Source organism: Clostridium sp. SM-530-WT-3G (assembly GCF_012843905.1).
Lineage (GTDB): Bacteria > Bacillota > Clostridia > Clostridiales > Clostridiaceae > Clostridium.
In genome coordinates, this window is record NZ_JABAGC010000026.1 from 1 (window position 1) to 45,830 (window position 45,830).

General features: G+C 27.8%; 48 protein-coding genes. 37 read left to right on the forward strand and 11 right to left on the reverse strand.

Features of this window, described 5'->3' with window-relative positions; translation table 11 throughout:
- Positions 1-89: 89 nt before the first annotated feature.
- Positions 90-377, reverse strand: a complete 288-nt coding sequence (locus HF850_RS10010; protein ID WP_169105299.1) for a hypothetical protein — start codon at positions 375-377, stop codon at positions 90-92.
- Positions 338-532: a hypothetical protein gene (locus tag HF850_RS10015; RefSeq protein WP_169105300.1), complete on the reverse strand. Its 195-nt coding sequence runs from the start codon at positions 530-532 to the stop codon at positions 338-340. The genes HF850_RS10010 and HF850_RS10015 overlap by 40 nt, the downstream gene beginning before the upstream one ends.
- 49 nt (positions 533-581) lie before the next feature.
- On the opposite strand from HF850_RS10015, the gene HF850_RS10020 reads away from it, so the two are divergent.
- The 6 genes from HF850_RS10020 (at position 582) to HF850_RS10040 (ending at position 5,356) form a co-directional block, all read left to right on the forward strand.
- Positions 582-722 carry a hypothetical protein gene (locus tag HF850_RS10020; protein ID WP_169105301.1) on the forward strand — a complete coding sequence of 47 codons (141 nt, stop codon included), beginning with the start codon at positions 582-584 and terminating at the stop codon, positions 720-722.
- 641 nt (positions 723-1,363) lie between these two features.
- Positions 1,364-1,636, forward strand: a complete 273-nt coding sequence (locus HF850_RS10025) for a lasso peptide biosynthesis PqqD family chaperone (RefSeq protein WP_169105302.1) — start codon at positions 1,364-1,366, stop codon at positions 1,634-1,636.
- Positions 1,637-1,667: 31 nt separating this feature from the next.
- Positions 1,668-2,087: a lasso peptide biosynthesis B2 protein gene (locus tag HF850_RS10030; RefSeq protein ID WP_347564428.1), complete on the forward strand. Its 420-nt coding sequence runs from the start codon at positions 1,668-1,670 to the stop codon at positions 2,085-2,087.
- 95 nt (positions 2,088-2,182) lie between these two features.
- Complete coding sequence (locus HF850_RS16050; RefSeq protein ID WP_279285841.1) at positions 2,183-2,317, forward strand: hypothetical protein; 135 nt, start codon at positions 2,183-2,185, stop codon at positions 2,315-2,317.
- Positions 2,318-2,399: 82 nt separating this feature from the next.
- Positions 2,400-4,370 (forward strand): asparagine synthase-related protein, encoded by a 1,971-nt coding sequence (locus tag HF850_RS10035; protein ID WP_169105304.1) that lies wholly within the window; start codon positions 2,400-2,402, stop codon positions 4,368-4,370.
- A gap of 44 nt (positions 4,371-4,414) precedes the next feature.
- The gene (locus HF850_RS10040; RefSeq protein WP_169105305.1) at positions 4,415-5,356 is read left to right on the forward strand and encodes a hypothetical protein; all 942 of its coding nucleotides are present in this window, start codon (positions 4,415-4,417) and stop codon (positions 5,354-5,356) included.
- Positions 5,357-5,847: 491 nt separating this feature from the next.
- On the opposite strand, the gene HF850_RS10045 is transcribed toward HF850_RS10040, so the two are convergent.
- Positions 5,848-6,959 (reverse strand): IS3 family transposase gene (locus HF850_RS10045; protein WP_169105306.1). Its coding sequence is split into 2 segments (ribosomal slippage): positions 5,848-6,713 and positions 6,713-6,959, totalling 1,113 coding nucleotides; the frame shifts between segments, so codons are not numbered across the junction.
- A 109-nt stretch (positions 6,960-7,068) separates the two neighbouring features.
- On the opposite strand from HF850_RS10045, the gene HF850_RS10050 reads away from it, so the two are divergent.
- Positions 7,069-7,224: a hypothetical protein gene (locus HF850_RS10050; RefSeq protein WP_169105307.1), complete on the forward strand. Its 156-nt coding sequence runs from the start codon at positions 7,069-7,071 to the stop codon at positions 7,222-7,224.
- A gap of 109 nt (positions 7,225-7,333) precedes the next feature.
- On the forward strand, positions 7,334-7,471 hold the full coding sequence (locus HF850_RS10055) for a hypothetical protein (protein ID WP_169105308.1): 138 nt from the start codon (positions 7,334-7,336) through the stop codon (positions 7,469-7,471).
- An 81-nt stretch (positions 7,472-7,552) separates the two neighbouring features.
- Here the strand turns inward: HF850_RS10055 and HF850_RS10060 are convergent, their stop codons facing one another.
- Positions 7,553-9,286, reverse strand: a complete 1,734-nt coding sequence (locus HF850_RS10060; RefSeq protein ID WP_169105309.1) for an ABC transporter ATP-binding protein — start codon at positions 9,284-9,286, stop codon at positions 7,553-7,555.
- Positions 9,287-9,436: 150 nt separating this feature from the next.
- On the opposite strand from HF850_RS10060, the gene galU reads away from it, so the two are divergent.
- The gene (galU, locus tag HF850_RS10065; RefSeq protein ID WP_169105310.1) at positions 9,437-10,324 is read left to right on the forward strand and encodes a UTP--glucose-1-phosphate uridylyltransferase GalU; all 888 of its coding nucleotides are present in this window, start codon (positions 9,437-9,439) and stop codon (positions 10,322-10,324) included.
- 23 nt (positions 10,325-10,347) lie between these two features.
- Entirely contained in the window at positions 10,348-10,785 is a 438-nt protein-coding gene (locus HF850_RS10070) for a VanZ family protein (protein ID WP_169105311.1), read from the forward strand.
- 103 nt (positions 10,786-10,888) lie between these two features.
- Here the strand turns inward: HF850_RS10070 and HF850_RS10075 are convergent, their stop codons facing one another.
- Positions 10,889-11,911, reverse strand: a complete 1,023-nt coding sequence (locus tag HF850_RS10075) for an LCP family protein (protein WP_169105312.1) — start codon at positions 11,909-11,911, stop codon at positions 10,889-10,891.
- Between the two features lie 510 nt (positions 11,912-12,421).
- Here HF850_RS10075 and HF850_RS10080 point away from each other — a divergent pair.
- From HF850_RS10080 to HF850_RS10130, 11 genes are all read left to right on the forward strand, one after another.
- A complete protein-coding gene (locus tag HF850_RS10080) occupies positions 12,422-13,036 on the forward strand; it encodes a DUF975 family protein (protein WP_169105313.1) in 615 nt (204 codons plus the stop codon).
- A gap of 230 nt (positions 13,037-13,266) precedes the next feature.
- Positions 13,267-13,947, forward strand: a complete 681-nt coding sequence (locus HF850_RS10085; RefSeq protein WP_169105314.1) for a DUF975 family protein — start codon at positions 13,267-13,269, stop codon at positions 13,945-13,947.
- A 320-nt stretch (positions 13,948-14,267) separates the two neighbouring features.
- Positions 14,268-14,957 carry a DUF975 family protein gene (locus HF850_RS10090; RefSeq protein WP_169105315.1) on the forward strand — a complete coding sequence of 230 codons (690 nt, stop codon included), beginning with the start codon at positions 14,268-14,270 and terminating at the stop codon, positions 14,955-14,957.
- A gap of 179 nt (positions 14,958-15,136) precedes the next feature.
- Positions 15,137-16,438: a homoserine dehydrogenase gene (locus HF850_RS10095; protein WP_169105316.1), complete on the forward strand. Its 1,302-nt coding sequence runs from the start codon at positions 15,137-15,139 to the stop codon at positions 16,436-16,438.
- A gap of 80 nt (positions 16,439-16,518) precedes the next feature.
- Positions 16,519-17,313 (forward strand): glycerophosphodiester phosphodiesterase, encoded by a 795-nt coding sequence (locus tag HF850_RS10100; protein ID WP_169105317.1) that lies wholly within the window; start codon positions 16,519-16,521, stop codon positions 17,311-17,313.
- Between the two features lie 447 nt (positions 17,314-17,760).
- A complete protein-coding gene (glpK, locus tag HF850_RS10105; RefSeq protein WP_169105318.1) occupies positions 17,761-19,266 on the forward strand; it encodes a glycerol kinase GlpK in 1,506 nt (501 codons plus the stop codon).
- Positions 19,267-19,405: 139 nt separating this feature from the next.
- Entirely contained in the window at positions 19,406-20,833 is a 1,428-nt protein-coding gene (locus HF850_RS10110; protein WP_169105319.1) for an NAD(P)/FAD-dependent oxidoreductase, read from the forward strand.
- 124 nt (positions 20,834-20,957) lie between these two features.
- Positions 20,958-22,229: an NAD(P)/FAD-dependent oxidoreductase gene (locus HF850_RS10115; protein ID WP_169105320.1), complete on the forward strand. Its 1,272-nt coding sequence runs from the start codon at positions 20,958-20,960 to the stop codon at positions 22,227-22,229.
- A 42-nt stretch (positions 22,230-22,271) separates the two neighbouring features.
- Entirely contained in the window at positions 22,272-22,628 is a 357-nt protein-coding gene (locus HF850_RS10120) for a DUF1667 domain-containing protein (RefSeq protein ID WP_169105321.1), read from the forward strand.
- A gap of 197 nt (positions 22,629-22,825) precedes the next feature.
- Positions 22,826-24,514: a cell shape-determining protein gene (locus HF850_RS10125; RefSeq protein WP_169105322.1), complete on the forward strand. Its 1,689-nt coding sequence runs from the start codon at positions 22,826-22,828 to the stop codon at positions 24,512-24,514.
- Positions 24,515-24,675: 161 nt separating this feature from the next.
- The gene (locus HF850_RS10130) at positions 24,676-24,834 is read left to right on the forward strand and encodes a zinc-ribbon domain-containing protein (protein ID WP_169105323.1); all 159 of its coding nucleotides are present in this window, start codon (positions 24,676-24,678) and stop codon (positions 24,832-24,834) included.
- A gap of 230 nt (positions 24,835-25,064) precedes the next feature.
- Here HF850_RS10130 and HF850_RS10135 read toward each other — a convergent pair whose 3' ends face one another.
- A complete protein-coding gene (locus tag HF850_RS10135; protein ID WP_169105324.1) occupies positions 25,065-25,217 on the reverse strand; it encodes a hypothetical protein in 153 nt (50 codons plus the stop codon).
- A 280-nt stretch (positions 25,218-25,497) separates the two neighbouring features.
- On the opposite strand from HF850_RS10135, the gene HF850_RS10140 reads away from it, so the two are divergent.
- The 6 genes from HF850_RS10140 (at position 25,498) to HF850_RS10165 (ending at position 30,601) form a co-directional block, all read left to right on the forward strand.
- Positions 25,498-26,295, forward strand: a complete 798-nt coding sequence (locus HF850_RS10140; protein WP_169105325.1) for a hypothetical protein — start codon at positions 25,498-25,500, stop codon at positions 26,293-26,295.
- A gap of 238 nt (positions 26,296-26,533) precedes the next feature.
- Positions 26,534-27,154, forward strand: a complete 621-nt coding sequence (gene udk / locus HF850_RS10145; protein ID WP_169105326.1) for a uridine kinase — start codon at positions 26,534-26,536, stop codon at positions 27,152-27,154.
- A 296-nt stretch (positions 27,155-27,450) separates the two neighbouring features.
- Entirely contained in the window at positions 27,451-28,620 is a 1,170-nt protein-coding gene (locus HF850_RS10150) for an AI-2E family transporter (RefSeq protein ID WP_169105327.1), read from the forward strand.
- A 290-nt stretch (positions 28,621-28,910) separates the two neighbouring features.
- Positions 28,911-29,567, forward strand: a complete 657-nt coding sequence (locus HF850_RS10155) for an HAD family phosphatase (protein ID WP_169105328.1) — start codon at positions 28,911-28,913, stop codon at positions 29,565-29,567.
- 84 nt (positions 29,568-29,651) lie between these two features.
- Entirely contained in the window at positions 29,652-29,837 is a 186-nt protein-coding gene (locus HF850_RS10160; protein ID WP_169105329.1) for a hypothetical protein, read from the forward strand.
- Positions 29,838-29,875: 38 nt separating this feature from the next.
- Positions 29,876-30,601, forward strand: a complete 726-nt coding sequence (locus HF850_RS10165; RefSeq protein ID WP_169105330.1) for a transglutaminase domain-containing protein — start codon at positions 29,876-29,878, stop codon at positions 30,599-30,601.
- Between the two features lie 67 nt (positions 30,602-30,668).
- On the opposite strand, the gene HF850_RS10170 is transcribed toward HF850_RS10165, so the two are convergent.
- Complete coding sequence (locus HF850_RS10170; RefSeq protein WP_169105331.1) at positions 30,669-30,878, reverse strand: hypothetical protein; 210 nt, start codon at positions 30,876-30,878, stop codon at positions 30,669-30,671.
- A gap of 168 nt (positions 30,879-31,046) precedes the next feature.
- Between HF850_RS10170 and HF850_RS10175 the strand changes: the two genes are divergently transcribed.
- Positions 31,047-31,190: a hypothetical protein gene (locus HF850_RS10175; protein WP_243159461.1), complete on the forward strand. Its 144-nt coding sequence runs from the start codon at positions 31,047-31,049 to the stop codon at positions 31,188-31,190.
- Positions 31,191-31,252: 62 nt separating this feature from the next.
- On the opposite strand, the gene HF850_RS10180 is transcribed toward HF850_RS10175, so the two are convergent.
- Positions 31,253-31,885: an ECF transporter S component gene (locus HF850_RS10180; RefSeq protein ID WP_169105333.1), complete on the reverse strand. Its 633-nt coding sequence runs from the start codon at positions 31,883-31,885 to the stop codon at positions 31,253-31,255.
- Between the two features lie 343 nt (positions 31,886-32,228).
- Between HF850_RS10180 and HF850_RS10185 the strand changes: the two genes are divergently transcribed.
- A complete protein-coding gene (locus HF850_RS10185; protein WP_169105334.1) occupies positions 32,229-33,023 on the forward strand; it encodes a pseudouridine synthase in 795 nt (264 codons plus the stop codon).
- A gap of 122 nt (positions 33,024-33,145) precedes the next feature.
- Here the strand turns inward: HF850_RS10185 and HF850_RS10190 are convergent, their stop codons facing one another.
- The 3 genes from HF850_RS10190 to HF850_RS10200 form a co-directional block, all read right to left on the reverse strand.
- Positions 33,146-33,556 carry a peptide deformylase gene (locus HF850_RS10190; RefSeq protein WP_169105335.1) on the reverse strand — a complete coding sequence of 137 codons (411 nt, stop codon included), beginning with the start codon at positions 33,554-33,556 and terminating at the stop codon, positions 33,146-33,148.
- A gap of 265 nt (positions 33,557-33,821) precedes the next feature.
- The gene (locus HF850_RS10195) at positions 33,822-34,655 is read right to left on the reverse strand and encodes a methyl-accepting chemotaxis protein (protein WP_169105336.1); all 834 of its coding nucleotides are present in this window, start codon (positions 34,653-34,655) and stop codon (positions 33,822-33,824) included.
- A gap of 240 nt (positions 34,656-34,895) precedes the next feature.
- Positions 34,896-36,452, reverse strand: a complete 1,557-nt coding sequence (locus tag HF850_RS10200) for an ABC-F family ATP-binding cassette domain-containing protein (protein ID WP_169105337.1) — start codon at positions 36,450-36,452, stop codon at positions 34,896-34,898.
- Between the two features lie 354 nt (positions 36,453-36,806).
- On the opposite strand from HF850_RS10200, the gene HF850_RS10205 reads away from it, so the two are divergent.
- From HF850_RS10205 to HF850_RS10240, 8 genes are all read left to right on the forward strand, one after another.
- Positions 36,807-37,766, forward strand: coding sequence for a calcium/sodium antiporter (locus tag HF850_RS10205; protein WP_169105338.1), 960 nt, complete (start codon positions 36,807-36,809; stop codon positions 37,764-37,766).
- 87 nt (positions 37,767-37,853) lie between these two features.
- A complete protein-coding gene (locus HF850_RS10210; RefSeq protein ID WP_169105339.1) occupies positions 37,854-38,111 on the forward strand; it encodes a hypothetical protein in 258 nt (85 codons plus the stop codon).
- A gap of 272 nt (positions 38,112-38,383) precedes the next feature.
- Complete coding sequence (locus HF850_RS10215) at positions 38,384-39,949, forward strand: alpha-amylase (protein ID WP_169105340.1); 1,566 nt, start codon at positions 38,384-38,386, stop codon at positions 39,947-39,949.
- A gap of 284 nt (positions 39,950-40,233) precedes the next feature.
- Positions 40,234-41,037, forward strand: coding sequence for a pseudouridine synthase (locus HF850_RS10220; protein WP_169105341.1), 804 nt, complete (start codon positions 40,234-40,236; stop codon positions 41,035-41,037).
- A gap of 104 nt (positions 41,038-41,141) precedes the next feature.
- Positions 41,142-41,615, forward strand: a complete 474-nt coding sequence (locus HF850_RS10225; RefSeq protein WP_169105342.1) for a GNAT family N-acetyltransferase — start codon at positions 41,142-41,144, stop codon at positions 41,613-41,615.
- Between the two features lie 151 nt (positions 41,616-41,766).
- Complete coding sequence (locus tag HF850_RS10230; RefSeq protein WP_169105343.1) at positions 41,767-43,038, forward strand: 2-hydroxyacyl-CoA dehydratase family protein; 1,272 nt, start codon at positions 41,767-41,769, stop codon at positions 43,036-43,038.
- 1 nt (position 43,039) lies between these two features.
- On the forward strand, positions 43,040-44,866 hold the full coding sequence (locus HF850_RS10235; RefSeq protein WP_169105344.1) for an acyl-CoA dehydratase activase: 1,827 nt from the start codon (positions 43,040-43,042) through the stop codon (positions 44,864-44,866).
- A 104-nt stretch (positions 44,867-44,970) separates the two neighbouring features.
- Positions 44,971-45,576 (forward strand): hypothetical protein, encoded by a 606-nt coding sequence (locus HF850_RS10240; protein ID WP_169105345.1) that lies wholly within the window; start codon positions 44,971-44,973, stop codon positions 45,574-45,576.
- The last annotated feature ends 254 nt before the right edge of the window (positions 45,577-45,830 follow it).

The following is a 45,830-nucleotide window of genomic DNA, read 5'->3' on the forward strand; positions in this document are numbered from 1 at the left end:
CCCTTATTAAAATTACTATACTAAAATTCTAGCAAGGGGAGCCTGCTTCCGCTAGGCGTAAAATCTTTTACGCTTACGTTTTATTAATATTATATTAACTCACCCTTCATTATTCCATATCCAAAGTATTTGAATTCTCCCATATTGGTGCAGATAGATGGTAGAACAGATCTTAATGTTGTAACATTTAGATTAGGATTCTGCTGTTTTAATAGAGTGCATATTCCGCCAACTATTCCGAATTGAGCTTTAAATTCTAGTTTAGTACTTAGAGAAAAATAACTGTCTTTATCGTATACAGGGAAGCCTTCTTCGTAGCAGGTAACGTCTATATAACCTACATCAGTAGATTTTTTTTGTTTAGAAAGTCTGCACATAATGCATTTGGGATAGAACCAGAAGAGAATTTTAGATAATCACCTGAAAGCTGATTTACAATAGTTATTATATTAGCATCATTCATATGCTTGAATAAGTTATCTTTATTTGTATATGATCCAAGCTGTAGATTTCTTGCTATAACTATATCCATCTTATTATTTATACACCATTGAAGGGCTTGAAGCTGTAGTGATTCATTAGTGTATGAGTATGCTGCATTGCTTTGTTTTTTTACTGAATATAGAGTACAGTTTGGTGCTATAGATTTTACTATGCTTGCAGTAACAATACCTTGTCTATATACGTCCGAAGTGCTTGATGTTGGCTGGAAAGCTATATAGTTTGGCCCATAATTTACTGAATCAATGTTGCCTACTTTATTTATTCTTGAATCAAGTATTGCAACCGTTATATTATTTCATGTAAAACCGTTTTTATGAAGAGTGGTTACATTAACATTTCAAAGTTGATAGTATATTTAGTGATATATTCTTCTTTATATTTCTTTTTAGTATCCATACATATGCTTAGAGTAGTCTTTCCGTTTTTTATGTTTTAATAGAATTAGAAAAAATAATTGATAGATAGGATAGATTCATTAGAGGCTGTTACAAGTATATCTTGATTATTATACATCATTTTATAGATTTCTTTATTCATGAAGGTATCTTATTTGACTTGGAAACGCCTACATTAATTATTGCTTTATATAAATTACAAGCAGGAGCTACTCCAGAATTAGTTCTGGTGATTAAGGAAGCTAATTTTAAATATTCATTTATATTATCTTTATTCATTTTTATACCTCATATATTTAAATGATATATTGCAGTATATTAAATTCAATTTTATTCGAATCTTATTAACATAAAATTCCATTAAAAACTTTTTAAAGATTTTTTATTTTTTCTTATTGAAAAAATTGGAAATATAAGTTACAATATATATAAGAAATGACAAATAATCGAAATGGAGGAATAAAATGAAAAAGAGTTTAAGGGTTTGTCATTCTAAGGATATTGATGCAACAGACTTAGATGGTGAAAAAGTAATGATGAATTTAGAATTAGGTAGATATTTTGCTTTAAATCCTGTGGGAAGTAGAATATGGGAACTAATGAATAATGAAATTAGTGTTGAAGACATAATTAAAATATTATTAAGTGAATACAATGTTGAAGAACAGACTTGTGAAAAAAGTGTTCTTGAATATTTAGAAAAATTGAAAAATGCTGATCTTATCAAAATTGTATAGAAAGCTGAAAAAATTTAATTCATTTACTTTTGTGAACAAGATATTTCATATTAAAGTCTATATTATCACTGGTGTATTTAGAGCTTGTATTCTTTATTTTCCTTTTAATAAGCTTAAGAATTATATGGGAAACAAAAATGAAGAATCAAAAAGAAATATAACTAAAAATGAATATAATGAAGCTGTTAGAATAGCTATGACAATTAAGCGAGTTGTAAAATATACTCCATGGGAAAGTAAATGCCTTGTTCAGTCTCTTACTGCTCAATATTTTCTTAATAAAAAGCATATTTCGAGTACTTTATATTTAGGATTATCAAGAGAAGAAATACTTAATCCAGATCGAAAATCAACAGAGTTAATTGCGCATTCGTGGATAAGATGTGGTGATTATTTCGTTACAGGAGGGAATGGACAAGGTTTTGCAGTAGTTGCGAAATTTTGTAAGTGAAAAAAATTATGCAATCTTGGCTATAAAGGCCTTGATATATAAGGGTAATAAATATAATTAACCCTACTATTTATAATGAAAGGTGGAATTATACAATGAAAGAATGGGAAAATCCAGAAATTAATGAATTAGGAGTTGAATCAACTGAGTTTGGTCCAGAACCAGGAACACATGTTGATGCTCACTTTGTTGATGAAAATGGAAATAGCTTATGGAGTTATGTAAGCTAGTATAAAAGAAAACCCAAAAATGATTTTTGTATATCATTTTTGGGACTTCTTAATTTTAGACGGTATAAATGGAGGAGAGTGTATGAGTGGCTTAATTAGTGGAGCTATAAATTTTGATAAGGATACATTTGATTTTATAAAAAAAGTTAATTTAAATACATTTAATACATATAAAATAGATAACTTAAGAATGTTTGATGATGAGAAAATATTTATGCTTTGTGGGCAACAGTATATAACTAAGGAAGATACATATGAAAAAATGCCTTTTTATGATGAGAATTCTAAGTTGCTTATTAATGGCGATATTATTTTAGATAATAGAAAAGATCTTTGTGAAATTTTTGGGATTTCTAAAGAAGATAGTTTTTTTGTACCAGATAGTATTCTTATATTAGAAGCATATAAAAAATGGAATTATAACTGTCCTAACCACCTTTTGGGAAATTTTGCATTTGTTATTGTAGATAAAAATAATAATGAAATTTTTTGCGCAAGAGATCATATGGGGTGTAGACCTCTATATTATTATTATGATAAAGAAAAATTTGCATTTTCTACAATTAGTAACGTACTTCTTCCGTTTACACATAGAGGATTAAATGAGCGATGGATAACTGATTTTATGGCAATATTAGGACCACTAAATAATTCAGAACCATTGGAAACTATATATAATGATATATTTCAGCTTCCACCAGCTCACATTATGATTATTAAGAATAATAAAATGGTAAAAAAGAAATATTGGGATCCAATCAAGGAAGTTAAACCACTAAAATTGAAATCTCATGAAGAATATGTTGAAAAATTCTTAGATATATTTAAAGAAGCAATTAATTGTAGATTGAGAACATCTTATGATGTTGGAATAATGATTAGTGGAGGATTAGATTCCAGTTCAGTGGCTGCTTTAGCAAGTAGAAAATTAGAAGAAGAAGGAAAAAGACTAAAGGGATATAGTTTTGTACCAATGAAAGGGTATGCTGAAAAATCTAAATCTAGGAGAATGGTTGATGAAAGTGAATATGTTAAATTAATAGAAAATTTTTGTGGAAATATCGATGTGGAATTTTGTATGAATGAAGGATTAAATTCTATATCAAATATAGATGAACTTATAAATATGTATGAGCAGCCAATAAAAACACTTGAGAATAGTTATTGGATTACTGAAATTGTTAAAAAGTGTTCTGAAAATAATATTAAAATTCTTTTATCAGGACAATTTGGAAATGGAACAATTTCATTTGGAGACTTTTTTATTCACATGGATAGCTTATTAAAAGATCATAAAATTTCAGAAATAATAAAGGAAGTTAACTGTGCAGCAGAAAAATACAGTGTATCTAAAAAGGATATTTATAAGTTGATTTTAAAAAATGAAATACCATATAATATTAAGAAGTTAATTTATAAGAAATATAATACGGTAGAGGCTAGATTCGGATATACTCCAGTTAATCCTAAGTTAATAGATAAGTGGAATGTTGTAGAGAGGTTTGACGAATCTGAATATAATTTAATTATTCCAATATTTAGTGGAATAGATAAGTATAGAAAGAAGTTATTAAGTGAAACTTCATTATCTCATATTGCAATAATGGAAGTGAAGGATTCATTGAAATATGGAGTGATAAAAAGGGATCCAACTAGGGATAAGAGGATTGTTGAGTTTTGTTTAAGTTTACCGAGTGAGGTTTTTGTTCATAATGGTGAAGAAAGATATTTGATTAGGAGTTCTATGAAAGGCATACTACCTGAAAAAATTAGAACAAATTGGAAAAATAGAGGGATTCAGAGTGCAGATTGGGTTGAAAGATTAATACCAGAGTGGAATAACATATATGCCCAAATTAAAGAAGCTTTACAAGATGATGAGATTGTAAAGTATATAGATGTTCCAAAGGTTAATAAGTATCTGGATAAATATAAGGGAATTACTGATACTTGTGATAAGCAAGAAATAAAGTGTTTACTAATAGTATTAGTGTTATATAAATTTTTTATACAGTATAGAGAAAAAATAGAATTGTCTTTAGGACAAAATTAAAAATAAATAATAATTTATTAGTATAAATAGTAAAGGGGAAGTATATGCAGAAAAAGTGGTATTATTATAGAGTTTATGGGTTGAATATTAAATCTGATATTGAGATAAAAGAATTTGTAGAAATAAATAATCATGATTCTATTCAAGTTACTATATGTTATAGTGAAATACCAGATAGAATTATTAATAAATTTAGAGAAGGAAATGTGTGTGACATAAATGATAATGATATATGGTTTAATATTGAAAATATAGCAGTATATCATGTTAAAGACGGTAATTTGATTAATTATAACCCTTATGAAAATGTAGATTTTTATTATTTAAAAACTTTTATAGAATGTACTTGTTTAGGATTTATAATGTTACAGAGAAATAAAATAGCTATTCATGGAGGGACATCAGTAATAAATTACCAAGCTATTATTATTACAGGAGAAAAAGGTGCAGGAAAGTCTTCTTTGACAACAGCATTAAGAGAAAAAGGATATAAATTTATTTCAGATGATATTGCTCCGATTGAGTTTGGGGATAGTATAGAAGTTAATCCTGGGTTTCCATATCAAAAATTATGCTATGATACAGCAAAAAAAATGGAATATAATCCAGATGAATTTTTCTCATTTATGAGTGATTCAGAAATTAAGTATTTAATACCTGTATTTAATGACTTTCAATCTAAAGATACTGAGTTAGCTTCTATATTTGAGATAGTTAAAGGTAATGTTGATACTGTAATTATTGAAGAAGTTAAGTCGTCTGATAAATTAGCCAATATAATTAAAAATATATATAGAGGCGAATTCATAGGAATATTAGGTGGAATGAAGCCAGAATATTTTAAAAAGTGTTTGAATATTGCTCAAAAAGTTAAAATGTATAAAATAATTAGACCATATAAAGGATTTACTGTAGATGATCAGATAAGATTAATTGAAGAAAAAGTATTTACTAGAGGAAAAAATGAAATTATTTATAAATGCTAATATTTTGATATATGAAAGGTATTAGTTGGTAAGTTTACTAATAAGAATGGGGCTGTTGCACTAAAGTGCACAGCTCCGTTTTTAGTGTGCCCAGCATGGGCACGTGCTAATCGGTGAAAGTCCGTTGCGGGGGCTGATAGTGCCAACCGCTTAGCTAATGGCAAGGGTGTCCATCGCGAGGTGGAATCTGAAGGAAGCCTAAGGCAAAACCTTGGTCTGAGGTACACGAATCACATTTGAGGCTTAATGCTATGGGTAAGCTTGCTAAACAAAGTAAAACCCTATAACTATCCGAAATAGCAAGAGTAAATGTGGCAGATATATGAGGTGAAAGTACGTGTTCTTACCTGGGGAGATCTGATAGATATGTACCAAATGAATAAAAATTCTAGGTTACAACCCACATAGTGATATGTGACTGAACTATCAGAAGTCAGCAGATGTCATAGTAACTCCGCTAATTGGATTGTCAACACTTTTTAATACATTTTTTATTCGGTCATATTTGCAAGTCTATACTCAACTGGAGTCATATAGTTTAAAGAACTATGAATGCGTTTATTATTATACCATAATACATAACTTCTTAATTCTAACTTAAGTTCTTCTAAACTATTAAAAATTCTATTGAATGCAAATTCTGTTTTTATTATTTTATATCCAGCTTCCGCTACGGCGTTGTCATAAGGACAGCCTTTCTTACTTAAAGATCTTTGTATTTCAAATGTTTCTAGAATTTCATCAATAATTTTATTTTTAAATTCATTTCCTCTATCTGTGTGAAATATCTTCACTTTCTTCAAATTAATCGTAGAATTCATAAATGCTTCATATACTAGCTTGGCATCTTTATTAGGACCAGCAGAATAGCCAACAATTTCTCTATTAAACAGGTTAATCAATAAGCAGATATAATGCCATTTCCCTGAAACATTAACATATGTTAAATCGCTTACTACTATTTCTAAGTCTTCTCTATCATTAAATTCTCTATGTACAATATTATCAATTTTTTCTTCATTACATTTAGATTTATGGACTTTATACTGTTTTACAGTATAATTTGAAACCAACCTATATTTATTCATTATTTCACGTATTTTTCTTCTTGAAGCTATCATACCTTGCTTTGCTAGTTCTATTTTTATTTTTCTTGTTCCATAGTTATTTTTACTTTCTCTAAATATTGAAATAATTGCATTTTCAAGTTTAGTATTGCATACTCTAATTTTTCTTTTATAATATACTAAACTTCTAGGAATATTTAAAACTCTGCACATTGCGCTGATACTGTACTTTTCTTTATTAGACAATATTATTTCTATTTTCGTGTCATTATCAGCGCTGCCTGCTTTAAAATATCATTTTCCATTAGTAATTGTTTATTTTCCTTGCGGAGACGTAGTAATTCATTTTCTTCATCAGTGCGATTATCTTTGGCCTTGAATGACCCAGAATTGCTATAATCTTTCACCCACTTATTTATTGTAGATTTTGCTATATCATATTCTTTTGAGATGTCTGCTGTAGATTTGCCATTTTGCTTTAACGCAACTATTTGCTTTTTAAAATCATCAGTGTAATTCGTTGATTTTCTAGCCATAATATTCTTCTCCTTTTTCACAATTTTTTATATTATATCATGACCGAATAATTACTGTCTAATTAATTATAACCAATCCAATTATTGTAATATAGCTGTAGCTGAAGTAATGGGAGTATTAGCATTAATAAAACAACAGGATTCTTCTATTAATAATGCCAAAAAAGTAAGAGCATTGCTTCCTAAATTATGTGAAGTACTTTATGGTGGGAAAAATGATAAAACTGGATATGGATTATTAAAAGCAGGATTTATAAATAAGTAAATTTTTTTGAATTTAAAGAAGCATAAATTTAAAAATAATAGTTTTGATAAAATAATCCATATATTAAAATAAATGTATAAAACTGTGATGTAAGGGGAGGAGAGTTGTTATGAAAGAATGGGTAGAGCCTCAAATAATTAACTTGGTTTTGAAGGAGACTAAAGGAAAAGGGAATGATAATTGGATGAATGGAAATGGTCATGGTCCAAATTGTCCTTGCATACATTGCCGTATTCCTAAATCTTAATAGATAATAGTTTTGAAGGGAGTGCATCAGATGATTAAAAATCATTCTGCATACAGATCCCTTTTTTGTATTTAACTAGTATCAAACTTGTTTTGATATAACCCCTTTGTTTGTGTTAGTTATATGTTTATTTTCTAACCTATAGACTTTATCGCATATTTCAAGAGCAGAAGGCCTATGAGTAATTATTATACAAGTTGGCTTTGGAGTTAGATTTTTTATTTGATTTAATACCTGTAATTCTGTTTCAGGATCTAGTGAAGAGGTTGCTTCATCTAAGATTAAAATAGGTCTTTTTCTAAGTAGTGCTCTTGCTATAGTAAGTCTTTGAGCCTGTCCTTCGGAAATTCCTACTCCTTTTTCTCCAATAACTGTATTTATATTGTTTTCTAGTGTATTTACAAAATCATAAGAACGTGACATTTTTAATGCATTATCTATCTGTTCATCAGTTGCATCAGGGTTTCCAAATTTTAGATTTTCTAGAATTGTTCCAGAAAATAAGGTATTACCTTGTGGTACATATGATATTAGATTTCTATCTTTGACTGTAAGAGGAATACCATTAATTTTTATTGAACCATTTTCAGGTGATATTAGCGACAATAAGAGACGGATAATAGTTGTCTTACCTTCTCCTGATGGCCCTATTAACCCTATGGTTTCGCCATTATCTATATTTAATGAAATATCCTGAAGTATAGGAGTTCCTTTAATATAGCTATATGATACATTATCAAATGAAATATTATTTAAAACTGTAGCTGCTATTTCATCATAGTTATTATAAGAAACTGGATATGAATTTTTATTTTTTATAGCTCTAGGCTTTAAAAATTGAACATCTTCAACTTTCATATTTTCAACTTCCATTAATCTTTCAGCAGCTGCACATGCTGATATAAATTGAGGAAAAGCAGAAGCTAAACTATATATAGGAGCTTGTATATTTCCAAAGAGCTGGAACATGGCTGTAAGGTTACCAAAGCTAGACGCAATATTATTGGCTGAAATTGTAAGAGAACCCCATACAAATACAACGAAATATCCAAGCATTGAACTTAATGATAATAATCCATTTGAAATACAACTTAAATAGCTTTTCTTTATGGATAAATTTAATTTTTCATTTTGAAGAGTATTTAATGTATTTATTCGTGAGTTTTCAAGACAAAAGCTTTTTACAATTAAAATATTATTAAAGCTTTCTTGAATAAATCTATTATATTCTGTCTGCTTTTTTTGAATATTTATATAAAACTGCTTAAGTTTTCGTCCATAAATCTTACTTGCCAATATAAGAAATGGAAAGACTGCTAAAGCCACAAAGGCCATTAGTGGCGAGATGTATAAAAGTGCTGTAAATGAAGATACAAACATTACGAGTAAGGAAATAATATTTGGTATTACTGATACTAATAAATTAGTAATTGTATCTGTATCATTAGTCATACGAGTTAGAAGTTCTATGCTATGATATTTTTTATGATTTAACCATGTACTATAAAGTATATGATTATATAATTGTTCCTGTAATCTGTTTTTTGTTTTTTCAGAACTGTATGTTGAAACAATACTTTGTATTGAATTGATTGCTATTCTTAATAATAATAGCAGTGCAAACAGAGTAATCCATTTTATTACCTCATCCATATTATTTGAACTGGCAGAGTCAATAAGCTTTTTTGTAATGAGGGCAGTTCCAACACTTAAGAGAGAACCTAAAGAACCTAGAATAATTAAGAGTACTATTAAAGGAAAGGTTTTTTTGCATCTTTTGTATATCCATATCAAATTGTGTATTATATTTTTCATGATACCTCCTAGTTTTTAATATGTTATTTGAAATAAATGTTTTTTTATAACAAATAAACAAATTTGTTAAAATATTCAAAGTGTGATATAATACATTATACTACAATATTTTTATAATTAAAAGATTTTATATTAGAAGGTGATATAGTAATGGGAAAGAGAATAAGAAAGGCAGTAATTCCAGCAGCAGGTTTAGGGACAAGATTCTTACCAGCTACTAAGGCTCAGCCAAAGGAAATGCTTCCAATTGTAGATAAGCCAACAATTCAATATATTATTGAAGAAGCAGTTGCATCTGGGATAGAAGAAATATTAATTATTACAGGAAGAAATAAAAAATGCATAGAAGATCATTTCGATAAATCTGTTGAGCTTGAAATGGAACTTGAAAGTGCTCAAAAATATGAAATGCTTGAAACCGTAAAAGATATTTCAAACATGGTTGATATGTATTATATAAGACAAAAGGAACCATTAGGACTTGGTCATGCAATAGGATGTGCTCAGGCATTTGTAGGAGATGAGCCTTTTGCTATACTTCTTGGTGATGATATAGTTTATAGTCCAGAAAAGCCATGTCTAAAACAACTTATTGAATGTTATGATGAATATCAAACAAGTATTTTAGGAGTACAGACAGTTGCTGATGACAAGGTAAGTAAGTATGGAATAGTTGATGGTATACAGATTGATAATAAAGTATGTAAGGTAAAGGGAATGGTAGAAAAGCCAGCCATAGGAGAAGCGCCTTCAAATACTGCAATACTTGGCAGATATATAGTTACACCAAGAATATTTGATATTATCAAGAATACAAAGCCTGGAAAAGGAAATGAAATTCAGCTTACAGATGCACTTCTTTCTCTTATAAATGAAGAGGCTATATATGCTTATAATTTTGATGGAAAGAGATATGATGTTGGAGATAAGTTAGGCTTCTTACAAGCTACCGTTGAATATGCATTAAGAAGACCAGAATTAAGAGATTCATTTGAAGAATATTTAAAAGATATCACTAATAGTTTTAGTGATAAATAAGGATATTACTAAGAGATTATTAAATGAAGAAGATTATTTTTGCAGTTTTATCTTTAGCATGGATAATATTTATATTTTTTAACTCATCTCAAAGTGGAAGTGTATCGCATGGTATAAGTTTGAAGATTGCTAACAAGATTTCATATATTATATCTAGATTCATAAATATCAAAATAGGAAGTATGGATTTTTTTGTTCGGAAATGTGCTCATGGTTTTGAGTTCATGATGCTTGCTATTATAATAATGATCAGCCTTAATGCATTACTAGGAGATAAAAAGAATATCTTATTTCTAACACTTTTATCTATATTAATTATTGCAGGCTTAGATGAAACACTACAGATTTTTATATCAGGAAGAACTTCCAAGGTTACAGATGTATTAATAGATTTCCTTGGAGGAGTAGTGGGATGTATTATAACATATAAGTTTCTTTTATTTAAAATAAACTTATTTTGAATTCGTAATAATAGACTAATAATTAAGAATATTATGATAACCACAACGTACTGTAATAGTATGCTGTGGTTATTTTACTAATTTAATATTATGTTTCGTTATATTAATTTTCATAAATAAATTGTTTGATTTTTGATTTTGTAGTTTCTTCATCAAATACGTAATAATATATATTATTAATCATTGTACCAGTAGAATCATCATCTTCTGGGAATCTAGACTGGCTTATGCCCTTATCTTTTAATGAGTTAATCTTCATTTCAAGTGAGATTATTTCCAAATTACTTAAATTAGTATTTATATGTGGAAGAATAGTATTTAAAACTTCTGGATAGTCAGTTATAGGAATATTCTTTAGGTTGTCAAATAACTTTTTAAATATAGTCCTTTGTCTTTCAGTTCTTTTAAAATCACCACCATCAGTATAACGGATTCTTGAATATGCCAACGCTTCAGTTCCATCTACTTCTTGCTCTCCAGTATTTGATATTTCAGAAGAGGAAGTTTCATTAAGTGAATTTATATGGTGTATATAGTTGTTTATATATTGAAGTTCATCATCACTTATATCTAGTGTTAATCCACCTAATTTATCTATAACTTTAGGAAAAGAGGAAAAGTTTAAAGAAACAAACTTACTTATATTTAGATTAAAGTTTTTATTAAGTGTTTCTACAGCAAGTGAAGGCCCACCAAATGCATAGGCGTGGTTTATTTTATCTTTAGTTTCTCTTCCAGGTATGTCCACATAAGAATCACGTATAATTGAAGTAAGCTTTAATTTTCCATGTATATTATCAATAGTAAAAATCATTATACAATCTGCTCTGCCTTGTTCACCTTCTGTAGCATCTATACCGAATATTGCTATATTTTCTATGTCTTTATTACTAGCAACATTTTCTGAAGAATTATTAAGTTGAGTAGTTTCAGTATCATTGTTTATAGTATCTTCATTTAAAGGTACTTTATTAATCTTACTTAAATAAACGTTTGCAGCAATAGCGGAAAAAGCAAAGAGATTTAACATTATTAAAACTGTAACAAATAGTATTTTCCTTATCTTATGCACTAATTTAGCCTTTGTACTATTATTCTCTTTGTTATTTGAATTATTAATACACATACAATCACTTCTTTCCATTTTGTAAAAATATAAGATTGATATCGATTAGATATAATAAATCATAAATGATTTAAATTACAAATATTGGATATAATTATATTATACATTGAATTTTATAAAATTAAATCCTTGAAATGGAAAATTTTTTGCTAGATATATTATGATGGTATATTTATTTGTTTATTTTTGAATAATATTATTTAGTTAAACAATAAAGTATAAAATCAGACTAATATTGACATTGAATATTAACAAATAGAAAAGTATAATTAGAATAATGTCAAAAAAATTAATTTTATATATTAATAATGGTAAAGGAGAATATTGAAAAAACTATGATGAGGTTTATGGTTGTTTATTTTATTATAGTAATATTTATTCTATTATTTTTTCATTCAGCTCATAGAAAGTGGTAAATTTCATTAGACATATATTATCTATAAAAAACATATATATTAATTGTAGAAATAATTTAATTTTATAGTATTAATATATGGGAGGACATTTGTTGTGGTTGAAAGATCAGTATTAAAAACCAATGCAAAGAACCAGTTGAGAGGAAAGTGGGGGATTGCAGTATTATCGTTCCTTATAGGAATAATTGTGATTAGTATTTTTAGTGGAATAGGTAATTTTGTAGATTCTAATGGATTAAAGATTGTTTTAGGACTTATACCATTACTTATAACTGGTGCTATATGTTATGGATTATGTAATATTTCTTTAAATTTTGCTAATAACAATGAAGTTCAGATTAGTGATGTATTTGCTGGGTTCAATAGCAGAGTTTACTTAAAAACATTAGGTTTAAATATTTTAATAGGAATCTTAGTATGTATTGGTACATGTATTTTGATTATTCCAGGAATAATTTTAGCATTAATGTATTCACAAGCATTTTTTATTCTATGTGAGGATAATGATAAGGGAGTTATTGAATGCATGAAAGAAAGTTCAGCTATGATGAAAGGTCATAAGTGTGAATTATTTGTTCTTGAGTTAAGTTTTATATTATGGGGGCTAGTATGTATGATTACCTTTGGAATTGCATCCCTTTGGGTAACTCCTTATATGTATGTTACTTATGCTAATTATTATAAAGCATTAGTGGGTGTTGTTCAGTAATATTAGTATCAAATAAATAATTTAAATAGAAATTAAGTATTTTTGGTGGATTATAGCTTAGTGCTAAATCCACCTTTAATTTTGTTGTTTTATTTATCTATAATAACTATAGATAGATTTTAGGTGTAAATTATTTATTATTGTGAATTTATTAACAAAATATATTTACAAAAATAGAAAAAATATATAAAATGAAAATATATTACATTAATATAAAGTGGAGGAGTAAAATGGAAAGAGGGATTTTAAAAAGCAATGCAAAAAGCCAGTTGAAGGGAAAGTGGTTTCTTACAATTGCTGTAATGTTACTTTCAGGAGTGATTACAAGTATTATTTCTAGCATATTAAACTTAGTTGCAAATGGATTAGGTGCAATTGTATCATTTTGTATTTCAGGAATTTTTACTTTTGGAGTAACTACTTATACATTAAATGTGGCAAAAAATAGAGATGCAGCATTTACTGATTTATTTGATGGCTTTAATGGAAATGTAATATTAAAGGCAATAATATTAGGAATTATAGTTACAATATCAACTGCAGCAGGATTATTCTTATTTGTAGTACCAGGAATAATAATAAGTATTATGTTTTCACAATCATTTTATATATTAATTGAAAATAATGAAATGTCTCCAATTGACTGTATTAAAAAAAGTACTGAAATGATGAAAGGACATAAAAAGGAATATTTCATGCTTTATTTAAGTATAATTGGATGGGTTATTCTTATGGTACTAATTTTAGCTGGATTGATAATAAATTTAGCAGTGACTGAATCGATAGTTTCTATATTATTAATTGTTATAGGAGGAATTGCCACAGCTATTTTATCTTTTGTTTTAAGTGCATATTTATCAGTAGCATTAGCTAATTTCTATTTGGAATTAAAAGCAAAAAAAGAAAATTGATTATTCAGAATTTTAATAATAAAAGCACTTTCAGTTAGTTTTGAAAGTGCTTTTGTTATTATATGAAGCAATTACAATTTTTGTTTTCAAATAAGATGAAATTTAAAATTAAAAAGATTTACTAATTTATAGATTAATTCTGCTATTAAGTTTAATGTTTGGTAATTTGATAACAATTATTATATGATAATTTAAATGAATACGATATATATATATTAATCCTGCAACCAATGGAGAAAAGGCCATATTTACAGAAAGTATATTGTTATGTACAATATGAGTGCATCGAGTTACTATTTTACGAAAGAAGGAGACGTATTATGGAAAGACGTGAATTAAAAAGTAGTGCGAAAGAACAATTGGGAGGAAGATGGTGCCTAACAATAGCTGCTCTAGTAATATCAGGAATGATAGGTAGTGTAATATCAGCTGTGATTGGATTATTAACACCAGGCTTAGGAATTATAGTTTCCCTTTGTATTCAAGGAATTGTGGAATTTGGAATAGTTACTTATTCATTAAATGTTGTAAGAGATAATGATGCTAGATTCACTGACATTTTTGATGGATTCAGTTCTCATATTATTCTAAAAGCAATAGTATTAGGAATTATAGTAACAGTTTCAGTTGCAGCAGGATTAATGATATTTATAATACCAGGAATAATAATAGGACTTATGTTTTCACAATCATTCTTTATTTTGTTTGATAATCCAGAATTAACACCAATTGAATGTATTAAAGCAAGTGCAGAAATGATGAGAGGACATAAATGGGAATGCTTTGTTCTTTACTTAAGTTTTATAGGATGGGCAATTCTTATAGTTATTATTTCAACAGCATTTATTTGGGGTTCATTTGTCGTTATTAGTCCAACACTTACAACAATACTATTTGTTTTAGGTGTAGTAGTATCTACAGTAATGGGCTTATTCTTATCAGCATATATGCTAATAACTTTTGCTAATTATTATGTAGAACTAAGAGCCATAAATGATATTATAATGTAAAAAAGTTATAATAATTTTTAGTATGAAAGACACTTTCGAGATTTTTTGAAAGTGTCTTTTATTATGTGTAAAATTATCAAATTAATAAAGTTTTTGAAAAATATAGCAAAAATTAATAATTAGAATTATAATTAAATATGAATACTATTATTTTATAGTATATTTAAGGGGGGCAAAACATGAAGAAGATAAGGATAGCACTACTGGGATTGGGGAATGTTGGCCGTGGTGTCTGGATGATATTAAATTCTAACAAAGAAGAAGTAAGCAAGAGATGTGGATATGAAGTTGAAATAGCTAAAGTCCTTGTAAGAAACAAAAATAAAAAAAGAGCAGTTGAAATTCCAGATAATATAATTACTACTGATTTTAATGAAATTCTTAATGATGACAGCATTAAAATAGTTGTTGAGGTTATGGGAGGAATGGAGCCTGCCAGGGAATATATGCTTAAGTGTATGGATAAGAAAAAACATATAGTTACTGCAAATAAGATGCTTCTTGCTACAGAAGGAGATGAATTATTTCAAAAAGCAGATGAGATGGGAATAATGTTCCAATATGAAGCAAGTGTAGCTGGAGGAATTCCTATAATAAAAGGAATAGATGAAAGTCTTACTGCAAATAAAATTGAAACTTTATATGGAATTGTTAATGGAACTACAAATTATATATTGAGTAAGATGGAGACTGAAGGAGCAGCTTTTGATGATGTATTAAAGGAAGCTCAAGAAAAGGGGTATGCAGAAGCTGACCCTACTTCTGATATTGAAAGCTATGATGCTCAATATAAGATTGCAATACTTGCATCATTAGCTTTTGGTACTAAAATTGATGTTAATAATGTATATAGAGAAGGTATAACTAAAATTGAAGCTGTAGATATGAAATATGCCAGTGATTTTAATATGGCTATAAAGCTTCTTGCTATAGCAAAAGAAGTTGATGGAAAAGTTCAGCTTAGAGTACATCCAACAATGATTCCTAAAAAGCATCCTTTAGCCAATGTATATGATTCGTATAATGCTGTATTTATTAAAGGAAATGCAGTAGGAGATTTAATGTTCTATGGAAGAGGAGCAGGAGACCTTCCTACAGGAAGTGCAGTTGTAAGTGATATAATATCTATTGTAAGAAGTAATGTTAATACAGAAAATGAAAATCCAGTAGTTAAGAATAACTTATGGGAAAAAGAAATAAATGATATAAGCACTATTGAAAGTAAATATTATATTAGAGCTACAGTCTTAGATGAGCCTGGAGTGCTTAGCCAGATAACAGCTCTTTTTGGAAAGAATAGTGTAAGCTTACGTTCTGTAATTCAAAAGGGTGATGAAGAAGATGGACTTGTTACAATTGTACTTATAACTCATAAGACTTATGAAAAGAAGTTTATGGATGCTATGAAAGAAATAAGGCTGCTTAGAGGAGTAAAAAATATAGATAACATAATAAGAATTGAAGATTTTAAAGAAAAATAACATGTTTACTAATTATAAAAATAGGGTCATACTGAATTTGTATGGCCTATTTATAGTGTTTATGGAAAGAGAGGATTATAGTGAAAGTATTAAATATAGCACATAGAGGATATAGTGGAAAGTTTGATGAAAATACAATGATAGCTTTTAAGAAAGCAGTAGAATATGGAGCAGATGGTATAGAAACAGATATACAGCTTTCAAAGGATGGAGTTCCAGTTATAATGCATGATGAAACATTAGAAAGAACAACTAATGGTTGCGGTTTCTTGAAGGATTATGCTTTTGAAGAACTTAAGAAGTTTAGGACTAAAAGTGTAGGAAGTGTAGTGATTAGAAAAGAAAAGTGTGAAAAAAATTATAATGCTGAGGAAGTTAAATACTTTAAAAATAATTGTGGTGAAGAAATACCATCTTTAAGAGAACTGCTAGAATTTGTAGCTTCATCAGATTTAAAGATTCTTAATTTAGAATTAAAAAATAGTATCTTAGAATATGAAGGCATGGAAGAAAAAGTTTTAGACATGATAAATGAATTTAAATTAAAAAACAGGGTAATAATATCTTCCTTTAATCATATGAGTCTTGTAAAAATAAGAAAACTAGATAAAGATATAGTTTTAGGGGCATTAACTGATTCAACTTTAGCCAATGTGCCTAAATATTTGAATGATATTCAGGTACAATGCTATCATCCATATTTTCCAAGTATATTCAATAAAGAATATAGTACTGAAATAAGGAATGCAGGTATAAAGATAAATCCTTATACAGTAAATGCTGAAGAGGATATGAAAAAAGTTATAGAAGCAGGTGTAGACAGCATAATTACTAATGAGGTTGAAATACTTAATAATTGCTATAAAATATTGTAGAGTAATTGACAATGATTATTATATATGACATAATAGTTTTTGGAAAATGATTACACTTGTTATTAAAATCTATTATTGCATGTGTATTAATTGATAATAAAGAAGAAGTTATACAAGTTCTTAAAGCAGGGTATCATGTGTATAAATATCTAAAAAAGAGAATTGGAATATATAAGGGATTTTGAGTTGTTTATCATTAATATGAAAAATATAATTAAAAGAATGGTAAGATAAAATTATATTTAATGTATTTGTAAATAAATAAGAGAGAATTAGAGTCAAGCAGAAACAATGATAGTTTATATATGCTATCTTGGTTTAGTTTGGCTTTTTTATATGAAAATATTTAATATAATATATAATTAGATGTAATTAACGAGTATTTTTTGTATAGGCAGTTATTTAATATAAAAAATAGTGTGAAATAAATTAAAGGATGTGTTTATTATGAAAAAATATATTATAGCATTAGATCAAGGAACTACCAGTTCAAGAGCAATAATCTTTGATAAAGATAAGAATATATTAGATATATGTCAAAAAGAATATACCCAATTATATCCTCAGCAAGGATGGGTAGAACATAATCCTTTAGAAATATGGTCAAGTCAGTATGGAGTTTTACAGGAAGTAATAGCCAAAACTAATATTACTCCAGAGGAAGTAGCTGCTATAGGTATTACTAATCAAAGAGAAACAACTATTATATGGGATAAGAATACTGGTGAACCAGTTTACAATGCAATAGTATGGCAATGTAGAAGAACTGCTCATATTGTAGAAGAATTAAAGAAAGATAAAGAATTTTCAGATTATGTAAAAGAAAATACAGGACTTTTATTAGATGCTTATTTTTCAGCAACTAAGATTAAATGGATTTTAGATAATGTTGAGGGAGTGCGTGAAAGAGCTGAAAAAGGTGAATTATTATTTGGAACAGTAGATTCATGGCTTGTTTGGAAGCTTACTAATGGAAAGGTTCATGTGACTGATTATACTAATGCTTCTAGAACAATGTTATTTAATATTAAGGAATTAAAATGGGATGATAAAATTCTTGAAAAACTTCAAATTCCAAAATTAATGCTTCCAGAAGTAAAGAATTCTTCGGAAATATATGGATATACTAACCTTGGAGGTACTGGAGGAATAAGGGTACCTATAGCTGGAATTGTTGGAGATCAACAAGGTGCTTTGTTCGGACAAACATGCTTTGAAGCTGGAAGTATTAAGAATACTTATGGAACTGGATGCTTTTTATTAATGAATACAGGAGATAAATTAATAAATAGTAAAAATGGATTAGTTACTACCATAGCAATAGGTATAGATAATAAGATTCAATATGCATTAGAAGGTTCAGTATTTGTAGGTGGAGCTATAATTCAATGGATTAGAGATGAACTTAAACTAGTTAATGATGCAGCTGATACAGATTATTTTGCTAGAAAAGTAGATGATAACGGAGGAGTGTATATAGTACCAGCATTTACTGGTCTTGGAGCACCTTACTGGGATATGTATGCTAGAGGAGCTATATTTGGTCTTACTAGAGGTGTAAATAAAAATCATATTATCAGAGCTGCTCTTGAATCAATTGCTTATCAATCAAGAGATTTAATTGAAGTAATGAAAGAGGATTCAGGTTATGAAATAACTAGCATAAAAGTAGATGGGGGAGCTAGTAAAAATGAGTTGATGATGCAGTTTCAAGCAGATATTACTGGAATTGAAGTAGTAAGGCCAATTGTTACTGAAACTTCTGCCTTAGGTGCAGCATATTTAGCAGGACTTGCAGTAGGATTTTGGAAGTCTAAAGAAGAAATTGCTCAAAAATGGGAGATTGGCGAAAAGTATGAACCATCAATAGATGAAGAGAAAAAAGAAAAGTTTTATAAAGGCTGGAAGAAAGCTGTTGAAAGAACAAAAGGATGGGCAGAAGAGGATGAGTAATTGATTTTAAAATAATATATAAATTTAAAATTAAATATAAGTGATTAAGAGATTTAGAGTCAAGCATATAATTATAGTGTATATATTTTTATACACTTAGTTTGTGCTTGGCTCTTTTTATATTAAAGGGGGAAATGATATGTATGATGTGGTAATAATAGGAGCAGGAGTAATAGGAACTTCCGTATTCAGAGAACTGACTAAATATAACTTAAAAGTAGTTATATTAGAGAAAGAAAAAGATGTATCTATGGGAACTAGTAAAGCTAACTCAGCTATAGTACATGCTGGTTATGATCCGAAACATGGAACACTTATGGCAAAATATAATGTAAAAGGTAATGAGATGTTTCAAGATATGTGCAAGGAATTAAGTGTTCCTTTTAAGAAAAATGGTTCTCTTGTAATTGGATTTGATGATGAAGATATGCACATAATTAGGAATTTGCATGAAAATGGAAAGAGAAACGGTGTTAAAGGTTTAAGAATTTTAAATAGAGATCAAGTATTAGCAATAGAATCTAATTTAAATAAAGAAGTATCAGGAGCATTATTTGCACCAACTGGAGGTATAGTAGGACCATTTGAATTTACAATTGCTTTGGCTGAAAATGGTGTACAGAATGGTGGAGAAATAAAACTTAATAAGGAAGTAATTAAAATTGAAAAAGATGATAAATTCAAGATAAATTCTAAAGATGGTGAAATTATTGAAAGTAGATTTGTAATAAATGCAGCTGGTATTTATGCAGATAAGATTCATAATATGATTTGCCAAGAGAATTTTAAGATAAATCCACGAAGTGGTGAATATTTTGTACTAGATAAAAGTCAGGGAAAAGTAGTAAGTCATACAATATTTCAATGCCCATCTAAAAAAGGTAAAGGAGTTTTAATAACTCCAACAGTACATGGAAATCTTCTTGTGGGTCCAGATGCTATTGATGTTATGGATAAAGAGGATGTAGGAACTACGGGAGAAGGTTTGGAGGCATTAAGAAAAGCGTCATTAAAAACTACAGATAAGGTTAATTTTAGAGATACTATTAGAAATTTTGCAGGTCTTAGAGCAGAACCTAGTACAGGTGATTTTATAGTAGAAGAAAATGATAAAATTAAAGGATTTATAGATGTAGCCGGAATAAAATCACCAGGATTATCTTCAGCGCCAGCTATTGCTATAGAGGTTGTTGAAATTCTTAGGAATGCAGGATGTAAATTAGATAAGAATCCTAACTTTAATGGAAAAAGAGAGCAAATTAATTTTATGAAATTATCAAGTAGTGAAAAAGGAGAATTAATAAAGAAAAATTCTCAGTATGGAAGAATAATATGCAGATGTGAAAGTATAACAGAAGGAGAAATAGTAGATGCAATCCATAGAAGTTTTGGGATACTTTCTATAGATGGAATAAAGAGAAGGTGCAGACCTGGAATGGGAAGATGTCAAGGTGGCTTCTGTGGGCCAAGAGTTCAAGAAATAATTGCAAGAGAATATAATATTCCTCTTGAGAATGTAGTGCTTGAAAAAAACGGATCTTATATATTGGTAGGAAAAACAAAGTAAGAAATAGGATTATATTAAAACATGTCAGTAGAGGGGAGGAAATAGGTTGCAGTTAAGAGTTGAAAGTTGAGAGTGTATAGCTTAACTTAAAAGTCAGCTTTAACTGATAAAATAAGATATGGATATGAATAGTTATGAATTAATAGTAGTAGGTGGAGGCCCAGCAGGGATGGCATCTGCATACACAGCATATGAAAATGGAGTTAAGAAAATATTAATCATAGAAAGAGATAAGGAATTAGGTGGAATACTAAATCAATGTATTCATAATGGATTTGGACTTCATACTTTTAAAGAAGAGCTTACAGGCCCAGAATATGCAGATAGATTTATAAAAATGATAAACGATACAAATATTGAAGTTAAATTAGACACTATGGTATTAGATATAAAAAAGGATAAAACTGTACATGCTATCAATAGCAATGATGGTTATATGGAATTGAAGGCACAAGCTATAATATTAGCAATGGGATGTAGGGAAAGAACAAGAGGTGCTATAAATATTCCAGGGGATAGACCAGCAGGGATATTTACAGCTGGAACTGCTCAAAGATATATAAATGTAGAAGGATATATGCCTGGAAAGAAGGTTCTTATATTGGGTTCTGGTGATATTGGACTTATAATGGCAAGAAGAATGACCTTGGAAGGTGCTGAAGTAAAGGCTGTAGTTGAATTATGTCCTTATTCTAATGGATTAAACAGAAATATAGTTCAATGTCTTAATGATTATGATATCCCATTATATTTGTCACATACAGTAGTTGATATTGTAGGTAAAGAAAGAGTAGAAAAGGTGGTTATAGCTAAAGTTGATGAAAATAGACGTCCTATAAAAGGTACAGAAATTGAATTTGATGTTGATACATTATTATTATCAGTAGGTCTTATTCCAGAAAATGAGCTTTCATATAGTGCTGGTCTTGAACCAGATAGGAGGACGAATGGAATAAAAGTAAGTGAAAGTATGGAAACATCATCAGAAGGAATATTTGCATGTGGTAATGTAGTTCATGTGCATGATCTTGTAGATTTTGTTACTGAAGAATCTAAACATTCAGGTAAATGTGCAGCTAAATATATTAAAGGAAAGCTTAATAGAGAACACTATATAAATATAGTAAATGGAATAAATATAAATTATACTGTGCCTCAAAGATTAAATATAGATGCAGTAGATGATAAGTTAACAATATTTATGAGAGTAAATAACATTTATCATGATAAATCATTAGTAGTAAGATGTAATGATGAAATAATAGCTAAATTTAAGAGACAGCATTTAGCACCATCTGAAATGGAAAAGATAATATTACCAAAAGCCATATTAAGTAAAATTAACGGAGATATTACAATATCGTTAGAAGAAGAGAATTCTTTCATTTTCAATTAATTTAAAAATCCTAGTTTAGATATAGAAGTGGAGTTGTTTAGTATGAAAAAAGAATTAATTTGCATATGCTGCCCCAATGGGTGTCATTTAACAGTAGATATGGATAGTAGTACGGTGTATGGTAATAAGTGCAGAAGAGGTATAGAATATGGTATTAATGAAGTAACATATCCAGTAAGAGTAATCACATCAACTGTAAAAGTTATAAATGGATCACTTCCAGTAGTTCCTGTAAAGACAAGAGAGCCTATTCCAAAGAAATTAAATTTTAAGTGTATGGATGAAATTAATAAAGCTATAGTAAAAGCACCTATTGAGATTGGAGCTGTAATAATAAAGAATGTATTAGATACAGGAGTAGATGTTGTAGCAACTAAGAATATTGATTTAATAGAATAATACAAGGATGGAGATAAATTTATAAAAGAGATAACAGGACTAGAAAAATTTGAATGTCTGTTATCTTTTTTATATTTGTGATGTTAATTCATACATGAAATGTATAATAAATAAATTTTGGAATATGTAGGGTTATAATGTGGTATATAAAAACTTTTTATGATATAATAAAAACCATAAAAGGAGGAGAGATAAGAATGAATGGAAACACAAAAACTAATTTTAATTTTAGAAATAATTCAAGTAAATTTATGAAAGCTTTATTTGGTGTTTATATCATTGTGGCATTAATTATGTTCTTGGATGGAAGTTTAATACTAGATTTAAGCCTTAATGCATCGTTACTTTGTGTTTTGTTTACTGTTACTTTAGTAGGATATGGCATAATTACACGTTCTAAAAAGTATATTATATCGGGAGGAGTGGTTGTACTTATATATTTTGCTTTATCAGTTATATATAGTCCTGTTATAAAATATAATGCCCATAGAAATTTAATTGGAAATGTTGAAGAAGTGGAATTTTCAAATGAAATAGAATATATAGACTTGAATCAGCTACCAATAATTGATAAAGAACTGGCAGGAAAACTTGCAGATAAAAAGCTAGGGGAGATACCTAGTCTTGGAAGTCAGGTTACTATAGGAGAATTACATCTTCAGAGTGTAAACGGCTCATTATATTATGTAGCACCACTAGAACATTCATCATTTTTAAAATGGCTTACAAATAGAGAAGGTACTTCGGGATATATTAAAGTAAGTGCTACAAATCAAAATGATGTTGAGTTGATAACAGAATTAAATGAATCAAAACTTCATATTAAATATCTTGATTCATCATATATGTTGAGTGATTTAAAAAGAGCAGCATATTTAAGAGATTTTAGTGCAGGGCATACAGATTTTACATTTGAATTAGATGATGATGGTAGACCATATTGGGTAATTACAAGATATGATAATGCTGTGGGGATTACAGAAGAAAAAGCTATAGGTGTTCTTATAATGGATGCTCAAAGTGGAGAAGTTCATGTGTACGATATAGGAGATATACCTTCGTGGGTAGATAGGATTCAACCTAAAAAATTTATAAATAGATATATAAATAAATGGGGAAAATTGATACATGGTGTGTTTAATTTTACAGACAAAGATAAGTTACAAACAACTGATGGGATGAATATGATTTATAACAATGATACATGCTACTATTATACAGGCATAACTTCTGTTGGTAGTGATGAGTCGCTTGTGGGATTTACATTGACTGATACAAGAACAGGTGAAACAAAAATGTATAAAACTGCTGGAGCAACAGAAAGTGCTGGGATGAAATCAGCTGAAGGTAAAGTGCAGCAATACGGATATCAAGCTACATTCCCATACCTTATAAATATACAAAATGAACCTACTTATTTTATGACACTTAAGGATTCAAATGGACTAGTAAAACAGTATGCAATGGTTAATGTAAAGAATTATAATATAGTAGGGGTTGGAGATACCCTTCAAAGTAGTCTTAATAAATATCTTGAAGGATTAACTAATACTAATATGTCACTTGAAGGTGAAAATAAAGAAGAAATTATAACTGGTGAGGTAGAGAGAATCGGTCTGGTTATTAAAGATGGGACAAGTGTTTATGATATAAAAATCAAGGGAATTGATAATGTATTTTCAGTATCAACAGAAACATCAAGAGAAGTGGCATTAACAACAGTAAATGATATAGTTGAAATAAGATATATAAAGATAGGTTCTGGCAGATATATAATAACAAATTCATTTATAAATAAAAGTGCTGGAAATGTAGAAGAGCAGGAAAAAGAACAGGAGGAAAATCATAAAGAGAAACAAAATGAAGAATCTTCTGAAAATTCTTAAGAAAATGAAAATAAAGTATTGTAATTGTGTTAAATTAGTGATATACTAAGATTGTTCTTAAGGAACGAAAAAAATATAAAAACAAGATTTAATTATATTAAGATTTCTCCTTATGGGAAAGTATTAGTTAACTAAGTCTTTGTATTTGGAGGAATTGTAAAATGGAAGATAAGACTATTGTATGTAAAGATTGTGGAAAAGAATTCATATTCACAGTAGGAGAACAAGAATTCTACAAAGAAAAAGGATTCGAAAACGATCCAGTTAGATGCCCAGAATGCAGAAAAGCAAGAAAGGCTCAAAGAAACAACAATAGATAATTTAAATTGTTAGTTAAAGCTATAAGAGTTTACTCTTATAGCTTTTATTTTTTACAGGAAATTATAGAATTAAAAAGATACTAAATTATGTTATACCAATATTTTAATATATGAAAGTTTAGAAGTTGTATTCTGTAAAACAGTATGACTTAGCTGTTTGTTATTATTATTTTTAAGAATATAAATTTAACTTGATATAGATTAAAGTAAATTAAAAATTTAATGGATTTTTAATTTATATGATCACTTTGGAAACCTTGTCTTTTGACAGAATGTTTCTTTAAGTTTGGATTATGGTTATGATTTTCCTCTGTTATAGGTGTCTGATAATTACACTTTTCCATTCTTGCATATTTATTATCTGGTTGGCTGTCTTTTGTCATAATAATCTCTCCTTTCGAATCTAATAGATTCATAGTTAATTTGTCCTAAAACCACATAATTATTCTGAAAAAGAATATGAAAAATTACCAAAATTACAACCAAAATAAAGAGTAAAAGAGACAAAATAATAAAATAATTGATATACAAATATTGCACTTCAAATTGAAGTTTAAATTAATATGAGGAAAAACATAAATATATAACAAAATAGAAACGTTGATAATAAACAGCATTAGATGTAAAATAAAGTAAATAATTACAAAAAGAGGAGGTTGAAAGATGAAAAAAAACCTTGTGAAAAAACTTATAAAAAAGGTTAGTAGAGATAAGGATAAGAGTATTAACAGGCAGAATAAAAAGTTAATGATGGATAAAATATTTTCATATAGTCCAGAATTATTAGACGGCATTGAAAAATACAAAGATGCAAATCGTAATTTTATGTTATTGATGTTTCTAAGTGTGATATTAATAAATTTTCCAGTTATATCTATGCTATGCTGTATAGTTTCAGTAGTGTTCTTGGTTAAAATGCTTCAATTTATTAAATACAGAAACATAAATTCAATAGTTAATATTTTAGGAAAAGATCTTGCTTATAAAGGTATTTATGATAAGGGAAAAATACAGGGTTTAGTTGAAGAATTTAAAGAAAGATACGGAGAAGATATAATGGAATACGAAAAGTTAATATACATGATAGAAAAATACGAGGTATTTATAACAAAAATTGAATACGTAATAAGTAAAATGAAAACAACTAAGACAGTAAGCACTAAAGAAAAATGTACAGATAATATTACAGTAGAGGAGAATAATATTGAAGAAGATTTAAATTTAAAGAAAAAAGTAAAGGATTACTGTAAGGATATAAATGGTGAATTTTCATTGGTATGTAAAAATGAAGAGGGGGAAATAAAAAAAGTTAATAGAGCTATTGAATTTTTTGATGAAGAAAATAATGATGGAGAAAAAACAGATACAGTTGTATTAAAGAGTAATAGAAGAGGAAATGAGGACAAGCTAACTGTATATTTATATAAGAAATCATCAGATTTACAAAATAATGTTTTATAAACTTAATACAAATATATAAATAATTTGTTAAAAACTTCTATTAAAGTCAAGTATTTTATTAGACTAATAATTAATAGGAGTTGTTTTTTTGCACAATATATAATAAAATCATATAAGTGTATTTTTTTATAAGAAGAATCTGTTATAGAATTTACATGTTTATACATACTAAATATTTGTATTTATACATTTGAGATAAATATATTTAAATATAATATTAATTAATATGGAGGAAATTATGGAAGATGTAATGATAATAGGTATAGCTGGAGGAAGTGGTTCGGGTAAAACTACAATAGCTCAAAAGATTAAAGATGTTTTTGGTGAAGAAGTTGTTATTCTTTGTCATGATTATTACTATAAGGCTAATAATCAAATTCCTTTAGAAGAACGTAAAAAACTTAATTATGACCATCCAGACTCATTTGATACAGATCTTTTAATAGAGCAGCTTATAAGTTTAAAACAAGGAAAATCAATAAATCATCCAGTTTATTCTTTTGTCGAACATACAAGATTAGAAGAAACAGTTGAAGTAAAACCTGCAAAAGTAATTATTGTTGAAGGTATATTAATATTTGAAAACAAGCAATTATGTGATTTAATGGATATTAAAGTATTTGTAGATACTGATGCTGATGTAAGAATAATAAGAAGATTATTAAGAGACGTTAAAGAAAGAGGCAGAGATCTTGATTCTGTAGTTACTCAATATTTAGGTACAGTAAAACCTATGCATGAAGAATTTGTTGATCCAAGCAAGAAGAGAGCAGATATAATCATTCCAGAAGGTGGAGCTAATAATGTAGCATTAAATATGCTTCTTGAAAAAATAAAGAACTTCATAGTAGAACACTAAAATATTAGTACATATTTAAATCGGCTTATGAAAAAATCGTAGCCGATTTTTAATTTTTATATTTATTAGTTAATATGGATTTGATGATAAATTTAAATTATATTTAACATGTTAATAAATAATTTTCTCTAAAAGTGAATAAAAGAATTATAACTGTCAATTTTAATAAATAAGTAATAAAAAAGTAATATATTCGTACATAAAATATTGGTAATTTATTCATTAATAAATTATAATAAGAACAGAAATGATTTATAAAAATACAATATAAAAAATATGTTAAAAGAGGGTGTTTTATGAAAATTGAATGGAATAATAAATACACTACTATTGCTGCTTATGTGTTTATAGTGGCCTGTGCAGTAATATTATTTTATTTATCGCTATCTCAGCTTGGCATAGTTTTAAGTAAAATAAGTGGTGCAATAGGTATTTTTGAACCATTTATTATGGGATTTTCTATTGCATATATATTAAATTTTGTACTAAAATTTTTTGAGAATAAAGTAATAAGTGATTCTGTATGTAAAAAACTTGGATTAAAAAGTAAGAGTAGAAGAATAATCTCATTACTTATTACATATGTTACTACATTTTTTGTGATATATTTATTCATAATGTTTGTCTTGCCACAACTTATGGAAAGTTTAATAGGGCTGGCTAACGATATACCTATGTATATAAATGAAACTACTAGATTTATAAACGAAACATTGACTAATTTAAATCTAGGAAAAGAAAATATGGAGCTAATAAATGAAAATTTCAATAAGTATATAGAATATATGATTAAGTTTGCTTCAAATTTATTACCTGTTTTAGGAACAGTTGTTACACGTATAGCATCAAGTATATGGAATATAGTATTAGGAATTATTATTTCTATGTATTTATTGCTAGATAAAGAGAAGTTCTGCGCATTAACTAAGAAGTTAGTATATGCTATTCTACCAGGCTATGCGGCAGAAAAAACAATTGAAATAACTGATAGAAGTAATATGACTTTTGGTAAATTCCTTGTAGGAAAAATAGTTGATTCATTCATAATAGGTGTTTTAACCTTCTTTATATTAACTATATGTAAGATGCCTTATACAATACTTATTTCTGTAATTGTAGGTATAACAAATATAATTCCATTCTTTGGACCATTTATTGGAGCTATACCTTCATTCATAATTATATTATTCTTATCGCCTATTAAAGCTGTTTGGTTCCTAGTGATAATACTTGTTATACAACAGCTTGATGGAAATGTTATAGGACCAAAGATTTTAGGAGATTCAATAGGAATTTCAGCATTCTGGATTCTTTTTGCAATACTTGTAGCTGGAAAGTTCCTTGGTCTTGTAGGAATGATAATAGGAGTGCCTTTATTTGCAGTAATTTATTCACTTCTTAAAGAAATTGTAGAAGCGAGATTAAAGAAAAAGGGACTTAAAACAGATACTAAAGATTATTATTAATTATAAAAGATAATATAGAAATGATTTTAAATACTTAAGAGGAGTAAATTTCAATTGTTATGGAAGTTTACTCCTCTTAACATTTGTAAGGTATTTTTTATAAAAATTTAAATATAACCTTTAGTGGTTTATATACATAAAGTAATAATAAATAATTTTCTTTATTTACTGTTGTTGGAAATAAACTTATTAAATGATAAAATATATATATAAATAATAAATTTATTTATATTAGTAATTAGAAAATAATAAGTACAATATAATTAAGTAGAGAAAAGGAGAGGATACTAATGAAAAGTATTAAAGGAATAATATTTGATATGGATGGTATTTTAATAGATACTGAAAGGATATCGTTTAATTCGTATAAGAAGGTATTTGAAGATTATGATTATGAAATAAATGAAGAATTTTATCTTAAACTTATAGGTCATAATGTTAAAAGTATTAAAGAAATCATGATTAATGAATATGGAAAAGATTTTCCCTTTGATGAAATATATGAACACAAAGTAAAATTATCTATAGATACTATAAAAAGGGATGGATTAATAGTAAAAAAAGGTGTACAAGAGCTTGTAGATTATTTAAAAAAGAATAACTATAAGATAGCAGTAGCTACATCAACAGGGAGAGAAAGGGCTCATTCACATTTAAATGAAATAGGGATATTAGGTAAGATAGATTATGTAATTTGTGGAGACCAGGTTGCAAATTCTAAGCCGGATCCAGAAATATTTTTAAAGGCAGCTAAAGGTATAGATCTATCTGAAGAAGAGTGTATAGTAATTGAAGATTCTGAAGCAGGTATAAGAGCAGCACATAATGCAGGAATTAAAAGTATTAATGTACCTGATATGATAAGGCCTAATGATGTGATAAAGCAATTATCATATAAAATATGCAACAATCTTCTTGAAGTAAAATCAATGTTTGAAAGTAAATAGAAAAATATATTATATTTTTGATTAAAAAAATGGTATAGGGAAGTATTAAAATAAATTTAGGAGATGAAGCAGGAGGAATAAAAAATGAGTATTTTAATTTTATCATTAATTGAAGCTTTAGGACTTTGTATATTAGGTCTTATAGTTTTTGCACTATTTTTAATAATACCTGCAGAGGGAGTTCATATTGAAAAGGAATTTAGGCTTGGTGAAGAGGGATTTTGTATAAGATTAGAGAGAATTAGAGGGGAAAATAAGGAAAATAAATAATATAAGTTACATTAAAGAAATAAGAGGAGACAATTAAGATGAAACTTATAAAAAATACAATTATATCATTTCTTTTAATATTATTATTTATTCAGCCAGTATTTGCAGTTGAAATAAATATACCAGGTGCCAAAGATAGTATATTTGAACATTTGAATAATTGGGATTCAGAATTCAAAATAGATTACTATAACAAAGATGTAATTGATGTAATAAGGCAAAAGTCTAAAGCAGATGATTATTTATATATTTCACTTGTAGGTCTTGTTTATAAAAAGACTGGAAGGGATGCCCAAGTTGAAGCAAAATATAGAACAACTAAAGAGCAAGAAGTTTACATACAAAATGAAGTAAATAATATTATTAATACAATTATTAAGGATAACATGAGTGATTATGATAAGGTGTATGCTATAAATCAATATTTAGTTAATAGATTTACATATGATACTACTTTGACAAATAATAATGCATATTTGGCATTAGTAAATGGAAGCACAACATGTCAGGGATATTGTATGACTGCATACAAACTATTTAAAGCTGCTGGAATCGATACAAGGATAGCATTAGGTAAGCTTAATGATATAAATCATGGATGGAATTTGGTTAAAATAAATAATATTTGGTATCATGTAGATGTTACTAATAATGATTATGTTGGGGAAAATAAGTATTTTTTAAGAAGCGATAATTTCTTTAGAAGCCAAGGATTTGTATGGAATGAATCTGATTATAATCAAGCACCATATGATTATCATTAAGTAATTTGAGAATTTAATTATTTTTACAGGCTATAAATATTACTGTTATAGCCTGTAAAATATTAAATTATTCTTCAGAATGTTTATCTAATTTATCTTCATCTTTTTGTTCTTCTGCTGAATATTCATATTGTAATAACATTTCATTTGAACAATCATCCGTAATGTTTTCTGAAGAAAGATCTGAATTTAAAATAGGAGAATTTACTTCTAAATCCTTTTCGGTGTTAGTTTCAAATCTTAAATTATTGAATTTGTTTTGGTATTTTTCTGTCATTATATCATGCCGTCCTTAATTTAATATTATTTTTATATTTAATTAATAATTATTAATTAATAATTATTAAATCATATACTTGTATTATATAATATTAGTATCCCTTAATACTAGTATTTAATTCAATATTAAGTTAAAATTATGTTTATAGGAAAGGTGGAAAGTGAATTGAGCGAAAAAGAAGAAGTTATATGTCCTATTTGTGGAGAAAAAATGGAAGAGTATAGTTATGACTACAATACAGATACAAATGAAAAGATAGATTATAAATGTCCTAACTGTGGTCATAGATTATGTATACTTGTAGAATAATAATGTACATAAAAACACCTGTTATATTAGCTTAAATATAGCAGGTGTTTTATTGTATTATTCTAATTATTTACAGTAGACTGTTTTAGTGAATTATTATCTGAGCCAACAGGAAGTAAAAGTCCTGTTCTTAATAATATAGGTCTCAATGCAGTATATAAAACTGTTACTAATACAACTGAAACTATTGCATTAATTAAAGTAGTAGCTGCACTAAGTTTTGCTAAAGCTTTAGCAAATTCTTGAGGTTGTCCTAATATATATTGTTTGTAGAAATATCCGACAATTGGGTCTGCTATTACATTAAAACCTAAACCACATGCTGAAGATATTACAGTCCATTTAAATATATATTTCTTATCATTTGATTCATTTATTTTTGCAATTCTATGAGCTACAAAGCCAGTAATAAATCCTATACAAAATTTTAAAACAAATGTTTTTGGTGCACCTATATAATAAACTGGATCCATTAAATCAGCTATAGTCATTCCTATTGCACCAGAAAGTCCTCCATATACGCCTCCAAGAAGAAGTGCGGCAAGTACACAGAATGCATTACCTATATGAAGAGAAGTAGCATCTCCACCTCCTACAGGTATTTTTATCTGCAAATATGTAAATGATACAAAACATAATGCTGCAAGTAGTGCTGTCTGCATTAATTTTCTTAATTTTAAATTTTTATTATCCATAATGATTCCCCTTTGCTTAGAATAAATTATATTGCTTATTTTGGTAATTAAATTATTCCGGATTATATTTAATTTAAATACTGCAAATTTATAGGATAATTATAGCATTAATAAGATATGAGTCAAATGTATGGGTACAATATTTAAAGGGAGAATATTAAAAAAGTGGTCTTATATTAAGTAGTAGTATCATTGTAGAAAGAAATTGATTTTTTGAGTAAGTTCTTTTAATATTAAATATATTTATTGTCTAGAAGATAGATATTTCAAAAAAGTAGAATAAAGAGAAATGAGCTAAATTTAGTAGAAGTACATTATAGATTTAGCAGATGAGTGAGGAAACATGAGATTAGATAAATTTTTAGCAGAGTCAGGAATTGGTGGAAGAAAAGAATGTAGAATATTTATAAAAGAGGGACTTGTACAGGTAAATAAGAAAACTGTAACAGAACCTGCACAAGAAATAGATGAATTAAATGACAATATTGAATATAAAAATAAAGCTGTAATATATAGGGGAAAGGTATATTATATGTTTAATAAGCCTAAAGGATGTGTAACAGCACGTAAAGATGAAGAAAATAGAACAGTATTTGATTATTTTAAAGATGAAAATATGAATGGTGTTACTCATGTGGGTAGACTAGATAAGGATACAGAAGGCTTTTTGATTTTAACTAATGATGGAGATTTTAATCATGCACTAATGAACCCGGATAAGCATATTGATAAAAAGTATTATTTCATAGCATTAGGGAATATTGATGAAAATAAGAAAAGTCATATGGAAAATGGGATGAATATAGGAGAGCATGATCCTATTACTAAAAATGCAAAGCTTGAAATATTAAAGAGTGGTGATTATAGTGAGCTTGAAGAAGAATTAAATTTACAAGAACATTACAGTATAAACAAAAATTATTACAACCAGCCTATAGTAAGTGGATATTTAACCCTTGTAGAGGGGAGAAAACATCAAGTGAAGAGAATGTTAAAGCTTATGGGATGTTATGTTATATATCTTAAGAGAGTTTCTATAGGAAAAATAGAACTTGATAAATCTTTGGAAAAAGGAAAGTATCGTCACTTAACAAAAGATGAAGTAAATATATTACTTAATAATGAACAAAATAAATAGTTATTAAATAATTTTATACATTGTTTAGATAGAAAAATATATTTACTAGGATAAGGTGTGGAAAATAAGAACAGAAATAGATTGCTATTAAAAGCAATCTATTTCTGTATGATATATGTTATTTAAATTATAATACCATTACAGTGGTCTATTTCATGTTGTATTATTTGAGCTGTATATCCTGTGAAAGTGCCTTTTTGTTTTTTAAAGTTCTTATCTAAATATTCTACCTCAATAGTTTTATATCTTGTGGTTTTTCTAAATCCAGTAAGAGACAAGCAACATTCTTCAGCTTCGTAGCTGTTCATTTTCTTTTTTATAACAGGATTAACCATAGGTACTATAATATCTCCAACAGTAAATACTATAATACATTTTTTTATACCTATCATATTTGCTGCCATGCCTACACAATTATCTAAATTTGCTCTTAATGTATCTGTAAGATCTGTAATTATATAAGCATCAGCCTTAGTAGCTGGTTCAGATTTTTGACCTAAGAATAACACATCCTTCATAATTGGTTTTATCATTTTAGTCAACCTTTCTTCTTAAATAATTAATTTCTTTGAATATTTAATTATTATAGCATAATAGAATTTTAAATTGTAATCTTACTATATACTTTAATTTAAAATTGCAGATGATAATATATAATATAGTAAATACTATAATAAAAAAATAAACAAGGATAGTAATTGGTACAAACAATAATTATCCTTGTTTAAATAAAAGTTTATAAAAAGTAGGTTAATTCGCTTAATATTGCGATAAATTTACTAATGAAAAATTCTTTGATTAAATGCATGTGATTTTGTTACATACATCAATAGTTTTTTTTGCAGTCTCTGTTACATTTTCAAATATTGAGTTAAGATTATTTATAGAAGTAGCTTGGTTGTTTACTACTTCTTGTGAACTATCAATATGTTTCTTTGCTTCTCGTAAAGATTTTGTTATTTCATTTAAACTATTGCTTATATTATCAGAAGCTTCTTGACTTGCTTTTGAGAATTTACGCATTTCGTCTGAAACAACAGCAAAACCTTTACCTGCTTCACCAGCTCTAGCTGATTCAATAGAAGCATTTAATGCAAGGATATTTGATAATTTTGCATTTTGTTGTATTGAAGTAACTATTTCGATAGCATCGTTAACTTTATCAACTATAGAATCTGTAATAGTTTTTATTTCATTCATATTGGATGATAAAGTTATACTATTTTCAGATATGGAGTTAATTGATACATTTGTATTTGTTATAGATTCATCTAAAGCATTTGCATTATTAATTATTCCATCTCTAACTTCAGAAGAATAAATATAAGTAACAACACCAACGATTTCACCATTATCATATATAGGTGTAGCAGTGCCTTCAAATGCTTGTCCAAAAGCTTCTTTTGGGATTTTTGAATATGAAGGTTTACCAGTTCTTAAAACTCGGTGAATATTGCTGTTTTTATCGGTATCTTTATAACCAACATCAAAATTAATATTTACCTTATTAGATTTAAAATAGGCTATTACCTCTCCCTCAGTATTCCATACAGCTATTGCTGCATCTAAACCAGTCATTTGTTTTATCAGTGGAGCACAATTGGCTACCTCAGTTAATTTTTGATTTATCATATGTATTACCCCTTTATTTTAAATATAATTCTATTTTATCATAATATTTGGTAAAATTAAATATATATTGTCGAAGAAATATTAAACTATTAATTATTAAACTAAGAAAGTGTTACATATATTAAGCATTATGTTTCCAGTAGGAATAATATTGATTAACTGCTGTGATATTAAAAAATAGCTATTACTAATAGATTAAAAATCTATTAATAACAGCTATTTATATTATGTATAATATACTTATACTATTTTAGTAGTCCATTCTTCACAATTCCATATTTCAGTTGCTACATCTCTATAGAATTCAGGTTCATGGGATACTAAAAGAATAGTTCCTTTATATTCTTTTAAAGCTCTTTTCAATTCTTCTTTTGCATCTACATCTAAATGGTTAGTAGGTTCGTCTAGGATTAGTATATTAGTTTCGTTATTTAATATCTTACATAATCTAACCTTAGCAGCTTCTCCTCCAGATAATACTCTGATTTGAGATTCTAATTGCTTAGTAGTAAGTCCACATTTTGCAAGAGCAGCTCTTACTTGATATTGAGTATATCCAGGGAATTCTTGCCATACTTCTTCTATACAAGTATTCTTATTATCAGTTCTATCTTCTTGTTCAAAGTATCCAATATGTTGATAATCTCCAAGATGAACTTCGCCACTTAATGGCTTAACTACTCCAAGTAAGCTTTTTAATAATGTAGATTTTCCAAGACCATTAGCTCCAACTAAAGCTATTTTTTGTCCTCTTTCCATTGAAAGATTTAATGGTTTAGTAAGTGGAGAAGTGTATCCTATTACTAAATCCTTTGTTTCGAAAATAACTTTTCCAGAAGTTCTAGCTGGTTTAAAGTTGAATTCTGGCTTTGGTTTTTCAGCCATTAATTCAATTTTTTCCATTTTATCTAATTTCTTTTGTCTAGATTTAGCCATATTAGCAGTAGCAACATTAGCTTTATTTCTAGCAACGAAATCTTCAAGTCTTGCTATTTCTTTTTGTTGTTTTTCATATGCAGCTTCTAACTTCTTTTTATTTTCTGCATATATTCTTTGGAATTCATCATAATCCCCAACGTATCTAGTAAGTTTTCTTTCTTCAACATGATAAATTAAATTTACAACTGAATTTAAGAATGGAATATCATGGGAGATTAAGATAAATGCATTTTCATATGATTGCAAATATCTCTTAAGCCATTCTATATGTTCTTCATCTAAGTAATTAGTAGGCTCGTCAAGAAGTAGTATATCTGGATTTTCAAGAAGAAGCTTACCTAAAAGAATTTTAGTTCTTTGACCACCAGATAAATCATCTACGTCTCTATCAAGTCCTAAATCTAAAAGTCCAAGTCCCTTTGCAACTTCCTCAACCTTCGGATCTATAACGTAAAATCCGTTGTTATCAAGTAAATCTTGAATTACTGCAGTTCTATCTAACATTTTTGTTAACTCGTCTTCAGTGCAGTCACCCATTTTTTCATATAATGAATTCATTTCAGCTTCAAGATCAAAAAGATATTTAAAAGCACCTCTTAATGCTTCTCTTATGCTTTGTCCCTTTGTAAGTGCAGCATGCTGGTCCATATATCCAACTCTCACGTTATTTGACCATGTTACTTTACCTTCATCTGGTTGAAGTTTTCCTGTAACTATATTCATAAATGTTGATTTACCTTCACCATTAGCGCCAATAAGACCAACATGTTCCCCTTTTAATAATCTAAATGAAACATCTTCGAATATGGCTCTGTCACCAAAACCATGGTTAATATCTTTAACAAGTAATACGCTCATTAATTTCCTCCCTAAAACAATTTGTTTTCAGTAATAAAGTTATGATAATAGTTTATATGATACAAACCTTATATGTCAAAGTAAATTTCTGATGTTTTTACCTTTAAAGAATAATATATATATAATTTTTTAGCATTAAGAATATATTTTATTTTTAGAGTTAAAATATATTAAGTGATAATAAGGAATAATAAATGATATACAGATTATATTGTAAAAAGTTAAAGAATTTCTAAATACAAAAACTTAACAATATAATATATTAGTGTATAATAAATCATAATATTAACAAAATTAAATTTATATTAATCATAGGAATTATATGAGAAATAACATTAAAGAAAGGACGATATTATGAATTATATTTTATTATTAGTTGGATTTGTTCTTCTGATTAAAGGAGCAGATGTATTTGTTGATGGTGCATCATCTATAGCAAAAAAGCTTGGTATACCATCAGTTATAGTAGGACTTACTATTGTTTCAATTGGAACAAGTGCACCAGAATTAGCAGTAAGTTTAATATCAGCACTTAAGGGCAGTAATGATATTGCTATTGGTAATGTATTAGGATCAAACTTATTTAATTCACTTGTAGTTTTAGGTGTAACTACAATAGTATTTCCAATAATCATAATTAAAAAGAAAGTTAAAACTGATTTTCTAATAAATTTATTTGCTACTATATTATTATTTATATTAGCATTTGACTCTTTATGGGGAGGAAAAGGTAACACTATATCAAGATTTGATGGAATAATTTTGCTAGTTATATGTATAGCATATATTACTTATTTAGTAATAAAGGCAAAAAAGACTGATATGCCTGAACCTTCAGAAGAAGAAAAAAATATAAATGTATTCATAAAAGTATTATTAATAATTATAGGAGCAGTTGGAATAGTAATTGGTGGACAATTAGTTGTAAATAGTGCTACTAATATAGCAACATCTCTTGGCATGAGTGAAAAACTTGTCGGTCTTACTATAGTAGCAATGGGAACATCACTTCCTGAACTTGTAACATCAGTTGTAGCAGCTCTTAAGGGAGAAAATGATATTGCTCTTGGGAATGTATTAGGATCTAATATTTTTAATATATTATTAATTCTTGGTGCATCAGCAGCAATAAGTCCAATAACAGTAGAATCAAGTCTTATGATTGATTTCTTATATCTTATAGCTATAACAATTATTATGTATATATTAATCTTTGCTAATAAAAAAGAAGAGAAAAGATTATCAAAACCAGAAGGCATATTTTTAGTCATATTATATATTGCATATGCGGTTTATATAATTATGAGAAATTAATATATTAGAACTGTTTGAATTAATAATATTAGCTTTATTGGATAAACTTATATATAGGTTATTATTTATATTAAAGGAGATGTAACTATGAGTGATTTTACAGATAGAATGAAAGAAGAAGGCAGAAAATTAGGAGAAGAAATGAAGGAATCAAGTCATAGAATAAGTGGTGAAATGAAAGGAATGGCACATTCTATTGGTTCTGAAATGAATGAAATGAAAGATGTAATGATGGATAAAGCTGATGATTTAGGCGAAAATATAAAAGAAAAAACAAATAAGATGAATGATAGTATTAAAAATGCAATCAATAAGTTTAAAGATGGTGGTACACATAATAAATAGAAAAGTTCATATTTAATAATATTGTATTAAAAGCTGACATTTATTTTTTTATGTCAGCTTTTATTATTTATGCAAATAATATATGAAAAAAGTGGAAAAAGTAGTATAATTAATTATACAAATATTTACATAGAAAAGAGGGTATCGACATAGATAAAATAGTTAAAATACTTATATTTAAATTAAAAAAGCTTAAAATCTACAAAAGAATAAAAAATATCTTTACAAAGCATAAATCAAAAATAAACCAAAATTCTGATTATTATGATGAAATGCAAAATCATGATAATAAAATTGAAATAATTAGAGATCAAACATTTAGTGAAGGTATAGAGAAATTAACAAGGCAAAATTCAAAAGAAAGGAATAATATCAGTAAAGAAGTTGAATATAATAATACCATGATGCAGTATTTTGAATGGTACTATCCAAATGATGGTTCTCTTTGGAATAAGTTAAAATCTGAAGCAAAAAATTTAGGAAATCTAGGAATTACTTCATTGTGGCTTCCACCAGCATATAAAGCTCATGGAGGAATAAATAATGTTGGATATGCTGTTTATGATTTATATGATTTAGGGGAATTTGAACAAAAAGGAACTATAAGGACAAAATATGGAACAAAACAAGAGTATTTAGATGCAATAAAAGAGGCACATAAATATAACATAGATATTTTAGGAGATGTAGTATTTAATCATAAAGCTGGTGCAGATGGTACAGAACTTGTTGATGCAAGACTTGTTGCTTGGAATGATAGAAACAGATTTATAGGAGAAAAAAGACAGATAAGAGCTCATACGGTATTTAATTTTCCAGGCAGGAATGGAAAGTATTCTGATTATAAATGGAGTTCAAAAGATTTTGATGGTGTAGATTATGATGATATTACAAAAGAGAAAGGCATATTCAAATTTGAAGGAAAAGAATGGGAAGAAGATGTAGATAAAGAAAATGGAAATTATGATTTTCTTATGTTTTCAGATTTAGATATGGATAGTGAAGATGTAGTAAACGAACTTAATAGATGGGCGAGCTGGTATGTAAAAGAGACTAATGTAGATGGATTTAGATTAGATGCAATTAAGCATATTAAGTTTGATTTCTTTAAAGATTGGCTTAAAGCAATAAGAGAAAGCAGTGGTAAAGAACTTTTTACTGTAGGAGAATATTGGACATGGAATATAGAGAGTCTTAAGTATTATTTAAAGCAGTGTGATTATTCAATGAGTTTATTTGATGCACCTCTTCATTTTAATTTTTTCAATGCAAGCAGTTCAGCAGGATATTATGATATGAGAAAAATATTGTATAATACTCTTTTAAAAGAGAATTCAAAGTATGCAGTTACATTTGTAGATAATCATGATACACAAATTGGACAATCCTTAGAGTCTTGGGTACAAACATGGTTTAAACCTTTAGCATATACATTTATATTGACAAGACAGGAAGGGTATCCATGTATATTTTTTGGTGATTATTATGGGATTCCGGAAAAAGGGTATGCTGGAATTAGAAAAGAGCTGGATATAATAATGAATGCTAGAAAGAACTATTCATATGGCATTCAGCATGATTATATAGACCATCATTCTGTTATAGGATGGACTAGAGAAGGGGATTGTAATCATAAAAACTCAGGATTGGCTGCAATAATAACAAATGGATTAGGAGGAGTAAAGAAGATGTATGTTGGAAAACAGCATATAGGAGAAAAGTGGTATGATATTACTGATAATATAAAAGATAGAGTTGTAATAGATGATAATGGTGAAGGAGTATTTAGAGTATTAGATGGTTCTTATTCTATATGGATAAAAGAAAATATAAAGTGATAATATATGAAATTTATAATGATTTAATGGAAATATATAAATAATATTGTGATTTTTTAATGTTTATATTGAATTTTGGGTGATTTTTTAGTATAACTTTATATTGATAGCTAAATATACTTACTGTCTGATTATTTCAGGCAGTAGTTTTTTTTCTAAAAGATAGCGATAAATTATGATTTTATTTTTATCCTATAATAATCATATTTAATTAAACTCATATAATTTTAGAATGATTATTTTATATTTAATGTTATAAAAATATGAAAGGAAAATTTAAGGGTATGAGGATAAATAAGCTTTTTAGCAATTACGGAATATGTTCAAGAAAAGATGTAAATAAACTTATAGATGATAAAAGGATTACAGTGAATGGAAAAGAATGTGTTCAAGGACAGTGGGTTGAGGAAGATGATGAAATACTTCTTGATGGGAAGAAAATTTCTATGCAGGAAAGAATTTATATAGCACTTAATAAACCAGCAGGTATAATAACTACTTCAGACAAAGAAGTTAAAGATAATATTATAGATTTCGTTAACTATCCTAAATATATATTTCCAGTAGGAAGATTAGATAAAGAATCAGAAGGGCTTATCATACTTACTAATGATGGAGAGCTTGCTAATGATATATTAGAAGCTGATAATAATCATGAAAAAGAATATATAGTTACTTTAAATAAAGAGTTTGATGATGAATTTATTAATCAAATAAGATGCGGAGTTAAGATACCAGGGACAAAAGGCACTGGAATCAAAAGAATATCAGATACTAAAGGAGTAGTATTTGATAATGGAGTTAAGAAAATAGTAGATTTAAATGATGCTAAATTAAAAAGTAATAATAATGATGGTATAGTAACAAGACCATGTAAAGCTGAAAGAGTAAATGAAAATACATTTAAAATAATTCTGACTCAAGGACTTAATAGGCAGATCAGAAAAATGTGTAAAACTCTTGGGTATGAAGTTATAAAGCTTAAAAGAATTAGAATACTAAATATTTCTTTAGATGATATCGATTATGGAAAATGGAGATATATAAATGAAGAAGAAATTCAAACGATAAAAAAGCTTGTAAAATAAATTAATTTATATATTTTAGGATAAAAGTAAAGATAATTTTAAATAATAAATTTAATATATATTATAATTAAGCAGGGTGCAGAACTAAGGAGGAAAAACAATTAATGAAAGAGCTACATGAAAAATTAAAATATAAGTTTATTGATAAGGAATCAGAATTATACCATTCGGCAATTGAACTTAGATATAGAGAATTTTATGAAACATCCAACCGTTCAAGAGAAAGTATATTTGATGAATTTGAAGATAAAAGTTTACGTGTTGTAGCTTATATGGACCATAATGATATGGATCATAAAGTAGTTGGTCATGCAAGATTATTTGTTGAAGGAAATGTTGGAGAAATAACTCAAGTAGTTGTGGATCACGAGTATAGAGGATATAAAATAGGAGCTGGAATCATAAAACAGCTTTTTATAAAGGCAGAAGAATTAAATTTGAAGAGTGTTGGACTGGATGCAAGAATTCCAGCTGTAGAATTTTATAAAAAGTTTGATTTTAAAATAGTAGGCGAAGAATACATTTCACCTAAGTCAGGTATGCCAATAATTAGAATGGAAAAGAGTTTTAGGGATTAATAATATAAATAACTACAAAATGTTATTATTTTAACATTTTGTAGTTATTTTGTTTTAGTTGAAACTATTTATTTATTATGAGATAATAGGCAGTGGTAAATATATAAATAGGCAACTTAAACTACTCATTATTATAAGATGAGGTGAAGAAATGAACTTAATACAAAAATATGAAGCATTAACGAAAAAGCAAGCTGCTGAGAATCCAGATAAAGCTTATAAGATGATTGAATTAGGATTATTTTTTGAAAAGCAAATAGTTAAATTTTCAGAAAAAGATATGCCAAAAGCATATAAAAAATTAAATCTAATTGCTCTTAATTCAGTTTTACGTGGATTAAAAAATCCAGAAAAGGCAGCTTGGGTAAATATATTCACTCCAGTAGAAATTCTTCAAGCATTTGATATAAATCCACTATCTATTGAATGCATTTCAAGTTTTCTATCTGGATTTGAAATAGAAGATTTTTTCAATGAATATGCAGAAAATTTAGGAGTTGCTGAAACATTATGTTCTTATCATAGGGGATTTATAGGTGCAGTAGAATCAGGGGTACTACCTACACCTAAATTTGCAATAACAACATCAACATGCTGCGATGGGAATGTGAATACTATAAGATATATTGCTAAGAAGAGAAAAGTAGATTCTTATATCATTGACATTCCATATGACTATTCAGAAGCTAATGAAAAGTATGTAGTAAACCAACTTAAAGAAATGATATCAATGTTAGAAGAAAAAACTAACAAAAAATTTGATATGGAAAAATTAAAGGAAATTCTTAGAAGAGAAAATGAATCTAAAAAGTACTTTAATGAATATTTAAAATACCAAAAAACAAAGTATTATCCAAGTTCATTAACTTTACATATGTTTATGCTTTTTGCATCGCATGTAGGTATAGGAACACAAGAAATACTTGATTTTTACAAGCTTCTTAGTGAGGATATACAAACTTATCCAGATAGCCATGGATTAAAGATATTCTGGGTGCATTTACTACCATACTATCAAGAAACAATGAAAAAATACTTTAACTTTAATGAAGGATATCAAATTCAATCTTATGATACTAATTTTGATTATATGGATGAATTAGATGTAGACCATCCTTTAGAAGCACTTGCTAAAAAACTTATTTTAAACATGTATAATGGTCCATATGAAAGAAAAATTGAAACTATAGAAAAAGCTATAGATGAATTAGGATCAGATGCGGTTATACATTTCTGCCATTTAGGATGTAAACAGTCTGCCGGTGGTGCAATGCAGCTTAAAGAAGCTATAAGAAAAAAAGGTATTCCAATGTTAGTATTAGATGGAGACTGTATGGATAGAAGAAACTGTCAAGATGGACAAATAAAAACACGTCTTGAAGCATTCTTAGAAATGATAAGAACACAAAAGGAGGCAAAATAGTATGATCGGTTATACATGTAAATATGCCCCAATGGAGATATTTGAAGCACTTGGAGTAGAGGTGGAAAAGATAGACACTAATGCTACAAGCTATGATAAAGCAGAATCAATGATGCATGCTAATTTATGTTCGTATGTTAAGGGAGTTCTTGAAGAAGTATCTAAAAAGGAATATGAAGGAGTAATATTAACAAATTGTTGTGATAGTACAAGAAGACTATATGACACTTTAAAAGCTAATTTTCCTAATATGTTTGTTTATATGCTTGAATTACCTAGAAAGGTAAATGAAAGTGCAGTTTCACTTTATGAAGAATCTATTATGAACATGGTGGATGCATATGAAGAATTCAAGAAGTGTAAATTTGAAAGAGAAAAATTAAAAGAAGTTGTATTAAGTAAAAAGTCAGAAATAAATAACTCTAATGGTGGAATTAACGTTGGAATTATGGGTGCGAGATGCAACGATGAAATAGTAAAGCTAGTAGAAAACAGTAATGGTAATATTGTATTTAATATTACATGTACTGGCGATGAAAGAGTTTATGATGACATTAATAATGATAATTTTTCTATAAACAAATATACAGAATGTTTATTAAACAAGCTTCCTTGTGTAAGAATGGAAGATGTGAATAAAAGAAGCGAATATATAGAAAAAATGAGAGATAAGGTTCAAGGTATAATCTATCATACAGTTAAATTCTGCGACATTTATTCATATGAATATGCTTTTTTAAAGGATGATATAGGTATTCCACTTCTAAAGGTTGAAACAGATTATACTAAGCAATGTGCAGGACAAATAAAGACAAGAGTTGAAGCTTTTATAGAATCACTTTCTGTAATGAATAGCGGAAAAGCTCAAAATAAATCAGCATCTCTAACATTAGATGGAGATAAGAATAATGAAGTATGTAGAGCATGCTATGATCAAGATGGTAAGGCAGATGCAGAATATAAGAAGAGAGTTCAAGGTCTAAGAGATGATTTAGAAAATGAAAGTAAAAGCGGAATAAAGGATGGTAAAGTAAAAATGAATAACGGAAAAGTATATGTTTTAGGTGTAGATAGTGGTTCAACTTCAACTAATGCAGTAATCATGGATGGAGACAGAAATATTGTAGTATCACATGTAGTTAGAACAGGAGCTAAAAGTAAGGAAAGTGCTAGAAAAGTACTAGACGAAGTATTAGAAAAGGCTAATCTAAAAAGAGAAGATTTATCTTTAATTATATCTACTGGATATGGAAGAGTAAGTATAGATTATGCTGATAAAGGTGTAACAGAAATAAGCTGCCACGGAAGAGGAGCACATTACTTAAATCCAGAAATTCGTACAATAATAGATATTGGTGGACAGGATAGTAAGGTAATAAAATTAAATGATAAAGGTGAAGTAACAGACTTTGCTATGAATGATAAATGTGCTGCAGGAACTGGACGTTTCCTTGAAATGATGGCAAGAACATTAGAAATAAACATAAAGGAAATGGGACCAGAAGCATTAAAGTGGAAGGAAGATATAAGCATAAGTAGTATGTGTTCAGTATTTGCTGAATCTGAAGTAATATCATTAATTGCTGAAAATAAAGAAAAATGTGATATTATCCATGCATTATGTGCATCTATAGCAAGTAAGACAAATTCATTACTTAACAGAGTAGGTAGAGAAAGCAAATTCATGATGACAGGTGGAGTTGCACAAAATATTGGTGTAGTAAAAGCTATTGAAGACAAGATAGGGGAAGAACTATTTATATCTAAAGAACCAGAAATAGTTGGAGCTATAGGGGCAGCATTATACGCATTAGATGAATTACAATAATAAAAAGTTGATTTTAAATGATTAAGAAACTAAATTTTTATTTATTATGCTATGATTTTTGGATATAATATAACTACTAATTTATTAAAAGGATGAAGATAGTTATGGAAGAAAATTTAAATATTAATGGTCTTGACGGACAAGAAATATGGCAGAAGATATATGGAAAAGAACTTAATAGCAAAAAGAATATTCTAGAATATATCGATATGACTAAAATATTAAAGAAAGATCCAGATGTTTTTCAAATTGAAAGCACTTATAACTTTATTTATAAAAAGATTGATGAAATGGCAGATAAGATAAAGCCTAATACTATAATGTATCTTAAAAATACATTAAAGTCACAGCTTGGCAAATATGTTTTTGATAAAGATCCAAAGATAGAAAATAATTTTATTAAATTTTTTAAAGAAGCTTATCCAGAAGGACATAGAAGAAAAGATTTTACTTGGGTTCTTATGGATTTAAATAAGATTGCTTTAGAGCAGATATGGACTACATTAACATATATTAATAGAGAATGCATTACAAATAATCTTATTTTGACTGATGATGATAAAAAGGATATAGTAGAAGTAACTAGAAAACTTGTTGATTCACAGAATATTAAGTATATAAATAACTTAAAGAGCTTGGATAAGTTGAATAGAATTTTAAATATAAAAATAGTTGAAAATAGAAATAAATTTATTATAAAAGAAATTTAAAGTTGTATAAGTTTTTAATTAAACAGCAGGAAATTATAGTATTATAAAATCCTGCTGTTTTTGGTGTGCCCAGCATGGGCATGTGCTAATCGGTGAAAGTCCGTTACGGGGGCTGATAGTGCCAACCGCACAGCCAACGGCAAGGGTGTCCATCGTGAGGTGGAATCTGAAGGAAGACTGAGGCAAAACCTTGGTCTGAGGTACACGAATCACATTTGAGGCTTAATGCTATGGGTAAGCTTGCCAAACAAAGT

Bases quoted from the DNA above. Each gene is read 5' to 3' on its own strand.
- HF850_RS10010 (WP_169105299.1), bottom strand. From the start codon at position 377: ATGTGCAGACTTTCTAAACAAAAAAAATCTACTGATGTAGGTTATATA.
- HF850_RS10015 (WP_169105300.1), bottom strand. From the start codon at position 532: ATGGATATAGTTATAGCAAGAAATCTACAGCTTGGATCATATACAAAT.
- HF850_RS10025 (WP_169105302.1), top strand. From the start codon at position 1,364: ATGAAAAAGAGTTTAAGGGTTTGTCATTCTAAGGATATTGATGCAACA.
- HF850_RS16050 (WP_279285841.1), top strand. From the start codon at position 2,183: ATGAAAGAATGGGAAAATCCAGAAATTAATGAATTAGGAGTTGAATCA.
- HF850_RS10035 (WP_169105304.1), top strand. From the start codon at position 2,400: ATGAGTGGCTTAATTAGTGGAGCTATAAATTTTGATAAGGATACATTT.
- HF850_RS10040 (WP_169105305.1), top strand. From the start codon at position 4,415: ATGCAGAAAAAGTGGTATTATTATAGAGTTTATGGGTTGAATATTAAA.
- HF850_RS10050 (WP_169105307.1), top strand. From the start codon at position 7,069: ATGGGAGTATTAGCATTAATAAAACAACAGGATTCTTCTATTAATAAT.
- HF850_RS10055 (WP_169105308.1), top strand. From the start codon at position 7,334: ATGAAAGAATGGGTAGAGCCTCAAATAATTAACTTGGTTTTGAAGGAG.
- HF850_RS10060 (WP_169105309.1), bottom strand. From the start codon at position 9,286: ATGAAAAATATAATACACAATTTGATATGGATATACAAAAGATGCAAA.
- galU (WP_169105310.1), top strand. From the start codon at position 9,437: ATGGGAAAGAGAATAAGAAAGGCAGTAATTCCAGCAGCAGGTTTAGGG.
- HF850_RS10070 (WP_169105311.1), top strand. From the start codon at position 10,348: ATGAAGAAGATTATTTTTGCAGTTTTATCTTTAGCATGGATAATATTT.
- HF850_RS10075 (WP_169105312.1), bottom strand. From the start codon at position 11,911: ATGTGTATTAATAATTCAAATAACAAAGAGAATAATAGTACAAAGGCT.
- HF850_RS10085 (WP_169105314.1), top strand. From the start codon at position 13,267: ATGGAAAGAGGGATTTTAAAAAGCAATGCAAAAAGCCAGTTGAAGGGA.
- HF850_RS10090 (WP_169105315.1), top strand. From the start codon at position 14,268: ATGGAAAGACGTGAATTAAAAAGTAGTGCGAAAGAACAATTGGGAGGA.
- HF850_RS10095 (WP_169105316.1), top strand. From the start codon at position 15,137: ATGAAGAAGATAAGGATAGCACTACTGGGATTGGGGAATGTTGGCCGT.
- glpK (WP_169105318.1), top strand. From the start codon at position 17,761: ATGAAAAAATATATTATAGCATTAGATCAAGGAACTACCAGTTCAAGA.
- HF850_RS10110 (WP_169105319.1), top strand. From the start codon at position 19,406: ATGTATGATGTGGTAATAATAGGAGCAGGAGTAATAGGAACTTCCGTA.
- HF850_RS10115 (WP_169105320.1), top strand. From the start codon at position 20,958: ATGAATAGTTATGAATTAATAGTAGTAGGTGGAGGCCCAGCAGGGATG.
- HF850_RS10120 (WP_169105321.1), top strand. From the start codon at position 22,272: ATGAAAAAAGAATTAATTTGCATATGCTGCCCCAATGGGTGTCATTTA.
- HF850_RS10125 (WP_169105322.1), top strand. From the start codon at position 22,826: ATGAATGGAAACACAAAAACTAATTTTAATTTTAGAAATAATTCAAGT.
- HF850_RS10130 (WP_169105323.1), top strand. From the start codon at position 24,676: ATGGAAGATAAGACTATTGTATGTAAAGATTGTGGAAAAGAATTCATA.
- HF850_RS10135 (WP_169105324.1), bottom strand. From the start codon at position 25,217: ATGACAAAAGACAGCCAACCAGATAATAAATATGCAAGAATGGAAAAG.
- HF850_RS10140 (WP_169105325.1), top strand. From the start codon at position 25,498: ATGAAAAAAAACCTTGTGAAAAAACTTATAAAAAAGGTTAGTAGAGAT.
- udk (WP_169105326.1), top strand. From the start codon at position 26,534: ATGGAAGATGTAATGATAATAGGTATAGCTGGAGGAAGTGGTTCGGGT.
- HF850_RS10150 (WP_169105327.1), top strand. From the start codon at position 27,451: ATGAAAATTGAATGGAATAATAAATACACTACTATTGCTGCTTATGTG.
- HF850_RS10155 (WP_169105328.1), top strand. From the start codon at position 28,911: ATGAAAAGTATTAAAGGAATAATATTTGATATGGATGGTATTTTAATA.
- HF850_RS10160 (WP_169105329.1), top strand. From the start codon at position 29,652: ATGAGTATTTTAATTTTATCATTAATTGAAGCTTTAGGACTTTGTATA.
- HF850_RS10165 (WP_169105330.1), top strand. From the start codon at position 29,876: ATGAAACTTATAAAAAATACAATTATATCATTTCTTTTAATATTATTA.
- HF850_RS10170 (WP_169105331.1), bottom strand. From the start codon at position 30,878: ATGACAGAAAAATACCAAAACAAATTCAATAATTTAAGATTTGAAACT.
- HF850_RS10180 (WP_169105333.1), bottom strand. From the start codon at position 31,885: ATGGATAATAAAAATTTAAAATTAAGAAAATTAATGCAGACAGCACTA.
- HF850_RS10185 (WP_169105334.1), top strand. From the start codon at position 32,229: ATGAGATTAGATAAATTTTTAGCAGAGTCAGGAATTGGTGGAAGAAAA.
- HF850_RS10190 (WP_169105335.1), bottom strand. From the start codon at position 33,556: ATGATAAAACCAATTATGAAGGATGTGTTATTCTTAGGTCAAAAATCT.
- HF850_RS10195 (WP_169105336.1), bottom strand. From the start codon at position 34,655: ATGATAAATCAAAAATTAACTGAGGTAGCCAATTGTGCTCCACTGATA.
- HF850_RS10200 (WP_169105337.1), bottom strand. From the start codon at position 36,452: ATGAGCGTATTACTTGTTAAAGATATTAACCATGGTTTTGGTGACAGA.
- HF850_RS10205 (WP_169105338.1), top strand. From the start codon at position 36,807: ATGAATTATATTTTATTATTAGTTGGATTTGTTCTTCTGATTAAAGGA.
- HF850_RS10210 (WP_169105339.1), top strand. From the start codon at position 37,854: ATGAGTGATTTTACAGATAGAATGAAAGAAGAAGGCAGAAAATTAGGA.
- HF850_RS10215 (WP_169105340.1), top strand. From the start codon at position 38,384: ATGCAAAATCATGATAATAAAATTGAAATAATTAGAGATCAAACATTT.
- HF850_RS10220 (WP_169105341.1), top strand. From the start codon at position 40,234: ATGAGGATAAATAAGCTTTTTAGCAATTACGGAATATGTTCAAGAAAA.
- HF850_RS10225 (WP_169105342.1), top strand. From the start codon at position 41,142: ATGAAAGAGCTACATGAAAAATTAAAATATAAGTTTATTGATAAGGAA.
- HF850_RS10230 (WP_169105343.1), top strand. From the start codon at position 41,767: ATGAACTTAATACAAAAATATGAAGCATTAACGAAAAAGCAAGCTGCT.
- HF850_RS10235 (WP_169105344.1), top strand. From the start codon at position 43,040: ATGATCGGTTATACATGTAAATATGCCCCAATGGAGATATTTGAAGCA.
- HF850_RS10240 (WP_169105345.1), top strand. From the start codon at position 44,971: ATGGAAGAAAATTTAAATATTAATGGTCTTGACGGACAAGAAATATGG.